40 protein-coding genes and 14 pseudogenes (1 of these 54 only partly in view) are annotated in these 57,671 nt (G+C 54.4%); 28 read left to right on the forward strand and 26 right to left on the reverse strand.

What is annotated here, in order from left to right; genetic code table 11:
* Position 1: 1 nt before the first annotated feature.
* Positions 2-508, reverse strand: coding sequence for an HAD hydrolase family protein (locus tag J5289_RS28025; RefSeq protein ID WP_209207785.1), 507 nt, complete (start codon positions 506-508; stop codon positions 2-4).
* Between the two features lie 900 nt (positions 509-1,408).
* Here J5289_RS28025 and J5289_RS28030 point away from each other — a divergent pair.
* From J5289_RS28030 to J5289_RS28060, 7 genes and pseudogenes are all read left to right on the forward strand, one after another.
* Positions 1,409-1,807, forward strand: coding sequence for a hypothetical protein (locus J5289_RS28030; RefSeq protein WP_209207784.1), 399 nt, complete (start codon positions 1,409-1,411; stop codon positions 1,805-1,807).
* Between the two features lie 1,009 nt (positions 1,808-2,816).
* The gene (locus tag J5289_RS28035) at positions 2,817-4,502 is read left to right on the forward strand and encodes an NAD(P)/FAD-dependent oxidoreductase (protein WP_209207783.1); all 1,686 of its coding nucleotides are present in this window, start codon (positions 2,817-2,819) and stop codon (positions 4,500-4,502) included.
* A gap of 40 nt (positions 4,503-4,542) precedes the next feature.
* Entirely contained in the window at positions 4,543-5,883 is a 1,341-nt protein-coding gene (locus J5289_RS28040) for an amidase family protein (protein WP_209207782.1), read from the forward strand.
* A gap of 258 nt (positions 5,884-6,141) precedes the next feature.
* Positions 6,142-7,230: pseudogene (locus J5289_RS28045) on the forward strand (IS3 family transposase).
* 38 nt (positions 7,231-7,268) lie between these two features.
* Positions 7,269-7,464, forward strand: a pseudogene (locus tag J5289_RS28050) (IS630 family transposase); the annotation flags it as partial.
* A 6-nt stretch (positions 7,465-7,470) separates the two neighbouring features.
* Positions 7,471-7,692, forward strand: a pseudogene (locus J5289_RS28055) (transposase); the annotation flags it as partial.
* 226 nt (positions 7,693-7,918) lie between these two features.
* A complete protein-coding gene (locus J5289_RS28060; protein WP_209207781.1) occupies positions 7,919-8,953 on the forward strand; it encodes an IS110 family transposase in 1,035 nt (344 codons plus the stop codon).
* A gap of 295 nt (positions 8,954-9,248) precedes the next feature.
* Here J5289_RS28060 and J5289_RS28065 read toward each other — a convergent pair.
* Positions 9,249-9,761 (reverse strand): annotated as a pseudogene (locus J5289_RS28065) (IS630 family transposase); the annotation flags it as partial.
* Between the two features lie 256 nt (positions 9,762-10,017).
* The gene (locus tag J5289_RS28070; protein ID WP_209208105.1) at positions 10,018-11,139 is read right to left on the reverse strand and encodes an IS110 family transposase; all 1,122 of its coding nucleotides are present in this window, start codon (positions 11,137-11,139) and stop codon (positions 10,018-10,020) included.
* Between the two features lie 210 nt (positions 11,140-11,349).
* On the opposite strand from J5289_RS28070, the pseudogene J5289_RS28075 reads away from it, so the two are divergent.
* Both J5289_RS28075 and J5289_RS28080 read left to right on the forward strand, forming a co-directional pair.
* Positions 11,350-12,171 (forward strand): annotated as a pseudogene (locus J5289_RS28075) (IS110 family transposase); the annotation flags it as partial.
* 92 nt (positions 12,172-12,263) lie between these two features.
* The gene (locus tag J5289_RS28080) at positions 12,264-13,082 is read left to right on the forward strand and encodes an IS5 family transposase (protein WP_219276561.1); all 819 of its coding nucleotides are present in this window, start codon (positions 12,264-12,266) and stop codon (positions 13,080-13,082) included.
* Between the two features lie 491 nt (positions 13,083-13,573).
* On the opposite strand, the gene J5289_RS28085 is transcribed toward J5289_RS28080, so the two are convergent.
* On the reverse strand, positions 13,574-14,053 hold the full coding sequence (locus J5289_RS28085; protein ID WP_209208116.1) for a winged helix-turn-helix domain-containing protein: 480 nt from the start codon (positions 14,051-14,053) through the stop codon (positions 13,574-13,576).
* A 119-nt stretch (positions 14,054-14,172) separates the two neighbouring features.
* Here J5289_RS28085 and J5289_RS28090 point away from each other — a divergent pair, with 119 nt between their 5' ends.
* Entirely contained in the window at positions 14,173-15,201 is a 1,029-nt protein-coding gene (locus tag J5289_RS28090) for an IS110 family transposase (protein WP_209208108.1), read from the forward strand.
* Positions 15,202-15,670: 469 nt separating this feature from the next.
* Here the strand turns inward: J5289_RS28090 and J5289_RS28095 are convergent, their stop codons facing one another.
* The gene (locus J5289_RS28095) at positions 15,671-16,858 is read right to left on the reverse strand and encodes an IS91 family transposase (RefSeq protein WP_162854796.1); all 1,188 of its coding nucleotides are present in this window, start codon (positions 16,856-16,858) and stop codon (positions 15,671-15,673) included.
* A gap of 4 nt (positions 16,859-16,862) precedes the next feature.
* Positions 16,863-17,726 carry a site-specific integrase gene (locus tag J5289_RS28100; RefSeq protein ID WP_111220930.1) on the reverse strand — a complete coding sequence of 288 codons (864 nt, stop codon included), beginning with the start codon at positions 17,724-17,726 and terminating at the stop codon, positions 16,863-16,865.
* Between the two features lie 695 nt (positions 17,727-18,421).
* Here J5289_RS28100 and ltrA (J5289_RS28105) point away from each other — a divergent pair.
* The 7 genes and pseudogenes from ltrA (J5289_RS28105) to J5289_RS28130 form a co-directional block, all read left to right on the forward strand.
* Positions 18,422-19,366, forward strand: coding sequence for a group II intron reverse transcriptase/maturase (gene ltrA, locus J5289_RS28105; RefSeq protein WP_247750807.1), 945 nt, complete (start codon positions 18,422-18,424; stop codon positions 19,364-19,366).
* 56 nt (positions 19,367-19,422) lie between these two features.
* Positions 19,423-19,674: a group II intron maturase-specific domain-containing protein gene (locus J5289_RS29655; protein ID WP_247750806.1), complete on the forward strand. Its 252-nt coding sequence runs from the start codon at positions 19,423-19,425 to the stop codon at positions 19,672-19,674.
* 79 nt (positions 19,675-19,753) lie between these two features.
* Positions 19,754-19,935 (forward strand): annotated as a pseudogene (locus J5289_RS28110) (transposase); the annotation flags it as partial.
* Positions 19,936-20,073: 138 nt separating this feature from the next.
* Positions 20,074-21,276, forward strand: coding sequence for an IS4 family transposase (locus tag J5289_RS28115; protein ID WP_247750805.1), 1,203 nt, complete (start codon positions 20,074-20,076; stop codon positions 21,274-21,276).
* 85 nt (positions 21,277-21,361) lie between these two features.
* A complete protein-coding gene (locus J5289_RS28120) occupies positions 21,362-21,733 on the forward strand; it encodes a transposase (protein ID WP_257625550.1) in 372 nt (123 codons plus the stop codon).
* Entirely contained in the window at positions 21,730-22,074 is a 345-nt protein-coding gene (tnpB, locus tag J5289_RS28125) for an IS66 family insertion sequence element accessory protein TnpB (protein ID WP_209187038.1), read from the forward strand. Before J5289_RS28120 ends, tnpB (J5289_RS28125) begins: the two co-directional genes overlap by 4 nt.
* 73 nt (positions 22,075-22,147) lie before the next feature.
* Positions 22,148-23,191, forward strand: a pseudogene (locus J5289_RS28130) (IS66 family transposase); the annotation flags it as partial.
* Positions 23,192-23,280: 89 nt separating this feature from the next.
* On the opposite strand, the gene ltrA (J5289_RS28135) reads toward J5289_RS28130, so the two are convergent.
* Positions 23,281-24,510 carry a group II intron reverse transcriptase/maturase gene (ltrA, locus tag J5289_RS28135; RefSeq protein ID WP_257625551.1) on the reverse strand — a complete coding sequence of 410 codons (1,230 nt, stop codon included), beginning with the start codon at positions 24,508-24,510 and terminating at the stop codon, positions 23,281-23,283.
* A 433-nt stretch (positions 24,511-24,943) separates the two neighbouring features.
* On the opposite strand from ltrA (J5289_RS28135), the pseudogene J5289_RS28140 reads away from it, so the two are divergent.
* The 6 genes and pseudogenes from J5289_RS28140 to J5289_RS28165 form a co-directional block, all read left to right on the forward strand.
* Positions 24,944-25,498, forward strand: a pseudogene (locus tag J5289_RS28140) (transposase); the annotation flags it as partial.
* An 842-nt stretch (positions 25,499-26,340) separates the two neighbouring features.
* Positions 26,341-26,787, forward strand: coding sequence for a T-DNA border endonuclease subunit VirD1 (gene virD1, locus J5289_RS28145; protein ID WP_209207779.1), 447 nt, complete (start codon positions 26,341-26,343; stop codon positions 26,785-26,787).
* A 185-nt stretch (positions 26,788-26,972) separates the two neighbouring features.
* Positions 26,973-28,187, forward strand: coding sequence for a relaxase/mobilization nuclease domain-containing protein (locus tag J5289_RS28150; RefSeq protein ID WP_209207778.1), 1,215 nt, complete (start codon positions 26,973-26,975; stop codon positions 28,185-28,187).
* 123 nt (positions 28,188-28,310) lie between these two features.
* Positions 28,311-30,317, forward strand: coding sequence for a hypothetical protein (locus tag J5289_RS28155; RefSeq protein ID WP_209207777.1), 2,007 nt, complete (start codon positions 28,311-28,313; stop codon positions 30,315-30,317).
* Between the two features lie 60 nt (positions 30,318-30,377).
* Complete coding sequence (virD4, locus tag J5289_RS28160; protein WP_209207776.1) at positions 30,378-32,357, forward strand: type IV secretion system ATPase VirD4; 1,980 nt, start codon at positions 30,378-30,380, stop codon at positions 32,355-32,357.
* Positions 32,358-33,000: 643 nt separating this feature from the next.
* Entirely contained in the window at positions 33,001-33,246 is a 246-nt protein-coding gene (locus tag J5289_RS28165) for a DUF6429 family protein (RefSeq protein WP_219276696.1), read from the forward strand.
* Here J5289_RS28165 and J5289_RS28170 read toward each other — a convergent pair.
* The 4 genes and pseudogenes from J5289_RS28170 to J5289_RS28185 form a co-directional block, all read right to left on the reverse strand.
* Positions 33,215-34,858 (reverse strand): IS66 family transposase, encoded by a 1,644-nt coding sequence (locus tag J5289_RS28170; protein ID WP_219276556.1) that lies wholly within the window; start codon positions 34,856-34,858, stop codon positions 33,215-33,217. The genes J5289_RS28165 and J5289_RS28170 overlap by 32 nt on opposite strands.
* 47 nt (positions 34,859-34,905) lie before the next feature.
* A complete protein-coding gene (gene tnpB, locus J5289_RS28175) occupies positions 34,906-35,256 on the reverse strand; it encodes an IS66 family insertion sequence element accessory protein TnpB (protein ID WP_219276557.1) in 351 nt (116 codons plus the stop codon).
* Positions 35,253-35,684: a transposase gene (locus J5289_RS28180; protein WP_142832636.1), complete on the reverse strand. Its 432-nt coding sequence runs from the start codon at positions 35,682-35,684 to the stop codon at positions 35,253-35,255. Before J5289_RS28180 ends, tnpB (J5289_RS28175) begins: the two co-directional genes overlap by 4 nt.
* 251 nt (positions 35,685-35,935) lie before the next feature.
* A pseudogene (locus J5289_RS28185) lies at positions 35,936-36,118 on the reverse strand (ATP-binding protein); the annotation flags it as partial.
* A 53-nt stretch (positions 36,119-36,171) separates the two neighbouring features.
* Between J5289_RS28185 and J5289_RS28190 the strand changes: the two are divergent.
* Positions 36,172-36,315 (forward strand): annotated as a pseudogene (locus J5289_RS28190) (DUF6429 family protein); the annotation flags it as partial.
* Here the strand turns inward: J5289_RS28190 and istA are convergent.
* From istA to J5289_RS28255, 13 genes and pseudogenes are all read right to left on the reverse strand, one after another.
* Positions 36,307-37,397 (reverse strand): annotated as a pseudogene (istA, locus tag J5289_RS28195) (IS21 family transposase); the annotation flags it as partial. The pseudogenes J5289_RS28190 and istA overlap by 9 nt on opposite strands.
* Before the next feature lie 186 nt (positions 37,398-37,583).
* Positions 37,584-38,617 (reverse strand): annotated as a pseudogene (locus J5289_RS28200) (IS110 family transposase).
* Positions 38,618-38,689: 72 nt separating this feature from the next.
* A pseudogene (locus J5289_RS28205) lies at positions 38,690-40,013 on the reverse strand (IS66 family transposase).
* A 62-nt stretch (positions 40,014-40,075) separates the two neighbouring features.
* Complete coding sequence (tnpB, locus tag J5289_RS28210; protein ID WP_247750799.1) at positions 40,076-40,345, reverse strand: IS66 family insertion sequence element accessory protein TnpB; 270 nt, start codon at positions 40,343-40,345, stop codon at positions 40,076-40,078.
* 79 nt (positions 40,346-40,424) lie between these two features.
* Positions 40,425-40,877 carry a transposase gene (locus J5289_RS28215; protein WP_209207744.1) on the reverse strand — a complete coding sequence of 151 codons (453 nt, stop codon included), beginning with the start codon at positions 40,875-40,877 and terminating at the stop codon, positions 40,425-40,427.
* 91 nt (positions 40,878-40,968) lie between these two features.
* Entirely contained in the window at positions 40,969-42,018 is a 1,050-nt protein-coding gene (locus J5289_RS28220) for an NAD/NADP-dependent octopine/nopaline dehydrogenase family protein (RefSeq protein ID WP_209207742.1), read from the reverse strand.
* A gap of 197 nt (positions 42,019-42,215) precedes the next feature.
* Positions 42,216-44,069, reverse strand: coding sequence for an ABC transporter ATP-binding protein (locus J5289_RS28225; RefSeq protein ID WP_209207741.1), 1,854 nt, complete (start codon positions 44,067-44,069; stop codon positions 42,216-42,218).
* Positions 44,066-44,944 carry an ABC transporter permease gene (locus tag J5289_RS28230; protein ID WP_209207740.1) on the reverse strand — a complete coding sequence of 293 codons (879 nt, stop codon included), beginning with the start codon at positions 44,942-44,944 and terminating at the stop codon, positions 44,066-44,068. Before J5289_RS28230 ends, J5289_RS28225 begins: the two co-directional genes overlap by 4 nt.
* On the reverse strand, positions 44,941-45,882 hold the full coding sequence (locus J5289_RS28235) for an ABC transporter permease (protein ID WP_209207739.1): 942 nt from the start codon (positions 45,880-45,882) through the stop codon (positions 44,941-44,943). Before J5289_RS28235 ends, J5289_RS28230 begins: the two co-directional genes overlap by 4 nt.
* Positions 45,879-46,331 (reverse strand): hypothetical protein, encoded by a 453-nt coding sequence (locus J5289_RS28240; protein ID WP_209207738.1) that lies wholly within the window; start codon positions 46,329-46,331, stop codon positions 45,879-45,881. Before J5289_RS28240 ends, J5289_RS28235 begins: the two co-directional genes overlap by 4 nt.
* Positions 46,328-47,707, reverse strand: a complete 1,380-nt coding sequence (locus J5289_RS28245) for an FAD/NAD(P)-binding oxidoreductase (protein WP_209207737.1) — start codon at positions 47,705-47,707, stop codon at positions 46,328-46,330. Before J5289_RS28245 ends, J5289_RS28240 begins: the two co-directional genes overlap by 4 nt.
* Positions 47,704-48,081 (reverse strand): (2Fe-2S)-binding protein, encoded by a 378-nt coding sequence (locus tag J5289_RS28250; protein WP_307877450.1) that lies wholly within the window; start codon positions 48,079-48,081, stop codon positions 47,704-47,706. Before J5289_RS28250 ends, J5289_RS28245 begins: the two co-directional genes overlap by 4 nt.
* Positions 47,984-49,093: an FAD-binding oxidoreductase gene (locus tag J5289_RS28255; RefSeq protein ID WP_209207735.1), complete on the reverse strand. Its 1,110-nt coding sequence runs from the start codon at positions 49,091-49,093 to the stop codon at positions 47,984-47,986. The genes J5289_RS28250 and J5289_RS28255 overlap by 98 nt, the downstream gene beginning before the upstream one ends.
* 128 nt (positions 49,094-49,221) lie before the next feature.
* Between J5289_RS28255 and J5289_RS28260 the strand changes: the two genes are divergently transcribed.
* The gene (locus J5289_RS28260; RefSeq protein ID WP_247750797.1) at positions 49,222-50,088 is read left to right on the forward strand and encodes a LysR substrate-binding domain-containing protein; all 867 of its coding nucleotides are present in this window, start codon (positions 49,222-49,224) and stop codon (positions 50,086-50,088) included.
* 155 nt (positions 50,089-50,243) lie between these two features.
* On the opposite strand, the gene J5289_RS28265 is transcribed toward J5289_RS28260, so the two are convergent.
* Together J5289_RS28265 and J5289_RS28270 are read right to left on the reverse strand one after the other, a co-directional pair.
* A complete protein-coding gene (locus J5289_RS28265; RefSeq protein WP_247750796.1) occupies positions 50,244-51,698 on the reverse strand; it encodes an ABC transporter substrate-binding protein in 1,455 nt (484 codons plus the stop codon).
* Between the two features lie 564 nt (positions 51,699-52,262).
* Positions 52,263-53,330: an NAD/NADP octopine/nopaline dehydrogenase family protein gene (locus J5289_RS28270; protein WP_209207732.1), complete on the reverse strand. Its 1,068-nt coding sequence runs from the start codon at positions 53,328-53,330 to the stop codon at positions 52,263-52,265.
* A gap of 1,827 nt (positions 53,331-55,157) precedes the next feature.
* Here J5289_RS28270 and J5289_RS28275 point away from each other — a divergent pair.
* From J5289_RS28275 to J5289_RS28285, 3 genes and pseudogenes are all read left to right on the forward strand, one after another.
* Positions 55,158-56,020: pseudogene (locus J5289_RS28275) on the forward strand (tyrosine-type recombinase/integrase).
* Between the two features lie 4 nt (positions 56,021-56,024).
* A complete protein-coding gene (locus tag J5289_RS28280; protein ID WP_219276671.1) occupies positions 56,025-57,212 on the forward strand; it encodes an IS91 family transposase in 1,188 nt (395 codons plus the stop codon).
* Between the two features lie 375 nt (positions 57,213-57,587).
* Positions 57,588-57,671 (forward strand): IS5 family transposase gene (locus tag J5289_RS28285; protein ID WP_209207729.1); it runs 668 nt beyond the window's last position. Within the gene, positions 57,588-57,671 belong to an annotated coding region that runs on past the window's edge; the region does not span the whole gene.

The raw sequence follows: 57,671 nt of genomic DNA on the forward strand, positions 1-57,671 counted from the left end.
ATCATTTTCCGACCATTTCTGCAACTATTTCCAGAACCTCCAGGATGTCTTCATATCCATCAGCGACTGGAAATTGGCCGAAGCTTTTCTCTACCATGATACCGCTACCTGCCTGAACAAGCATCGGACCATCAGTGTTGGCACTATCGCCACAAGCGATCCAGGTCTTGCCTTGGACCCTCTCCATCACAGTTTTCAGCGCCTGGGCCTTGCTGAGATCCCTGAGAGTGAGATCAAGGAAGCCAGCAGTTGCGTCCACAATGAATTTTTGGCAGCTCTCCGACACCTGATTGTCCATCAGTTCACGAACCTGCTGATGTTTGGCTTCATCAACACCTTCTTCCCAGCCGACGGCATAACCAGCAGTCTTTTTGTTGAGGATAAAGGGATAACTCAAGCTGCTGATAAGGCTTTCCATCTGCTCGGTGAAATTGTGGACTTCAGCAGGGCTAGATGCCCGATGAATGACCCGGTCGTCGATCTTTATCATCATGCCCTTCTCGGTCACGAGATTGGGATGGTCTCCTACCCCAATCCTTTGAACGTAATCTTCAGCCTGCGCGGTAATAAGAAAAGTCTGATCGGGGATCGTTGCGAGAACTCTAAGGGCTCTCTGGCCAACATTTGCACCGGGTGGAGTTATGGTTCCATCGATATCAAGAGCAAAAGCCAGCTGTCAAAAACACCAAGTCAGTACGTATCTATAAGAATAATTTAATTCGAAATGATAAAATAAAACACCTTCTTGGCCTTCTGCGTAATCTCAGGCAAGTCCATGTCCAAGCAGCGTGTAAGAAGAGACGCCATATCAAAGAGTGTTTAAGATTGTATATGGGGCCGGATAATGGGAGTTGATGAGAAATAAGACGTGAATAACTCATTTATAGACAGCTGGATGCTCTATTCTACTTGATGACATATGCGCTTACGTCATTTTATGACTTGGACATACGGTCCCAGCGAGAAATTTAGGTATAGCATTTTTTGAAAATTTCTGTTCTCGATAGCGTTTGATTGAAACATTAATTCATGTGGTACAGCTAAGTCGCAGGATGTTTTTGGAGTCATTTGACTTGGTTGTTTGAATTGGAGGGCTTTTAAATCGCCTACATCCATACCATATAGCTTTGCAGATAAGATTTGCCAGCAAGTCTTATCGCGTGACGTAAGGGCTTACGATACAAACGTCCTAACATCGCTATAAATTCAGTTTACCGGTACAACCTTCTTATCATAAAAACCAAACTAACATGGCTTCCGCAAGTTCATCGCCGGATACGGCTGATATTGTAGCAATGATCGGTCCTGAAACTACTACATTCATTTTTGACAACAAAGAGAACGTATTCAACCGATATTTAAATCTTTATTTTTTCCTTCTCAATATTTAATTTTTGATGGCCTGTTTATGCAGATCAAGTTCGCCGTGAACTGGGAGCGTTTGAAGGAAAAGTTGAAAGAGAATAAGGAAGCACGCAAAGCAGCGAAGCGGATCAAGTCATCCCACATCGTTGATTTTTCCGGTGAAGGTCAAGATCTTGCGGACCATTTCAATGAGCAAAAAACTGCTTGGCCGATAGCCCGCTGGATTGCCCTTGGGCTTGAATCCAATCATGACGGTGCTTTGCTTCAGGCCGCAGAAAGAGGCATAATGATTTCAAAGACTCGCCCCGGCTACCCTGTCATTGGAGATCTTGATAAGCTTGCGAGATTTTTCATTTGGTTCGTCTATGTCAAGAATTCGTTCGCCGATCGTGATTTCCTCGGTCTTTTGATTGATCGTATCAAAGCCAAAATTAAAAACTAAATGTCTACAATTCAAATCGAAGCCTAGAATAAAATGCATTTGGCCAAGTCTGGGCTGGTTTTATATCATTTTTATTTGATGATTTTCAGTATGTTTGGGGCTGTTGTATAAATTGCAAATTAATTTTGAGACAAGAATATTTATTTTATCGTACACGGTATCCGCATTTGAATGCATGTTTAAGCGTTTAGTAGACTATGGCGTCCGCTCTGTCGTTTGGCCCGCTACGGTTCCGAAAATAGCTGTCGACGAGGTGCTTCCGGGGATCTTGCAGGCGGCGTTAATCCGAATTGTTACAATTGAAGTTCTGAAGTACCGCCTACTCATTTAAGGGTGGTTAGACTACATATCCTGCACTGCCGTATCGGCTTAAACAGATGAGAAGGTCGACGTTTTTAAATTAGGAGATACCAAACTCAATTTGCTATTTCCCCAAAATGCCTGACTTGACAGGATATATTGGAATGTCGCATCCGTGCATCCGTGCGCCTCCCCAGAGGTATGGATTGTGATTGCCCGCATTCGCCTGATAACCCGGACACTTGCAAGGTATCGAGATCATAGACGACTTTTCGAGTCCGACTCGATGTCAAATGAAACAAAATTGCAAAAGGAAACCTCTTGAATTAAGGATAAAAATCAATAATCTTATATTAATGGTGCATATATATCAATATTTTTATTCGTATTGCAACGCAGGACGCCCTCTGCGATGGTGTCGAATAGATAAATTGCTATATTTAATTCCCCATATACTTTATTTTCTAGTTCGAATACCTTTACTCTTACGATTGCGACTGATCAATACATGCGCTGTGGCAACTTCGGTGGGCGAGATCCGCTATCGCTCAGTAGGCAAGGGGAAGCTTCTTCCTGGAAACACGTCGCTGATTGTGACGCCGTATGAGCAGCCACCTTTAAGCTGTAACCGCTGCGTACCGATTTAAGGGGCAGGCATTCCGAGGCGAAACTGGCTTTCGAGAAAACATTGTCATCATCGGAGAGCAATATGCTGAACAGTACTATCCCAACAGCTTCATTACCGAGTATCGATCTCCTTTATGATTATGGATCGTTTTTGCGATTGAGGGATTGTGAAGGTCGTATTGGGAGCGTTGCCCAAAACAGCCGCCGTCCCCGAGTCGGCATTGTGGGCGCTGGCATCAGTGGCTTGGTGGCGGCGACTGAACTTTTGCGGGCCGGGGTGACAGATCTCGTGCTGTTTGAGGCGCGAGATCGCATGGGTGGAAGGGCTTGGTCACAAATCTTCGATCCGCTCGAACCGAATCTCATTGCCGAGATGGGTGCTATGCGCTTTCCTTCCAGCGCGACCTGTCTGTTTTATTATCTGGACAAATTCGGGATAGATACCGCAGCTTCATTTCCCGATCCGGGCATCGTGGATACTGAGATACATTACCGAGGTGAGCGTTACCTATGGCAGGCTGGCGGGCCTCCGCCACCTTTGTTCGGGCGCGTTCATCAAGGATGGCAAGCTTTGATAAACGACGGTTACGTACACGAAGGTATTCAACTGCTCGCGCCGGCTAAAATCACAAAGTTGCTTCGGTCGCGCCGCTTTGACGAGGCTCGTGAGGCTTGGCAGGCTTGGCTGGATTCGTTTCGCGACGCCTCCTTTTATTCAGCCTTGGTCACCATCTTTACCGGACCGCGGCCGCCAGGGCGCGTTCCCTGGAAAAGGCCAGAAGACTTTGAGCTTTTCGGATCTCTGGGGATTGGATCTGGAGGCTTTTTACCTGTGTACCAAGCCGCCTTTACCGAGATACTGCGTCTGGTGATCAACGGGTACGAGGACGACCAGCGCATGATTATTGGAGGGATTTCCCTGTTAGTGAAACGGTTTGCTGAACAGGAATTTCACGGTCTGAGTTTGCGGCAGCGTGTGCGCAACGGTCATGTCAGCGGTATCTCCAAACAGGGTGGCCAGATACTTGTGACATGCTCAGGAGGGCAGGTCGAGCCCTTTGACCGCGTCATCGTCACCACAAGCAATCGGACCATGGAACTGGCCCATCGTCTTACGACGGATGAAACATTTCTTAACAATGAGGTTTTGCGAGCGGTCAGACGGACCCACCTTACCGGATCTTCCAAGCTGTTTATGCTTACGGAAAGCAAGTTCTGGTTAAAAGAGGGCTTGCCGACAACTATCCTGTCTGACGGCCTTGCTAGGGGGGTCTACTGCTTAGACTATCAGCCAGATAAACCTGATGGTAAGGGCGTGGTCCTGTTAAGCTACACATGGGAAGATGATGCAAACAAAATGCTTTCCATCCTGGACAAAAAAGAAAGGTGCCAGCGTCTAGTCGATGATCTGGCCACAGTTTGCGGTGATTTCGCCCGCCATTTAGTTCCGGCGAAAGGTGACTATGAACGTCACGTCCTGCAGCACGATTGGCTAATGGATCCCTATGCAGTAGGTGCTTTTAAGCTCAATTATCCTGGGGAAGACATCTTTTCACAGCGGCTATTTTTCCAATTTGCTACCGCAAAAAGACCGGAAGAAGACACGGGTCTTTATCTAGCAGGATGTGGATGCTCCTTTACCGGCGGCTGGGTTGAGGGCGCAGTACAAACGGGCTTGAATGCCGCGTGTGCTGTCATACGCAGCTGTGGCGGCCAACTCTTACAGGGGAACCCTATTGATGAGATGGATTCCGCTTATCGATATTGAGAACCGGTAGATTTATCTTCCTTCAAATAAGGCTACTTAAATGTTTGCAACGTCTAATATCGAGAAGATTTGCCATCAAATACACGCCAGGGAAACTTCGGTGTTGGAAATCAGAGAATCGACATTAGCAGCGATGCTGCGACACAGTCAGCTCAATTGTTTCATCCAAGAACGTGGCATTGAGCAATCTTTTACCAAGCCGGATGCGGCCTGTGTGGACGCTCCACTTTTTGGGATACCGGTCTCTTTCAAAGATAACATCTGTGTTGAAGGGCAACCGGTCACCGTCGGGACGTCAGCAATGGCGGCCTGCATCGCTCCGCGTGATGCTGAAATTGTCAGGCAGCTGAAAGCCTTGGGAGCGGTGGTCTCCGGCAAGAACAACATGCACGAGCTGAGTTTTGGTATCACGTCGGTAAATGCCCAATGGGGAACCGTAGGAAACCCGGCAGCGCCTGGCTATTGCGCTGGAGGTAGCAGTGGTGGGGGTGCTGCCGCTGTGGCTGCAGGAATTGTGTTGTTGGCAGTTGGTACCGATACTGGTGGTTCGGTAAGGATACCTGCATCTTTTTGCGGCATCACCGGTTTCAGGCCCACAAGCGGGAGATGGTCATCGTCCGGCATCATTCCGGTATCGAGAACCAAAGATTCGCCCGGTTTGCTGACTCGAAGTGCGGCAGATGCCCTTTTTGTCTATAGCCATCTCTCATCGGACGAACCGATGACGGCTCCTGATAAGTCGCCTTTGCGAATAGGCTTGCCGTCTTCACTATGGACCGGGCTCGACGCCGACGTCAAGTCGGTTTGCCGTGCAGCAATTGATAGCTTAAAGTCTGTCGAACATCAATGCGTGGAGGTAGACGATACCTCGATACTTGAACTGAGCCGGACGATCACCTTTACGGTCCCGCTCTACGAATTCTTCTTGGACTTCCCAAGGACATTAGTCTCGCTAGGTTGGGAAGAAAAAATTTCTGAGGTTTTCGAGGATATTCGCGACGAGAACGTTCGCGGTATAATTCATGCGCACTTGGGTGGTGGGCTAATTGCGCCCGCGAATTATGCTGAGGCAATTTCCAATGTCGGACGATTGCGGCGGAAAATTAATGCGCTTTTTGACTTGGACGATATTGATCTGCTAGCTTATCCGACGGTCCCCCAAGCGGTACCGCTTGTTTCTGAGGCCGCGCACCCAGACATCTTTGCTGAGTGCATCAGAAACACCGACCTCGCCAGTAACGCGGCGCTTCCGTCGATTACTATCCCGGTTGCTCCTAAAGGCGCTCTCCCAGTAGGGTTAAGCTTTGATGCTGCATGTGGGAAAGATCGATACCTCTTGGAAGCTACCACGGGTCTCGAGAAAGTGATAAGCTATAAGTAAGGCTTGAAGAATTAGAGCACATGCTGTGATCAATGAATCGATTGTGATGTGACGTCGCCGGCCTAAGCTGATTCAACATCCGCAACGGAGAGGTGGATCATGGGACAGGCCTTGAGCGATGATCTGCGAATACGAGTATTGAAAGCGTCGGCGTCGGGCATGTCGGCCCGACAGGCTGCGGCTCGTTTGGTAATCCCCCCGGCAATTAACGGGCTTCAAAAGTAGAATTTTCTCGGCAATATGAACGAGGAGATTTTGATGAAGACGAGCAGATTTAGCGAACCCCAAATCCTTGCCATCCTTCGCCAGGCGGATGGGTGGGGTGCCGGTGCCCGAGCTTTGCCGGGAACATGGAATGAGCACGGCGTCCTTTTACAAATGGCGTTCCAAATATGGCGGCATGGATGCGTCGATGATTAGCCAGATGAAGGCTTTAGAGGATGAGAACCGTCGGCTGAAGAAAATGTATGCCGAGATGAGCATGCAGGCAGAACTGCTGAAGGAGGCTCTCGGAAAAAAATGACGCAGCCATCTCAACGCCGGGAGATGGCTGCGAAAACAGTGGCGCTACGTGGGGTCAGCATTGCGTTGGCCTGCCGCACCTTCGAGGTCAGCGAGACCTGCTATCGTTACAGCGCCAAGCTGAATGACGAGAACGAGCAGATCGCCGATCTCCTCATCGGGTTGACGCGGGCAAAGAAGACATGGGGCTTCGGCCTTTGCTTCCTTTACCTGCGGAATGTTCAGGGGCACCGTTGGAACCATAAACGGGTCTATCGCATCTACCGCGAACTGGAATTGAACCTCAGGATCAAGCCACGCAAGCGATTGAAGCGGGACAAGCCCGATGCCTTGGCTGTGCCAGAAGCGCCGAACATGGTGTGGTCGATGGACTTCATGGCAGACCGCCTGGAGGACGGTAGGCAGTTCCGGCTGCTCAACGTCCTGGACGACTTCAACCGGGAGGGGCTGGGCATCGAGGTGGATTTTTCGCTACCTGCCGAGCGCGTCATCCGGAGCCTCAACCAAATCATCGAATGGCGGGGAAAACCGTTCGCCATCCGTGTCGACAATGGCCCGGAATATATCAGCGGCAAACTCATGGAATGGGCTGAGAACCAAGGCATCGCCTTGAACCATATCCAGCCAGGCAAGCCGCAACAGAACGCCTATGTTGAGCGCTACAATCGCACCGTCCGGCACGAATGGCTCGACCAATACATCATCGTAAGCATCGAGGAGGCACAGGAATTCGCCACACAATGGCTATGGACCTATAACAACGAACGGCCCAATATGGGCATTGGCGGCATCACGCCCGCACAGAAACTGAAAATGGCTGCGTGAATTCTACTGCCGAGCCCCGTTAGAAACGGGGGGATTACCGTTTCGGCGTTGGAATTTCGACCGCGATCCGCTGGATCGCGAGAGCGCGACAGGGCGACAGGGCGACAGGGCGAGTTAAGGCCTCGGCCACAAGGCTGGCGACGACCATCGGCCGTTGATGCCCACGAGGAATTCGTTATCGCGTTGATCGATGACCGTAAGGATGTGACGCTCGATGAGATGGTTGGGCGCTTGTTCGCTGCGATGATTCTGTTTGAGAAGTTCGCCCAGCACCAGCCGCTCAATCGCCAGAGCGAACGCTATGTCCGCTAGGGCGTCGACCTTGGCTTATCGACATTGGCCGACCAAGTCGGAGCATGTGCCGCGGCGCTGAAGCCAATCCATTCGTTGATCGAAGCACATGCTCCGGCTGCTGAGCGACTTCATGGCGACGACAGTGTGCTGCAGAGCGCGCGGAAAGGATGGTCTATATGGCCTGACAAACTGTGTGCTTGAAGCTGCGATAGTGATGAGGGTTGGCCCCTCGGGTTCGGCTTTCAGGAGCTGGGCTCAAACCACTCCAAGCGGCTGCGTTTAAGAGACGTGGTCGTGAGCGTTGGAGGTAATACATCCCATACATGAGGTTGCTGCTCCCCTCGGCTGATGAGAACATCCGCCTTGGTTTGTCAAAGACCTTAGGAGAGCAGCGATGCAATATTACGTTGGATTGGACGTCAGCCTCAAGAGCACACACATTTGCGTTATGGATCAAGATCGCCGAGTGGTGTGGCGCGGGAGCGCGGATACGCAGCCGTCGATGATCGCCGAGCGACTGAAGAGATGGAAAGACCATCTGGTGAAGGTCGGGCTTGAGACAGGGTCGCTAGCGCCCTGGCTCTACCATGAACTGAAGGATCTTGGCTTTCCTATCATCTGCATGGATGCGCGGCGGGCGGCCGATGCCCTGAAGGCGCGGCCTGAGAAGACCGACAAGGCGGACGCGCAGGCACTTGCCGAGATGCTGGCGAGCGGCTGGTATTCTGCGGTACATGTGAAGACCATGGAAAGTCATCGGCTAAAGGCGCTGTTGGGCGCGCGTGAGCAACTCGTCAACGTCAAGCGCCAGCTTTATGGACAAGTTCGTGGGCTGCTGCGGCCGTTCGGCATCAAGATTTCGGCTCGAGCCGGAGGTAAGCGGTTCGATGAGGAGGTGCGATCTTCCTGCAACCGACATGATGCTCTGTATATCGGGATTGCGGCACTTCTTGATACGCTTGCACGGGTTGAGGTGGAATTGGCCGGCCTGGATAAGAAGGTGCGGCAAATAACGGCCGCATCGAAGCCGTGCTGGCATCTGATGTCGGTGCCTGGCGTCGGACCGCTGACTTCCCTAGCCTTCGTGGCGACGGTGGAAGATCCGCGACGTTTTGGAAAAAGCCGATCAATCGGTTCTTACGTTGGCCTGACACCAAAAAGGTACCAGTCGGGCGATCGAGATGTGACAGGCTCGATCTCCAAACAGGGCGACGATATGTTGCGGCACTATCTATATGAGGCAGCGGGTTGTCTCCTGACAACGGTGACCGCGCCGTCCACCTTGCGGAGCTGGGGGTTGAAGTTAGCGAAACGATTGGGCCCAAAGCGGGCGCGAACGGCGGTGGCACGCAAATTGGCCGTCCTGCTGCTTGGGCTTTGGAAGAGGGAAGATCATTTCCAAGCCGTGCCGAGCGGCAAAGCCTTTTAGAACCGTTTTTTGAAGTTCGTTCGCGGATAAAGTCCTCAATGTCCATGAGGTGAAGCGACCGGACCGGGACGGACGAATGCGAGACAGTTGGATGCGGATCGAAGACCGCGTTTAATACACTGCATCGGCCCCTGGATATGAAGCGAAAAGCCCCGGATAGTGGTGGTGGAAATGGATAGACCGCACACCGAAGAGAACCATGGGACGCTTGTTATGCTTCAACCGGATTGGATAAAGACAAAGCGAACAAAAAACTTGACGCAGCAGCCAAATGTAGAGAACCAACCGTCATTGATCAGAACCCTTGCGCCCAATGGCGTCGGCCAATTGACATGATCTTCCATGGACGTTGCTGGAGCGTTCTCCAAGCGTAACAGCAGTGATCGACGATATCCTCGTAGGACTTGAAGACGCGGTTTGAGAGCCAGTTGTCCCTCATGAATTGCCAAATGTTTTCAACGGGGTTCAATTCAGGTGATTTGGGCGGCAGTGGCAGGATGGTGATGTTTCCTGGGACGACGAGATTGTTGGACATATGCCATCCGGCTTGGTCCATGATGAGCACGGCGTGTGCGTTATCGGCGACATTGCGGGATATCTCGATGAGGTGCTGGTTCATGGCATGGGTGTCGCACCACGGCATGACGAGAGCGGCAGCCTTGCCCTGTTTGGGACAGATGGCACCGAAGATATAGGCCGATCGGGTTCGCTGGTCGTGCGGTGCGGACGGCCTTGTTCCCCGCTTGGCCCAGCGGCGGGTGATCTTGTTCTTCTGGCCTATCCGGGCTTCATCCTTACATGAGAGTTCGCGCGTCAACCGTTATCTTGCCATGTTTTTCCACCCTCCAATTCCAGACAATCATTGCGAGTTTGGGGCGGCGCTGTGCGGCAGCCTTGGCTGCGTAACCTTACATGCGGTCGGGTTCAACGTGGAACCTGTAACCATAATGCCTCATGCACGAGGCAAGCCCCATTGAGCACGACCAACCTGAAACGCGGTTTTTTAGACCAGTGAGGAAGACGGTCGTGCTCCTCGCACAGCCAGCAAATGCTGGCTGTGATTTCTATGCTGCTCGGAGAACGGCTCCGGCCGGGATTTCGCCGCTCTCAGTATAGCGCCAGAGCGCGATCAGAAGCTTGCGTGCCATCGCGACGATCGCGATGCGGCGGGCTCGCCCTTTCAAATTGCCGACCCTCTGGTGGAACCACGAACTGAGGTCACTTTTCGGCTGATACCGCAGCCAAAGCCAAGCTGCCTGGACCAATGTCTTTCGCGCTCGAGCATTGCCTGCTCGACCGATGCGCCGGTCTCTATCGACATTGCCACTTTGATGCGGCATGGGCGCAAGGCCGACGTAACTCGCCAACTGTTTTCTATTTCCAAAATGGCGATAGAAGACCTCGCGTGTCAGCACCGCTGCGAAGTTGTCACCAATGCCATAAATCTCGCTTAGAGCGGTCACCTTCGTGGTGATCGCATCGCCTGACGTAGCCGTCAGGTGTTCATCGCGCTCGTTGTCAAGCTCGCTGATCAGCTCACGGACAAGGACCAGGCGGCGACGTAATCGGTTCAACTCCGAAGTAAGATGTTGTGGCAGCTTGCGTCCGTCGCCGGTCTCAAGAAGCGCCATGTCTCGCTCCCAGCTGCGCAGTGATGGCCGTGCGCGGATACCCTGGGTGAAAAGGAGAGCTGATATGCGATTTTCGATCCGAGTTCGCTCCTGCACGAGATAATCTCGCTCTCGATGCACCCGTTTGCCATCCTCCTCATCAGGGGTTGGTACGCGCACCATGCTGCATATCTGGCTATCTCCTGCGATGTAGGCGGCGAGAACACGCAACATTCCTTCGGCATCCAGACGATCGGTCTTTGCTCGTTTCGCCCTTCGATTTACCAGAATGCTCGTTGGCTCCACCACATACGTCGGAATATCTTGCGCCATCAGTAGACGATGAAGCCAAAATCCATCACGTCCCGCCTCGAAGCAAACCGCAATGGGCGACAGGGTACCTTGCTCCTGTCCGCTTGCCCGCAGCCCATTCAATAACCGCAGTAGCGTCGCGGTATCGCCAGCACTGACGCGGTGCATCTGGCTGCTCCGGGCACCCGCCTCGCGAGTGCCAACAAGCCACAGGGAGTTACTGAGTTCGAGAGCAACGAGGATAGTATCACTGGTAAATGACATGATCGGCTCCTTAGTTTGTGGACGCCGCATTATGACCTGGAGGTCAGCTGGTGTCCGCCCTCATAGCATCTGAAACCAGATTTCGATCACTTTGCCCTTGGCGGGACCGGCGGCGATTTCTGCCACAGCGGCGGTGAAGTTATGGAATGGCTCGCCCCTCCCTCCCACATCGTGCATTTTGCATGAAGAGACTTAACAAGGAGCAGAGCAATGCAGATAGCTGTGTTAGGAATTGATCTTGGAAAGAATAGCTGCAGTGTGGTTGGACTTGACGAGCGTGGCCAAGTCGTACTTCGGCGACGGTTGCGTCGAGAGGGTGTCATCAAACTCGGCTCAACTCTGCCGACGTGCATAATGGCGATGGAAGCGTGCTGTGGCGCCCACCATGTTGGTCGGCAACTTCAGTCTCAAGGTCATGATGTTCGTCTGATGTCACCCGAATATGTGCGTCCTTACATAAAGGCTCAAAAGAATGATGACCGCGACGCAGAGGGAATAGCGGAAGCGGCTACGCGTCCGACGATGCGTTTCGTGGAAATCAAGGACGAAAACCAGTTGGATATGCAGACCCTCCACCGTGCGCGTGACCGTCTCGTCGCGGAACGGACTGCTTTGATCAACCAACTGCGAGCGATCCTCTTGGAGCGCGGCCTTACCGTTCCGCAAGGTCGTCGTAAGCTCGAGATCTGGCTTGACATGAAAACTGATGAAGGAAAGCCCGCCCTCAGTCGCCGGACAATAACCCTCATAGCGGATATGCGTGCACAGTGGAGTGAGATGGACCGCCGCATCGCAGCATTTGACGATGAATTCAAAGCCCATGCCCGGTCTGATCAGCCATGCCGGCTTCTAGCCACTATCCCCGGCATTGGACCTCTGAACGCAACTGCGTTGGTTGCGTCAGTTGGGGATGCGCAAACCTTTGGACGCGGCAGAGACCTGGCGGCTTGGCTAGGCCTTGTGCCACGACAGATAACAACCGGGGGGAAACCGAAATTGCTTGGTATCACCAAACGAGGAAATGGATATCTAAGTGTCTGTTCAAGAATGGCGGGCGTGCGCGGGGTTGAGTGAAGGGCGGCAATCAGATTCTTTGTATTTTGCGACAAATACGGAGAGATCGAATGGCCTGGACACCCTTCACCCGGCGTCACCATGACAGAAGCCGCATGCGCTACGCAAGTGATCTGAATGACCGTGAGTGGAGCTTGATCGAGCCCCTCATGCCGAGGCAGCCTCGACTGGGCCGCAGACGCAAGACGTCGCTTCGGGCGGTGATGGACGCGATTTTTTATCTGCTGCAGTCAGGCTGCCAATGGGCATTGCTGCCGCATGATTTTCCACCGAAGAGCACGGTCTACCATTATTTCAAACGGTTTTGCCGGGACGGGACGTGGCGTCGTATCCATGACGCGCTCTACTGCCGAACGCGGCAGCTTGAGGGGCGAGAAGAGCAACCGTCATTTGCCATCATCGATAGCCAATCAGTGAAGACCGGCCCGGATGCTCGTCTCGATATCGGCTATGATGCGGGTAAGAAGATCAAGGGCCGCAAGCGGCACATTCTGGTCGATACTCTTGGCATGCTTCTGAAAGCCGAGGTCCACTCGGCAGGAATTCAGGATCGTGATGGAGCAGCACTTGTTTTCGACAGGCTCGCCAACCGTTTTCCCTTTATCGAGAAAATCTGCGGCGACGGCGGCTATCAGGGCACAACAGTAGAAGAGGCCAGCCCGCGACCGATGGAGATTATCAAACGAAACCAGGCCGGTTTCCAGGTGCTACCAAAGCGATGGATTGTCGAACGAACGCTGGCGTGGCTCGGCATAAACCGCCGAATGGCAAAGGATTTCGAGCGTTTCTCGGCCACAAGCCTAGCCTTCATCCAAACAGCAATGATCAAGCTCATGACAAGAAGGCTCGCTCGATACCCGCTTTCTTGAACAGACTCTAAGAAAGATGATCATCCACGGCGCGCGCGCAGCTCTTCCAATGCTTTCCAAATCTGCGACGCCTCTTGGCGACTGGTTACGGGGTCTACTTGGTCGCGCTCACAAGAACAAAGTGATCGTTGCACTCGCAGCAAAGTTAGCGCGTATCGTGTGGGCTGTGTTGCAAAGCGGCCGTCCCTACAAAGAAAACGGCTTGGGTTCGATAATCCAAGCATAACCAAATAATCAGCAACGATCGCCGCTGGCGGACGCTGCTGAAGATATCTGCATGTGGTTGTGAAAGATGGCCTGACTGTCGAACGGCATTTCGAAATCCTGGTTAAAAAAATGGCGCAAGCCGCCGAGGAAGTTATGAGGATCGAAATGCGCGGAGCTCCATCTTGGCCAGGGTTTTCCCTGAGACCGGATACGTTGGCGCAGACTTGTTCAAACATCGATCATAAAGCGCTTGCAGACGGGGCGAGCCATACGTTTTTAAATGCCTAGGCCGCCTCCGGATCCTGCGCATGATGCCTTGGGCGAGCCGAGAGCTTGCGATAGCCCATGGCACGCACTTCCCGGCCAAGGGTCTCCTCGCTCACCGAAATGCGGAACTCTTCCCAAATCCATTGGGCCAGATCACACAGACGCCACCGAACGACGCCATCTAGATAGGGTGTCGGTCCGCGCACGATGGCTTTCGCCAAGGCCGATCGCTGTTCGTCATTCAGGAGAGAAGGCTTTCCCGGAGCCTTGCCGTTGATCAGTCCGTCGGGACCGCGAGCATTGAAGCGCACCACCCAGTCGCGCACGATCTGAACTGTCACGCTGCCGAGCCGAGCGGCATCGGCGCGTGAGCCGCCGTCATAGATCGATGCGAGCGAAAGAAGCCGCCGCGCCTGATCGGCATCGCGCGTCTGACGAGCTAGCCGCCGCAACCTGACCCCGTCGAAATCCGACCGCAATGAAAGCGCTGAACCCATCGCAAACCTCCTGTTTGCTCCACAGATTCAGATGGGGTGGTTGCCGCCCTCCCAAAACGGCATCGCAATGTGCCAAGATGTGGTGTTGTGACCACTTAGCGGAAAGGACGGCAACCGTTATGAACGATACGATGATTGGCGTGGATTTGGCAAAGAATGTCTTTCAACTGCACGGTGCTTCGATGAGCGGGCAAGTCAGGTTTCGAAAGAAGCTGTCACGGCAGAACTTTTCCAAGTTCATGGCGGAACACCCACCGGCGTTGGTGGTGATGGAGGCCTGCGGCAGCGCGCATTACTGGGCACGTGAGATGGTTAGGCTTGGCCACGAAGTGAAGCTGATCGCGGCGCAATATGTACGGCCGTTCGTCAAGCGACAGAAAAACGATGCGACGGACGCGGAGGCTATCGTAATTGCGGCCCAGCGACCGGAAATGCGCTTCGTGGAGCCAAAATCCGCGGATCAGCAGAGCCGAGCGATTCTGTTTCGGGCTCGAGAACGCCTCGTCCATCAGCGCACAGAACTGATCAACGCGCTGAGAGCATGCCTTTATGAATATGGCCATGTTGTTCCTCAAGGTCGTAACCACTTCAAGCGTATTGAAGAGATTTTGGACGGGCAAAACAGCGACTTGCCTGTGTTGATGCTTGAAGAATGCCGCGACTTGTTGAAACAGATCGCTGAGAAGACGGCTCGCATCGATGAACGGACCGCAAAGATCAAGGCATTGTCGGCTGAAGCTGACACGGCGCGGCGCTTGCAGACCATTCCTGGCGTTGGCCCTTTGACAGCCCTGGCGATCGAAGCCTTTGCTCCGCAAATGGAGAACTTCCGGCGTGGCCGTGACTTCGCCGCATGGCTCGGCCTTGTGCCACGTCAGTTCTCGTCGGGCGGCAAACAACGACTGGGACGCATTTCCAAGTCAGGGCAGTCTGATATCCGCAGGCTGCTGATTATTGGGGCAATGACACGCCTGAACTGGCTGGGCCGGAAATCCATACCCGAAGGATCGTGGTTGGCGCGCATGCTCGCGCGAAAGCCCCGAATGTTGGTCGCGATCGCACTGGCCAACAAGATGGCGCGCACGGTCTGGGCATTGCTGACAAAACATGAGGATTATCGAGTTCCGGCACAGGCGCCAACAACATGATGAAGGTGTTGTAGGTAGCCTAATGTCGGAAAAAGGGGTGTGAGAAGGCGACGACCCGAATGGGCAAATGATCGAAAAGATCTGGATCGGGAAAACCAGCCTTGAATCATGAGCAGAAGAGCTCGGGATTCTGGAGGGTTATTTGAGGTCGCATGGGACGGTGCGGCGGGTTCGGGCGACCTCATGTAAGCCGGATTGAACTAAGACGCGGGTTGTTTGACGCTGCTATGGGGAATTGAGAAGTGGCCCGATGTCGGCAGAGCCGGAACCATGCCGTCCCGATTGCTCCGAGGGTGTCGCTGATCCTGAGAATCGACATTCCTGAGCGTTTTGCCGGAGACCTTGCAACCTGTGGGCCAAATGTACCGGGATCTGACGCGGTTCGGTCTTGCTGGGGTCGAGCGATATCGATCGCCGGCACAGCGGCGAGCGAGTGGGAATATGCTGTAATGTTTGCGGTTGTCTGACATCATGAAGTATCGCACCAGAAGGATGATGGCCGAGGCGGTGAAACAGGCGCGACGGTGACGCCAGTTCGACGCATGGGGTGCTGGCAATCGGGGCATTCGAAGGAATGGGCCTGTTGAGATTTTGTCGAATGGGATCGCTCGCCTATCGGTGATAGTTGGCCGAGGAGGCTTCTGCAGAGAGCGATACGATCGCGCCGGTGACAATTGGCGAGAAAGCCAAAATGGCGCATGCGGTGGAAGCCATCCGGAAGCACATGAAGGAGAAAGCGCCGGATGAACTCGTGGGGATGAAGACGCATGATCTTCTCACGGTCGCGACCGTTTCCACGATAATCCTTCCATCGGAAGGCGACATGGTCGTCATCGACATGGACGATGCGGCTGTTTGCGATGGCAACACGATGGGTGTAGCGGCCAAGATAGGCGAGCACTTGATCCGGACCACCGAATGGCGGCTTCGAATAGACCACCCATTCGATGCTGCGAGCGCGGGCAAGATGGCGGGCGAATGTCTTGTTATCGTTGAGATGAGCGAGTTCGTTGAAGAATTGCAGCTCGTCTTTGGCAAAGGCATCAGCGAGAGCTGTCAGGAAAAGCCGGCGAAACAGACGTGACAGCACGCGAACGGGCAGAAAGAAGCCCGATCGGCAATTGATCCACCTTGTTCGATCGGGTGAGAGGCCTCCACCCGGTACGACACAATGGACATGGGGATGGTGGGTCATGGCCTGGCCCCAGGTGTGGAGCACAGCGGTTACACCGATCTCTGCGCCCAGCCACTTGGGGTTAGCTGCGATGGTCTGCAGGGTCTCGGCCGAGATCCGCATCAATAATGCATAGACGACCGCCTTGTTCTGGAAGGCGATCTCAGCGACACCACGTGGCATCGTAAAGACCACATGGAAATAGGGGACCGGCAAGAGATCGGCGATGCGAGCATCGACCCATTCCTTGCGAGCAGCTCCCTGACACTTTGGGCAATGACGATTGCGGCAGGAGTTATAGGAGATGCGGGTTTTGCCGCACTTATCGCAGGCATTGACGTGACCGCCAAGCCTGGGTGTCCGGCAGGCTTCTATCGCTCCCATGACACGTCGTTCGCCGCGGCCAAGATGACCGGCGTTCTCGCGTCTGTAAGGGCCACCATGCCACCGAAAGATGTCGGCGACTTCGAAGGCGGGACGCAACCTGCTACGCTTCCGGCGGGGTCACCTCCAATCGCAAACGGTCAAGGGGACTGGCGGTCGACCTGATGGTGTCGGTGGACACCTGTGCATAATGCGCAGTGCTGGATAGATAGGCATGGCCAAGCAAGACCTGGATGATCCGGATATCGGTGCCATTCTCCAGAAGGTGCGTTGCAAAGGAATGCCGCAACGTATGGACGGTGACCCGCTTTGAAAGGCCAGTAGCGGCAACCGCTGAACGACAGGCGGCGTTCAAAACGGTCGGTTCGATCGGCCTGTCGGCATCGCGCCCTGGAAAAAGGAACCCGGTGGGTCGCGATAGACGCCAATAACTGCGTAAAATGCCCAGCAGCTCGTTTGACAGCATGACGTATCGGGCTTTGGCGCCTTTGCCATGACGAACATGGATCACCATCCGGGAACTGTCGATATCCTCGATCTTCAGACCACAGACCTCGCCGACCCTGAGGCCAGCGGCATAAGCTGTGGTCAGCGCTACACGCGCCTTGAGACTGGAGACGGCCTCAAGAAATTGGGCCACCTCGTCCGCCGACAGAACAACGGGGATCTTGCGGGGTTTGCGCGCGTATGGAATCCGCTCAGGGACATCGTCTTGGGCCAAGGTAATGCCATAGAAAAATCGGAGAGCACACACGATCTGATTTAACGATGCCCACGATATCCCCGTCGAGACAAGGTGAACCTGGAACGTGCGAATGTCGTCGAGATTAAGCCGATCAGGTGATCGGGAGAAATAGCGGCTGAACTTCCGGACTGCACTGATGTAGGATCTTTGGGTCGCCGGGGACAAATTGCGGATCGTCATGTCCTCAATCATCCGGCGGCGAAGAGGGCTTATCTCAGCCATCGGGGCCTCCTGTCTGAAGGGTGGGTTGCAACACAACCATCCTCTCAGTCAGGGCGCTCTCGTCAAAGCCCGCCGCAAATCGCCGCGATCAGCGGCTTAGTTCAATCAGATTTGGACCCGACCCGCAGATCACCATACCGGCCAGCGGCTTCTGTAAACGCCGTATCTACAGGCCTCACAGAAGACCGCACTCGATCACATGACCTTCGGTTCAAAGACTTCTTGCATCACGGGCGGCAACCACAGAAGATTCGTCCGTCGTTGGGAATCCCCAAGAGAGTCAGCCTTACCGACGACTGGTATAAGTCCAGGGCAAACCCTGGGCGGGTACGCATCCGAGAGACGAATGAAAATGAACCTTCCGATGAAGCGTCGTAACGTGGAACCTGTCGTCAAAACCAGAGGTGTGTCGTCTCTTTGGGATCAGCTTGTCAGATGCCTGGTGACCGGGCAAGCGGCGACCGGCGTTGAGGGGGCGTGAAGCGGATGCAGGCATTGTCGCGGAACTGCAGGAACCAGTCGCTCCGATGCAAAGGGAGAAGCACAAGCGGAGAAAACCGTGAGGCGAGAGTACCGATGCGGAGCACTGGGACGGACCGATCTGTAGTAGCGATGAAGGCTCGTAATGGAGCTGGAGCGAAGAGGTCGGATCAGGTGGGCGTATCATCAACACAACTGGCAACAGGAGGACGTTGATGGATACGCAAGGCAAACCGTTCAATATCAGTAAGCAGAAGGTGTACGAAGCTTATCTGCAGGTGCGATCCAACGGAGGCGCAGCTGGTGTGGATGGAGTAACGATTGAGCAGTTCGAGGCCGATCTGAAGGGGAATCTCTATAAGATCTGGAACAGGATGAGCTCAGGCACTTACTTTCCTCCGCCGGTTCGCGCCGTTTCCATTCCTAAGAAGAGTGGAGGCCAGCGGATCCTCGGGGTGCCAACAGTGGCAGATCGCGTGGCCCAAAGTGTGGTCGAGCAGATGATTGAGCCGGATCTAGATGCAATCTTTCTGGCAGATTCCTATGGCTATCGGCCCGAAAAGTCGGCGCTGGATGCCATCGGCGTTACGCGCAAGCGGTGCTGGAAATATGATTGGGTCCTGGAATTCGATATCAAAGGACTGTTTGACAATATCGACCACGACCTTCTGCTACGGGCTGTACGCAAACACATAACGTGTGCCTGGGCGCTGCTCTACATCGAAAGATGGCTGACAGCACCAATGCGGAAGGAGGATGGGGCAACCGTCGAGCGAAACTGCGGCACGCCACAAGGCGGTGTCGTTAGCCCGATACTTGCCAACCTCTTCCTGCATTATGCATTCGACGTGTGGATGGGCAGACAGTTCCCTGACCTGCCATGGTGTCGTTACGCGGATGATGGACTGGTGCATTGCCGGAGCGAGAGTGAAGCGCGGATCGTCAGAGAAGCGCTTGCAGCTCGTCTTTTGGAATGTCGCTTGGAAATGCATCCCGCGAAAACGAAATCGTCTACTGCAAAGATGATCGACGGAGGGGTAGGCACGAGACCGTCAAGTTCGACTTTCTCGGGTATTGCTTTCGTCCGCGATCCGTCCGGGGTCCAGTTACGCAGAAAACATTCTGCGGATTTACCCCGGCCGTCAGCATATCATCGCTGAATTCGATGCGGGAGAGGATTCGAAACCTGAAACTCCGCAAACGAACAGAGGTGACGTTGAATGACATTGCCCGCGAGATAAACCCGATCGTTCGGGGATGGATCGCATACTATGGGCAATACTCGCGCTCGGCACTTTATCCGATGGCGAGATACATCAACGAAACGCTCTATGTTTGGTTTAAACGGAAATATAAGCGCTTTCGCAAACGCCTGGGGCAAGCGCGTCTCTTTGTTGCAAAGATTGCGCGTGAAAACCGGAAGCTGTTCGTACACTGGCAACTTGGTAATGGCATGGAGCTCGCTTGATGGGAGCCGGGTGAGGTGAGAGCCTCACGCCCGGTTCTGAGAGAGGCTGGAGGTGAAATTCCTCCGGCCTACTCGCCCGACAGTGCCGGTTCTGGCAAAGGGAAAGACCGATACCGGTCGCATATGGACCTATGTCCGGGACGACCGACATTCGGCGGGCTCGCACCGCCGGCTGCGCTGTATTACGCATCGCGGGACCGGCGACAGGAGCATCCGGAGCGCCACCTGAAGACCCTCACCGGCATTCTGCAGGCTCAAGCTGCCTGACCTGTGGCCTTCACCGGCTTGCAATTACCCATAAGTAGCTGACTCGTTTGGGAAACTTTCGCTGAAATCTTGAATCGAAAGAATCACTTGTGATTCTGTGTCGAGCACCTGATTCTTTTGAGGCGGTGCTTTATGTCGGTTCGTGACGATGTGATGGCTGATAGTGACGGCCATTGGAGCAAGCAGGAAATAGACGCGGGGTGTTTCAAGGATGCTCGCCTTGGCCGACGCTGCACAGAGCTTTTACGACAGCTCGGAGAGCCCATGGGCGGCTCCATTCCTTTCGCCTGCCAGGACTGGGCCAACACGAAAGCCGCTTATCGGTTTTTCTCCAACCCGAATGTTGAGGAAGGCGATATCCTCAACGGTCATTTTGCCGCGACCGCTCAGCGCTACGCTGCTTCCCAAGGTCCGATCCTGGTGCTGCAGGACACAACCGAGTTCACCTATCAGCGCCGTAATCCGCATGCCGTTGGCTTTACGAAGAGCGTCAACAGTGGCCGAGACAAACAGGAGCGGCTGCGCCACCACACGGTCTGCGGAATATTGATGCATTCGAGCCTTGCTGTAACCTTGGATGGGCTACCCTTGGGGTTGGCGGCCGTCAAATTCTGGAGCCGCGACAAGTTCAAGGGCACGGCCCAGCTGAAACGCAAGATCAATCCGACGCGTGTTCCGATCGAGGGCAAGGAAAGCATCCGTTGGCTGGAAAATCTTCGCCAATCCGTCGGGCTTCTCGGTCAACCAGACCGTTGCATTCATGTCGGCGATCGCGAAAGTGATATCTACGAACTCTACTGCCTGACCAGGGAGCTTGGCACGCACTTTGTCGTGCGTACGGTCGTCGACAGGTTGGCTGGCAACGGGGATCACACGATATCGGCTGAAATGCGCGATGTTGAAACTGCCGGACGGCACCTTATCGAAGTTCGCGCCGATACCGAGGAGGTCACTAAAGTCGACCTGGATATCCGATTCAAACGGATCCGGGTGTTGCCGCCCATCGGCAAGAAGAAACGATATCCTGCTTTGGATCTGACGGTCATCCACGCGGTGGAGCCCAACCCTCCGGCCGGCCGCAAGCGCATCGAGTGGAAGCTACTGACCGATCTTGAGGTACATAGCTGCGACGATGCCGTCGAAAAAATCAAATGGTACGCGATGCGCTGGAAGATTGAGGTCTTCCATAAGATCCTGAAGTCGGGCTGCCGGGCTGAAGATGCACGATTACGAACGGCCGACCGACTGGCAAACCTTGTCGCCATGTTCTGCATTATGAGCTGGAGGGTGCTCTGGTTGACAATGCTCGCGCGCAGTGCGCCCGAAATACCGTAAGCGCTAAGGCTACCCCACGTAGCATTGAGGAGGAAAATCGCTCATTTTCAGTGTGAATCATGCTGGGAAACCTATGAGTGAAGACATGAAACAGGGTCGTACGTTCGAAATTCTGACGGCTGATCCTGTGCGAACGCGGCGAAAGCCGAAGTTGTGGTCAGACGAGGAGAAATCTCAGATCTTGGAGGAAGCGCTTGCTCCTGGCGCGAATGTGTCTGCGGTTGCGCGTGCTCATGGAATGGACCCGTCGCAGCTTTTTGGTTGGCGGCGAATAGCGCTTGCGTCTGGTTCGGTTCAGCGCCTGAGCGCAGCCGGAGATGGCGAGGCCTTTACCCGTTTCGAAGCAGTCCGAACGGACACCGTCGAGATAAAGGTTGGCGACGCGACACTTCGCGTCAGCGCCTCGACCGATCCGGCGCTGCTGAGCGGCATTGTCAGAGCGGTACGGCAGGCATGATCGCTTCGGGTGTCGTGGTCTACGTGTCGTGCCAACCGGTCGACTTCCGCAAAGGAGCCGCGTCGCTGATGGTCCTGGTGCGGGATGGCGGCCTTGACCCCTTTAGTGGCGCACTTTTTGTCTTCCGGTCGAAGCGAGCAGACCGGATCCGGATTGTTTGGTGGGATGGGACAGGTGTCTGCCTTTACGCAAAAATTCTTGAGGAAAATGGCTTCTGCTGGCCAGGGCAGTCCAGCGCCCGTATCCGTCTCGACCATGCGCAGTTGATGGCACTTCTAGCCGGAATGGATTGGAAAAAGATCCATCCCGTCCAAGTGCGCCGACCACTGTCAACGGGCTGAATTGCCTGCGACAAGATGAATCATGTCGCTGTAAGTGTTGGGAAATCGGGCGCTTTTGTGCTTTACTGGCATCATGATTTTACCCGGTCCCGCCCTTCCCGACGACGTCGATGCGCTGAAAGCGATGATCATCGCTTTGAACGCGGAGAGGGCTGCGACTGATGCTGAAATCGCTCGAATGAAGGTTACCCAACAGAAGGCCGACGAGCGGATCACCAATTTGACGGCAATCTTAAAGGTTTTGCAGCGTGCTCAAAAAGGAACGCGCTCCGAGCGTCTGCGGCTGGCGATCAACGACGACCAGATCGACTTCGCCTTCGAGGAGGTCGAGACTGACCTTGCCGCGATTGATCGTGAACTCGGCCAGGTCGGCAGAGAACGACCAAAGAGGCAAGCCCGTCCTCGCAAAGGTTTTGCAGCCCATCTGGAGCGCATAGAGGAAGTCATCGAGCCGGAGATCCCAGAGGAATGCCAGGGCTTGGAGAGGGTTCTGATCGGCGAAGATCGATCAGAGCGGCTCGATGTCATCCCGCCGAAGTTCAGGGTCATCATCACACGCCGCCCCAAATACGCGTTACGGGAGCGTGACGGTGTGCTACAGGCTTTGGCACCCGCGCATATCATCGAAGCTGGCCTGCCGAGCGAACGGTTGCTGGCCTATATCGCTGTCTCCAAATACGGCGACGGTCTTCCGCTTTATCGCCAGGAGGCGATCTATCTGCGCGACAGCGTGGTTCTCAGCCGCTCCTTGATGGCCCAATGGATGGGGCATCTGGGCTTCGAGCTGCGGATCCTTTCGGATTACATCTTGGAGCGTATCAAAGCCAGCGAGCGGATATTTGCGGACGAGACGACCTTGCCGACGCTGGTTCCAGGCTTTGGCAAGACAATGACGGCGTGGTTATGGGCCTACGCTTGCGATGACCGACCTTTTGGCGGGTCTGGCCCGCCTATGGTTGCCTATCGCTTCGAAGTCAGCAGGGGTGGGAAGCGTGTCGCGCGTCATCTCGAAGGCTTCAGCGGCATCCTGCAGGTTGACGGCTACTCGGCCTATACCAGCATGCTCAAAGAACGCGCCAAGTCCGGCAGCAATGAAACGATCAAGCTGGCCTATTGCCGAGTAGGCGGGGTCGTTACCAAGCCCCGGCCCTCACAGATCCGGACGTGCAGATTTCCCGCATCCGGTTCCTCACGGTCCAGTTTCGCTCAGGTACGGCTCCATTGATGGACGATCCGGGTTGGCGGCAGGGGAAATCTGTCAAGGACCTGGGCCATCCGATTCCAGTTCGGCTTCCCAGATCGGCTGCGGCGCGAGAGCCCGCTTTTCCAGATACGCTCGACCTGATGGTGATACCACGTCAGACGTCGTCCGTTGCCCGTGATCCCGTAGTAGGCGTAGTGGCCTTGCATCATTCGGGTCAGGTGTCGATGCTGAACCGTGAGCGACAGGTGCAGATGCTTGATGCACCAATCCCTGGCTGTCCGTAAGGCCCGCGCAAACCGATCCTTGGCCGTGACCTGCCGCACCACCGGCTTGCCTCTCCGCGACTGGCCCCAGACATGGGTGAAGCCGAGAAAATTGAAACTGGTGGCACTAGTTGCCGGATGCTGCCCATGAGGGCGCCGGAAACGGAAGTCCACATAGCGCGTCTTGTCAGGATGTAGCCGAAGCCCATACCGCTCGAAACGCTTGCCCAGTACGGCCAGCATGCGCCGACCGTCCAAGTGATCCTCGAAGCTCATGACGAAGTCGTCAGCGTACCGCACCATCTGGCACCTCCGCTTTAGGCGGGGCTTCGCCACTTCTGCGAACCACTTATCCAGCACATAGTGCAGGAAGATGTTCGCAAGAAGCGGGCTGATCACTCCGCCTTGTGGCGTTCCAGCTACCGGTCGGCTCAGGGTGCCTTGCTCCAACACCCCTGCGTTCAACCACTTGTCAATCATGCGTCTGATGACGCCGTCTCTGATCCTCAGGTCGAGGAACCTGCGTAAATGCCCATGATCGATGCTGTCGAAATACTTCGAAATATCTGCGTCGATCACCCATCGCTGACCGGTGTCCATGATGCCATCGCGCAATGAGCGGATGGCATCATGTGCCGACCGTTCCGGCCGGAACCCGAACGAGCAGTCCAAAAAGTCCTCCTCGTAGATCGGCTCCAGCAGCATAACGATTGCCCGTTGCGCCACCTTATCCTCGAACGTTGGGATGCCCAGAGGTCGCCGGGACCCATCGGCTTTGGGGATGTAGTGGCGTCGCACCGGTGGCGCGTAGTAGCTGCCCGACATCATCCGGATCCGGAGGCTTTCAAGATTTGCCTTGAGATCTTTCTCATAGTCGTCAGCCGTGCGCCCGTCGATGCCCGCCGCGCCATCCTTGCGCGTCAGAGCCCACGCCTCGAACATCCAATCGAGGTCAATCAGATGGTGCAAGGATGCGAACACCCTCTCCGGGTGCTTCCTCGCCTGTTCGGCTATCCACTGCCGTTTTGTGTACACGTTTGTAGGGCTCAGGGTCCCCTCCGTTGTTTCCTGTCAGTGGTTCTGGTTCCGTGGCACCCTCCTTTCCTCCTTCGGGTCCCGCCGGACACGGTTCCCCGCGCTCATTGGTACTATGAGGGTGCTACGACTTCCCGCTCACGCTTACCCATCAGCTTATTGCTTCGCCTTACCCCGCCGCTTTATCACCCGCTGTCTACGCTTCACGAGTGTCGTTGCCGACACCCATGCAAGACTCGCTTCCGGCTGACGGGCTGCGCCTTTGCCGGACGGGCGTTGAACCCGCTGGATCGCTACAAACGGTTTCTACTCGACTCTCACCTCCTTTCTTGTTCATCCCCCGTTCCGGGGCTTGCCTGACGCAAGTTGGGCGCACGTCCGCCGCAAGTTTTATGAACTGCACGTCGGTGGCATCAATGACGCCGCGACAGCGTCGATCACCGCGATGACGGGACTTTGGCAGGTTGAGGACGAGATCCGCGGCAGCGACGCCGAGACCCGCGCAAGGCGTCGTCAGGAGACGTCCGCTGGCATCGTCGCCGATCTCTTCCAGTTGTGGGAAAAGGAGCTATCCAAAGTCTCCGGGAAGTCCAAGACAGCCGAGGCAATCCGCTACGCTCTGACACGCCGAGAGGCGCTGGAGCACTTCCTGAATGATGGCCGTGTCGAGATAGACTCCAACATCGTCGAACGCGCGATCCGGCCACAGACAATTACCAGAAAAAATAGCCTGTTTGCGGGAAGCGAAGGCGGTGGAGAGACTTGGGCAACGATCGCCACACTCTTGCAAACAGCGAAAATGAACAACGTCGATCCGCTTGCCTGGCTTTCCCAGACGCTGACGCGCATCGCAAACGGTTGGCCCGCCGCCGATATCGAGCTGCTAATGCCCTGGAATTATAAGGCAGACGCTGTCGGCTAAGCGCTTACCATCAAATAGCACTTCAGGAAATGGTCGAGGCGGTGCGCGTCTCGAAAGAGCGCGTCGAACGGTTGGAGAGAAATACCGCCAACTGCGGCTCTCACCGAACAGGAAATTGAAATTCTTGATCAAATGATCAGCAACGCAGGTAACCGGCAGGCGACGCCGGGATCGCTAAATTTCTATCTCACCAAACTCGCTCGTTTGGGTGGTTACCTTGCAAGAGCTTCAGATCCGCCTCCGGGAAATACGGTCGTCTGGCGCGGTCTCAGGCGGCTGACGGACATTCGTCTCGGAACCGAAATCGCAGCGACACTCAGATGTGGGTAATTGCAAGCTTCACCGGAGGCTTACTCAACGTGGCTCTGGACGTGCGGATATCCATCTTGGCTACGGCCTCACCGTAAGACCAGATACGTTGAAGCAGCTGCGCAGGAAATCAAAAAGCAACTTGCAAGCAAGGCGGGCCATACGTTTCACTGAGGGCGGAGGGAGTGGGTGCCCCCTCTCGACGGCATCGCAATGTGCAAAAGTGGTATTCGCGAAGGAAAATAAAAGGAGAATTTTGATGGAGCCGCAAATTTCCATCAATTCCTAGTTTTATTTGTATTCAAATTTAGTGAATTCGCATTAGATTTCATAAAATTAGCTAATAATATGATATTGCAATGATTGTATTTCAATTATATTATAAAATAATTGCAAATGTAACTTTATATTATGATAAATAACAGAATTATTATTGATTTACATTCGTGTCAGGCAGAGAATTCTGTTCTCTTGACTGGAAATGCCCACTCCGGAACAAAATCTAGATCATTCCGCTTTCTATGGAGCAAGCGATGCCGCAAAGCGCAAAATCCCGCTCAGGTGATATTATCGACCGGTGCAAAGAGCAGAAAACCGAGGGTTTCAAGATCGTCAGCACTCGATTGCGATCGGCCGAATATGAGAGTTTTTCTCGCCAAGCCCGCCGGTTGGGGCTGTCTGACAGCATGGCCATAAGAGTTGCAGTACGCCGGATTGCTGGGTTTCTCGAGATTGATGCAGAGACCCGGCAGATAATGGAATCCATACTCCAATCAATAGGAGCGCTCTCAAGCAATGTTGCGGTGCTATTATGCGCTTACGCTGAAAATCCGACAACGGATTTGAGTGCTCTTCAAGCGGAACGCAACGCTTTTGGTAAATCTTTTGCTGATCTGGACAGCTTGCTCCGGTCCATTTTGTCGGTATCACGGCGAAGGATCGACGGTTGCTCCATGCTGGCGGATGCCTCGCAACACTAAAGCCTGTCGCCTATAGGTTTTCGTTTTATTGAAGACAATAAAACGCAACATTCTTTAGAGTGTGTCAGGGAATAGCGAAGCCTGGTTTTCCGATAAGACCAACTCAACCCAAAGAACCGTTATGCTGTGTGGTTCAATCTGAACCTGACAGACTCATGCGTAGCTCTTAAAACGGAATTTGTCAGATGCCCGCTCGGTCTCAAGTCATAATCCGTATTGTTCCTGGAGGTGGGACCAAGACACTCCAACAGATCATCAATCAGTTGGAGTACTTATCTCGTAAGGGCAAGCTGGAGCTACAGCGCTCTGCACGGCACCTCGATGTTTTCGTACCTCCAGCTGAAATTCGCGATCTCGCCCGTAGTTGGGTTCAAGAGACCGGGAGTTATGACGAAAGTCAGTCCGACTCGGAAAGGCAACAGGAATTAACCACCCACATTATTGTAAGCTTCCCTGCCAGTACAAGCCATGTCGCAGCTTATGCGGCCAGCCGGGAGTGGGTAGCCGAGATGTTTGGATCAGGCGCAGGGGGAGGCAGATACAACTATCTTACCGCCTTCCATACCGATCGCGATCACCCACATCTGCATGCCGTCATCAATCGTCGCGAACTTTTGGGACATGGCTGGCTGAAAATATCCCGGCGGCATCCTCAACTGAATTACGACGCCTTGCGCATTAAAATGGCCGAGATTTCGCTTCGTCATGGAATCGTCCTGGAGGCGACCAGACGAGTTGAGCGCGACATCACCGAGCGGCCCATGACTTTTGCTCAGTATCGCCGCCTTGAGCGGCAGCAAGCTAATCAAATTCGTCTAGAGAACCCTGATGTCGAACATGTCTCGCCCGGAGTAGACGATCCAGAACAGGATCAATCTTTCAATCCTTCGCACGGGGGGACTCCTCGAAACGTGGCAGAAGATTCGCGACAAAACGAGAGTCTTCGACCGATGTCTGAAGCGAGCTCCCGGGCACCAATCGGATCGAATACCTCCGGCCGGTATCTTGAAGATGCTGCCAGCATTCAACGTTTGGCAATCGAACCAATCTTGCACACAGCAGGCGAAGATGACATTCGGCAACGGCTTCATCGAAAACGGCCCCGTGGTGGCGAGCAAGACCAGAGAGACTCAAAACCGACCAAAGTAAAAGCAATTCGGGCGGGTATGACAATCACCGACGTGTCAGTTGCCCAGGACGATCTGATTACATCGTCGATACAGCCCACTGAAGAAAATCCGTTGCATGACGCTGGACCATCCGACGTCGCTACAGATGAATTGTCTCTGGGGGCAGATCGTCGGCGGCAACACGTGCCAAATTCCAAGCGTCCCTATTATGAGGACGCGGAGCCAAGTATTCGAAAGCGTTCAAGGGACGGGCGCAGTCGTGAGGATTAGAGTCTCACCAAAACTGGAAGCCGTTGTCCGCAAAGAAAAATCAAATCAGCAGAATAGAAAGAATATCTGATCCAATCAGAACCTTAAGGACTCTTTAGAAGCAGAAGATAGAAGGGATCGATCATGGCAGACGAAGAACCCCGTAGAGACGTCAGCCGTCCTGCAAAGATGAATTCAAACCATGACGTGAACGAAATAGCCAGACGTGAACCAACCCCCGGCACATCTTTAGCCGCCGCTGTCCGGCACAACCGAAGAGAGCTCTCGACTGGAGTAGGAGCATTCGTTTTGAATGGCGTTCGCGACCTTCCAGATACTTCCGCCAAAAATCAACGGTCTACTACTACTGCGGACTGTGAAGCGGCGTCTTCGTCACGTGCTGACAAGTTGGAACTAAAACGACCGCGCCAGCACGAGGAAACCGGTGACGCAAGTGAACCGATGGCGAAGCGAAATATGAGCTCGAAAGTGCAGGTGGGTCCTGTTGCCGCGTCTTTGGGTGAGAGAGATCGCTTTGCCACGATGTCGGCTTCGCAAGGGGTGCGCCAACCGGTCATAGGGTCTGATAATGTCGGCGAAACGGCAGAAAGTGATATGCAATCTCGGCACGAAACTGCAACGCTGCCAACTGATACAAGAACCTTTGATTCAAGTCATGATCTGGTCATCGCTGGAGAAGGCCAGCCTGAAGAAAGCCTGGACAGCGCATGGCATTGGTTGGCAGACAACAGGGATCTCGGGGTCAACAGTCTTGCGTCGACGCAAGGCTTCTCCTGGCCAGGGCTGGATGATATTGATCTGCTCTCCGAGAGCGGTTCACCGATCAGGGCTTCCGTGCCTCCCGCTGACATAGCCACTGCGAATCCAAGCACTAGCGCCGGATCTATAGTCGAAAGCACGCAAGTTCTCGCCGACAATGACCATTCCGACACAGGGACCGAAATCGTTAGCCAAAGAACTCCGGTATTGATCCATGAAAGTTCCGCGTCTTTGGGTTTGGGAGATAGCTCGGTAGCGACGCTACCAATTGGAGCAAGCACGTTTGATTTGAGTCATGATGTGGACATTGCTGGAGAGGGCCAGCCCGAAGAAAGCTTGGGAAGCGCACGGTATTGGTTGGCAGACAACAGGGATCTCGGGGTCAACAGTCTTGCGTCGACGCAAGGCTTCTCCTGGCCAGGGTTGGATGACATCGATCTGCTTGCTGAAAGCGGTTCACCGCTCAGGGCTTCTGCGGATCCCACAGGCATGGCCGGCGTAAATTCAAGCACTAACGCTGGGTCTGCCAGCATCGAGAACCACCAAATTCTCACTGAGAGCGATAATACCGGTAGCGTAATCGGTAGCCAAACAAATCTGGTGTCGGCCCACGAAGGTTCCGTTCGATCGCTTAACTCACCCGAGGAGCAGTTTGACGACTTCCCTGAGTTAACCGATGAGGATCTGGCGTTGATAGACGCGCTTTCCAAACCCCGCTCGACTTTGGAGCGGGATATTGCGAATACGAGTTGTGCGGTCGGGTTGAACGATGCCACTTCAACCGAGACTGTTGGCATTGGCCCCGGCGGTTTGTCCACCCATGCCGGGGTCCAACAGGAAGGAGGTGGGCACAACCCGGGCCAATCGGAAACGAAATTCGACGATTTCCCTGAGCTGACTGACGAGGATCTGGCGTTGATCGACGCACTTTCCAAACCGCGCTCGACTTTGGGGCGGGACGGAGCGAATACGACTTGTGCGGTCGGCTTGGACGACGTTACCGCAACCGAGACTGTTGCCGTTGCCCCTGGCGGGTGGACCATCCATGCTGGGGTCCAACAGGAGGGGGGGCGACATGACACAGGTCCATCAAAAACGAACTTAGATGATTTCCCTGAGTTGACCGATGAGGATCTGGCGCGGATTGACGCAATCTCGGAACCCCGTCCAGGGAGAGTTCCCTCCGAGCAGAACGCTGGGTTGCATACTATCGTATCGGAAACGAATGTTGGCCCGACCGGACCTGTCGCGCCCGAAAGCAGAACGCATAGCTTAGCAGATCGGTCCATGGGCCGGAGCGTGAATGACCTCGACACTCAACGTGGTGCGAGGATTTTTGAACCGCGCCAACGCGAGCGTCATGGGCTGTAGATTCAGCTGTCTGTAAACAAACCGGATTTTCCAACAGAGTGAACAAAGCGTGGTGACGTGATGAATTCAGGCAAGTACACGCCATTACGCCTCACTGTAAGCATAGTATTTTCACTGGCCGTTGGTTTTTGTGCGGCAAGTTTATACGTCACATTTCGTCATGGCTTTACGGGCGAAACGATGATGACATTCAGCGTTTTTGCATTCCTGCATGAGACGCCGCTTTATTCAGGATACGCAAGCGCTACGTTCTATCGTGGACTTATCATAATCGTTGTCACGTCGATGCTTGTGCTGGTATGCCAACTCTTTTCATCGATGCGCGAGCGCGAACACCACGGCACTGCTCGCTGGGCTGGCTCTGGCGAGATGCGGCACGCGAGATACCTCCAGCGCTACAGGCATATCACGGGTCCGATCTTCGGCAAGACATGTGGACCACGTTGGTTTGGTAGCTATCTAAGCAATGGAGAACAACCTCACAGTCTTGTCGTCGCGCCAACTCGTGCTGGTAAGGGCGTCGGTATTGTTATCCCGACGTTGCTGACCTTCAAGGGCTCAGTCATTGCTCTGGACGTAAAAGGCGAATTGTTTGAACTCACATCGAGGGCGCGTAAATCAAGCGGAGACGCGGTTTTCAAGTTCTCGCCCTTAGATCCAGAGCGGCGAACGCACTGTTACAATCCCGTGCTTGATATTGCCGCGTTGCCGCCTGAACGGCGCTTCACTGAAACACGCCGCCTTGCTGCAAATCTCCTGACAGCGAAAGGTAAGGGTGCGGAGGGTTTCATCGATGGGGCTCGCGATCTCTTCGTTGCAGGTATATTGAGTTGTATTGAGCGTGGAACACCAACGATCGGTGCCGTTTATGATCTGTTCGCTCAGCCGGGTGAGAAATATAAACTGTTTGCGCAACTTGCCGGGGAAACGCACAACAAAGAAGCTCAGCGCATATTCGACAATATGGCTGGAAATGACACCAAAATACTGACGTCATACACATCGGTCCTCGGCGACGGAGGACTCAATCTTTGGGCCGATCCACTTATAAAAGCAGCCACAAGTCGCTCGGATTTTTCCGTCTACGATTTGCGGCGGAAGAGGACTTGTATTTACCTTTGTGTCAGCCCAAACGATCTCGAAGTCATAGCGCCGCTGATGCGGCTTCTCTTCCAGCAGGTGGTATCAATCCTGCAGAGATCGCTGCCCCATGATGATGAACGTCACGAGGTTTTGTTTCTCCTCGATGAGTTCAAGCATTTGGGCAAGCTCGAAGCCGTGGAGACGGCGATTACGACGATCGCCGGCTATAAGGGCCGCTTCATGTTCATTATACAGAGCCTTTCGGCTTTGACTGGAACGTATGATGAAGCTGGTAAGCAAAATTTTCTCAGCAATACTGGTGTGCAGATATTCATGGCGACTGCTGATGACGAGACCCCAACCTATATTTCTAAGGCGATTGGCGATCACACGTTTCAGGCTCGCTCAACCTCGTACACCCAAGCCCGCATGTTTGACCATAACATCCAAATCTCCGAACAAGGAGCACCACTTCTGCGCGCCGAACAAGTCCGTCTACTCGACGACGACTATGAAATTGTTCTTATTAAAGGCCAGCCTCCTCTCAAACTGAGAAAAGTGAGGTATTATTCGGATCTCATATTGAAGCGGATTTTTGAAAGCCAACAGGGTTCTCTTCCAGAGCCGGAATCGTTGGTGCTGCCGGAAGACGTAAATGTCTTTGACAACAATCTTGATCAAAGCGCAGCCGATACAACAAGGCGAAAGCCGGTGCAGATTGAAGACAGTGAGTATGTGGACGTCGTTGCCGCTCAAAGCAAACCCGTTGCTGATCCTGAGCAAAGCCTCGTCATGCAGACAGAAGTTCGCCCCGGTTCGATCGGGGTCGATGAGGGATACAAAGGCGTGGACACCGCAAACTCCAAGGAGCCTTCGGAAACTGCTCCAGCCCTGGTGGCGCAGCACGAACTCCTCAACCAGATTATTTCTCTTCAGCAACGGGGTGGCAGGGGGTGAAAATCCGATCAGAAAAGGGATGAATGTTTGTTACTGATTGGCAGATAAGTTTAGTGTCCCGTCCTTCGATGTAACCGCCGTTCGCGCGGTACACGACGCAAACGTTTCGCTATAAAACTCCTCCCCGCTAGGCGGAGGGTTGGGGAGGGGTCCTTTTTTCAGTAGGTCGTGTACTCTGGGCCGTTCGACAAATAGCCATCTGTTTTCTGTGTCTTTACGCATTTCGTGACGGAAAACAGCTACTCACTTTTCCTGGAAATCCTCTGGCATGCGATCACGGTAAGCGAATTTATCGAGACTTATGCGTCGGTATCGAAGCTCACTGTACGCGCCGTCTACGCCCCATTGATTTTACAATTTCGGCTACTGGCGGAGCTACCAGCGGTCCGGATGGGAGCTCACCGAGTAGTATCTGACGAGCTCATTGTGAGGCTTTTATACGGGCGGCATAGGCCCATATGTGGACGGCTCCCACTTGCAAGCCTTTTTTGCAGATATTTTGAACGGATCGCTTGCTTCCATATGTGCGGCCTTAGTGTGTGACCGCAATGATCACTGGCCAAGATGATTTCCGCAACGTTTGTTCGTATCCATCCGAGGTGAACCGCAGGATTTTTGCTTTTGCGCGTGGTAAATTGGCGGGATGGAGATCGACGAAGGCAAAATCGACGATGCTGTGCTGGCGCTGCTATGGCTGACGCTTCACAACGCGCGTTTCGCCTGGAAGGGTTTTGACTGGGCGACGACGGATCGGTTGCATCAGAAAGGCTTGATTGGCGATCCGGTGAACAAGTCGAAGTCGCTGGTGCTGACGGATGAGGGTCTACGCCGATCGGAAGAGCTTTTCCGGCAGTTATTTACGCAGCAACCGCAATCTCCGCCGCCTTGATCCTCTTCCATTCCCATGGCAACAATTCGTGCAGGTGGGAGACGGGCAGATCGGCGATGCGAGCCAGCACGTCCGCCAGCCAGGCCTTCGGATCGATATCGTTGAGACGGGCCGTGGTGATAAGGGTCAGCATGATGGCAGCCCGGTCTGCGCCGCGATCGGACCCGGCGAAGTTCCAGTTTTTCCTTCCGCAAGCCACGCCGCGCAGAGCTCTTTCCGCCGCGTTGTTCGTCATGCAGATCCTGCCGTCATCGGCGTATCTGGCAAAGTCCTGCCAGCGCGACAGCATGTAGTTGATCGGCTCAAGCACCGGTGAGGATCGCGACAAACCTTCGCGCTCCTGCCGCAACCAGGTCTCCAGCTCTTCGAGCAGCGGTTTGCTCATTTCCTGGCGCACGGCAAGTCGCTCACCGGCGCTCTGGCCGTTAATGTCGCGCTCGATGTCAAACAGCGCATCGATACGCTTGACCGCCTCCAACGCCGTCGCAGAGACAGGCTTTGCCCCTTTGCCCCGCCGGGCACTTCGCGAGACATCTGCCAACTCGAAGAACTTTCGGCGCGCGTGGGCAAAACAGAAGGCCGGCGTCACCGGGATCTGTTTCTTGGTCCGATCGAAGAGCGGATTGAAGCCATTGTAGCAATCAGCCTGCAGGATACCGGTGAACTCGGCCAGGTGTCGTTGCGGATGCTCACCCCGCCTATCACTGGAGGCGTAGAAGACGGCCGCCGGCGGTGATAGCCCACCAAACGGCCTGTCGTCGCAAACGTAGGTCCATATGCGCCCCGTCGTGCACTGGCCCTTGGCGAGGATCGGGATGGTGGTGTCGTCGCCGTGCAACCGCTCGGCCGCAAACACATGGGTCTCAATGAGATCGAACAGCGGTGTGACGGCGGCGCTGACGTAGCCAACCTGGTCGGCAAGCGTCTGGGTGGACAGATCGATCCCTTCACTGCGAAAGCGACGGCTCTGGCGGTTGAGCGGCTGATGCTCAGAGAATTTGTCGAAGACGATGGTGGCGAGTAGCTTGGGGCCGAGAAAGCCACGTGGCGTTGCATGGAAGGGTGCGGGCGATTGGCTGATGCAGCCGCAGTCCCGGCACGTGAACTTCTCCCGCACGGTCTCGATGACCTTGAAGCGGCGCGGGATCTCCTCCAGCGTCTCGGTGGTGTCCTCACCGAGCTTCGACAGGCGTTCGCTGCCGCAGTGATCGCAGGCACTGGGCGCGTCGATGACGACGCGCTCGCGCTCGATAGTCTCTGGCCAAGGCTTGCGCACTGGCCGCTTGCGGGTGAAGGCACGCACGACTTGGGTTCTGGCCGCCGCCGCTTCTGAAGCGAGCTCGTCCTCGGTGGCATCGGCAACCAGCTCCTCGAGCTGCAATTCCATCTGGTCGATCAGCCGCTGGGTGCGCTCCCGGCTTGGACCATGTTTGTCGCGTTCCAGCTTGGCGATCAGCAATTGCAGATGGGCGTTGAGCGCCTCGATGCTGGAAAGTTTTGCCTTGGCGCTGGTGGCTTCCGCCTCGGCCCGCAACCGTGACTCGCGTTCTATCAGCAGCGCGGCGTGGGCGCTGGCAAGATCGTCAGGAAAGGAAAGCGGTGGTAACGACATGCCAGAATAAGAGCATATTTCTTCAACAAATTCAATGATGAAGAAACTCAAACGCGTGTTGGACGCCAAGTTTCCTGAGGAGCTCGCCAGTCAATTCCAGAGAGCAAATAGGAAAGCTGCGCCGGTGTGATCGCCACCGCGCCACCCTGCACATTCGGCCAGATAAACCGGCCGCGTTCTAATTTTTTCGTGAACAGCCATGCGCCCTGGCCATCATGCCAGATCAACTTTATCAGGTCACCGCGGCGGCCCCTGAAGCAGAACAAATGACCGCCCAGCGGATCATGCTTTAAAACTTCCTGCACCCGAAGGGCCAAGGATGGAAAGCCACACCGCATGTCGGTATGTCCGGTCGACAGCCACACCTTGATCTCCGCCCCCATCGGAAACGGATTCATCGCAATGTCTCCAAACCACGCATGATCCGTAGCAAAACGTCCACATCGATATCCTGGCCCATGATCACACGCCGGCCGTTCGCACTCACCACCTCTATGCGACCCCGGTCGGTGATGGGAGACGGCACCGCGACAGTTTCCGCAGGAGGCGTGCTCGCAAAAACAGGCTCGGCAGCAACGACAATCGCCGGAACAAACTCGTTCGTCGAGCGGTGGACAAGGCGTCCTTCCCGCACGGCCCTGCGCCAGGCATTCAACTGCCAACGCGTGATCCCGTGACGCTGCGCCGTGACTGTTACCTGCCGCGGGCCAGCATAACTCTCAGCCACGATCGCCAGCTTCGCTTCATCCGTGAAACGCCGCCGACGCCCGCTATCGACAATCTCCATCCGGCTGAAACGCCCCGAGTGATCGCTTGTGATGTCCATGAAAGCACCGTCTATATTGCCGTCTATATAGACAGAGCATCCACACGATCACTCAAATCCGCAATGCGGTTCAGCTCGGATGCGTACTTTGTTCCTAACAAGGCATCGACCTTTCGCGGTCAATGGGCCTAACGGAGTTTCAAACGTGTTGGATCGTCCGATCGCATCATCTGCTCTTCTGTTGGTTTTCACGCGGAACTGAGCCGGTTTTTCCACCGAGAAGTGAGCCACCTCTGAGTATGGTTTTCTGATCAGGGTTTGGTCAAGGGGTTGGCTTTTTCTCCTTTCTTCTGCGCTGCTGCAGCCGAGCTGGCCTTGAAGCGGAAGCTGTCATTTCCTGTTTCCAGGATATGGCAACGGTGGGTCAGACGGTCGAGCAGAGCCGTGGTCATCTTGGCGTCGCCGAAGACTGTTGCCCATTCGCTGAAGCGTATCCATCCGAGGTGAACCGCAGGATTTTTGCTTTTGCGCGTGGTAAATTGGCGGGATGGAGATCGACGAAGGCAAAATCGACGATGCTGTGCTGGCGCTGCTATGGCTGACGCTTCACAACGAGCGTTGCGCCTGGAAGGGTTTTGACTGGGCTACGACGGATCGGTTGCATCAGAAAGGCTTGATTGGCGATCCGGTGCTCATGCTCGCATAGGATATTGCCCTCGGCCGCAACGACTAGTCTCTCGGGATAGATTCGCAGGCTGACGGGCCGGTTCGCAAACGATGCTGGCACGCTGTAACGATTCCGCTCGAAGGTGATCAGGCATGTCGGCGAGACGCGCTTGCTCTGCTCGACGAAGCCATCAAACATGGCGGGGAGCGACATCAATGCTGCCCGCTCATCAGCCCAGACATCCGCGATCGTGCCGGGTAAGGTGCCGTGCGCTGTGTCGCGCCACAGGTCCTGGCAATGCTGTTCCAGCCAGGCATTCAATGCCGCCAGATCCGGAAAGTCCGGCATCTGTTGCCACAGCCGCGGTCGGGCATCCTGGACATTCTTCTCGACCTGACCCTTCTCCCAACCCGCGGCGGGATTGCAGAACTCGGGCGCAAAGACGTAGTGGTTCGTCATCGCTAGGAAACGGATATTGACCTGCGTTCCTTGCCACGACCGACACGATCGACCGCTGTCTTCATGTTATCGTAAATGCCGCGGCCAGGCACGCCGCCGAACACACGGAACCCGTGCCAGTGGGCGTCGAAGAGCATCTCGTGCGTTTGCAGTAGATAGGCCCTGACCAGAAATGCCCGGCTGTGTGATAGTTTGATATGGGCGACCTGCAGCTTCGTGCGCTCGCCGCCTATCACGGCATAATCTTCGCTCCAATCGAATTGGAACGCTTCGCCTGGGCGGAAAGACAGAGGAATGAATATGCCGCGGCCCGCTGTCTGCTGCTCAGTCCGCCAGTCACGGGCGAACGCGGCAACCCGACCATAGGAGCCGGTAAATCCGAGAGCCATCAGATCGGCATGAAGCTGCTTCAAGGTTCGGCGCTGCTTGCGCGACCTCCCGGCCTCGGTCTTCAGCCAGCCAGATAGTTTATCGGCAAAAGGATCAAGCTTGCTCGGTCGTTCCGGTACCGTGAACGTCGGCTCAATCGTGCCCGCATTCAAATACTTCGCGATCGTGTTGCGTGACAACCCGGTGCGCCGGCTGATCTCCCGGATCGACTGCTTCTCACGCAGCGCCATCCGACGGATGATGTTTAAAAGTCCCATGTGGATCACTCCGTTGCCCCCGTCGCTCGCCGCGTTGGGGGAAGGTTCACATGGCTCAATTCTCAATGGAAATTATGCGCCTAACCGGCTCAGTTCTGCGTGGAAACCAACACTCTTCTCTTGCAAGTTCCCTGCATCAGCTCAGCCCGGTCGCGCTTTGTCTCTGCACACCGGGATGGCCGAACTTTATCCTGGCTGCGTTTGGCTTTCTGCCTGACGGTTGACTCGCCGCTTGTCATTAGCTTCCACGCAATTCGAGCGATCTTGTTAGCAAGCGCTACGGCAACAAGCTTCGGCCTTTTCCGCTGCAGCATCCCCATAAGCCATGGAGAGGCATGCCTGCTTCGGCCTGTTCTGACTTGCTGTAGAAGAGATGTCGCGCCAACGACCAGCACGCTCCGCAACATTTCGTCGCCAGCCCGGGTAATCACACCAAGCCTAACCTTTCCGGCAGTCGAATGGTCTTTCGGCGTCAGCCCAATCCATGCTGCAAAGTCGCGGCCAGATTTAAACATTTTCGGGTCCGGTGTTTTCATCAGCAGAAGAGACGCTCCTATCGGGCCGACACCAGGGATTTGGGCCAAGCGTTTGCTGCATTCGTCAGCCCGATGCAACTGCATCAGTTTTTCATCGATCGGCTTGATCTGAGAAAGCAGCTCGCGATACTCCTCGCCATGCATGGCAAAGAGTTCGCGGGCCAAATCAGGTATTTTGTGATCGGCTGCGATCTGCTCCAATAGCGGTTCAATCCTGCACATGCCCTTCGCGGCGATAATACCGAACTCCATCGCGAAACCGCGGATGGCATTTGCCAATTGGGTACGATTGTGAAGCAACCGCTGCCGGGTTCCAATCAACATCAGCGCCGCCTGCTGATCACTTGTCTTTACCGGAACAAAGCGCATTGTCGGCCGGCTCATCGCCTCACATAATGCTTCGGCATCAGCAGCGTCGTTCTTCCCCCGCTTGACATACGGTTTGGCTAATTGTGGCGCAATCAGCTTCACTTCGTGGCCCAAGTCCCCCAGCAATCGTGCCCAGTGATGCGAGCCACCACATGCCTCCAACGCAATGGTGGTCGGCGGGATCTTTTCGAAAAACTTCACCATTTCGTTACGTGAGAGCTTCCTGCGCAGGATTGGCCGCTCGGCGGCGTTCACCCCATGCAATTGGAAAGCGCTCTTTGACGTATCCATACCAATTCGGATAATCTGTTCCACAGACGGTCTCCCTCGATTGAGATTTCAACGAACTCATTCTAGCACATTCGATGCTGCTGGGAGCCGTCCACCTCAACATGGCATCAGGGCATCGATGTCTTTGGCGAGGTGGCCGTTTGCGAGGCGGGTGAAGAGGTCGCACAGATATGCGTAGGGTTCAACGCCGTTCATTTTACAAGTGCCGATCAGGCTGGCAAACCGGGCCCAATTACGGCCCCTTCGTCGTGCCCGGCAAAGAGCGCATTGCGGCGGTTCATGGCCGGTCGGCGGATCGCGTTTTCCACGAGGTTGGAGTCGATATCGACGTGGCCGTCGTCCAGGAACAGCCGAAAGCCATCCTGTCGCGTCGGAATGGATGGCCGGCATCATCGGAATACGCACGTTGAGGATTTCAGCGGCATATTCGCCTTTACGTCCAGGCCGATAATGGAACACCACGCCCGGCGGCGCAGAGCCATTCCATCCACGATCGTCGCGCAGCACGGCCCAGAGATAACCCGTCTTCGTCTTGCCTCGTCCCGGATCCAGAACCGGGGCGGTGGTCTCGTCAACATAGAGCCGCGTGCTTTCCCACAGCAGCCGTTTGGCCATATGGTCGACCACCGGTGCGATTTCGCTGCCCGTGCGCCCCATCCAATCGGAAAGGACCGTGCGGTCTATCGGCACCCCGTGTCGCGCCATGACCTCAGCTTGCCGGTTGAGCGGCATATGTTCGGAATGCTTGGCGACGGCAATCTCCGCCAGAAGGGCTTCGCTCGGCCAGCTTCCTTCCAGAAGATGCGCGGGCGCTCTGGCCTGGATGACGCCCGTTCGACCCTTGGGGCGGGGCATGCGTATTTCGGGCGGATCGTGACGATCACCTCGTAGCGCGCCGGGATCCGGTCGAGCCGTTCCGTCCGGTCCTCGCCGATCCGCACCATGTTGCCGCAACCGCAGGGACAAACGATGCTCTCGGGCTCGATCACGCGCTCGACCCGCGGCAGGTGTTCAGGCAGTGCACGGGCCTTACGTTCCTTGCGAGAACGGCCTTGTCAGGATCGCCAGCCTTTTCGGGATCATCTGCGCTTGCTTCGATCTTCTGCTCGACGGCGGCGATCCGTGCTTGTGTTTCGGCGATCGCCGTTTCAAGGTCTTCCAGCGCCAGTTCCATCTGCGCCGGATCGAGCTTTTCCGATTTCGGCCCGAACTTCGTGCGCCGATAGTCGTGAACCTGACCCTCAAGCCTCTCGATCAGCTCCTTCAACTCACCGATGAACGCGTCCTTTTCGGCAACGACCGCCTGCTCATGCTGACGTGCAGCACGCTCGACCGACAGCTCGAACTGCATCGCGGCAAACGCCTTCACCACCTCCGGCGGAAGGTCCGGAAACAGGCTGAGATCAATAGGTTGCGACATGCCGCCTTATAGCAAAACAGCATAAAAAAGCCAAACAAAACAATGCAAAGACGGCCGAATATTCACCCTGCGGCCGATGGCACGGTTACCCGTTGCGCCATCACCCGCCGCCAGTCAAGACCTTCGAACAAAGCCTCATATTGACCGCTGGAAAGATGCATCGTCCCATCCTGAACCTTGGGCCAGGCAAAGCTTCCATGTTCAAGAATTTTGTAAGTCAGCACCATTCCTGTCCCATCCCACACCAAGATCTTCAGGCGGTCCCCGCGTTTCGACCGAAAGATCACCGTCAACCCGGAATGCGGGTCCAGCTTCAATTCGGTCTGCACCATCAGAGCCAGCGCCTGATGCCCACAGCGGAAGTCAACCGGACGGGTTGCGGTCAGGATCGGCAGTCGTTGCCCGCGACGATCATGACGCTCCTCGCACAGCGCGAACCAGAGCGGCGACCCGTTCAACGGGCACATCGTCAGGAACCCGCATCACAACGTCTGAGCCGATCTGCAGCGTCAAACCTTGCTCCCTGGGCCCGTCGCAGCCCATCTTCGGAAGTGACAAACGATTGACAGGCTCAGGTGGCTCGGCAGCGATTGCCAGAGGAACGAATGACGGCTCGGCACCATCGTGCTCCGACCGCGTCGTTGCCGCCGCAAACGGCAGCGCCAGATTGCCGTCGCGCGCTTGACGTCGCCAATCGGAAAGCTTGTTTGCTATAACGCCGTGACGGCGCGCAACATCCACAACACGAGCACCAGGCTCAAAACTTTCCGCCACGATCCGCGCCTTCACGTCATCCGGCCACCGCCGGTTACCCCGCCGCGGCTCAACGACCTCATAACTACCAACAAATCCATCATCCATAATTCAAATTCCAGATACAACTGGAAGCCTTTTCGCATGACCAATCATGCTCAGAAAGCAGCGGACCCAATGGGACGGAGACGGCGCTTACAGCTCACTTAAGGGTCATCGGTTGAACCAGCGTGGAAAGCTGTAACTGAGGTAATATATCATTGTCTGTCGCGAAATTCCGGCCATAGCAGGCACTCAGGATTTCAACTCCACTTCGATGCAGAGGTGCATCCACTTTCGCAAGTGCTGCAAGCTCGAGAATCGGTATGAGACCAAAGGGCACATCTTCCAGAACATATCGCGTGTTGATGTCTCGCGGTCCAGCGGGATCGTTACCTTTGGCGACAAGAATTTGGGATAGTGCGGCCAGGCTCGTGGCCGTTATTCCGAAAGATTTGCTGAAATGATCGAGGATGGAGGGCACTGTTTTCCCGAAAGCAGCTGCTATGGCGAGACGCTCACAATCCAACGCTTCGATAAATCTGCTAACGGCAGGGGTCATCGTGACTCTTTGTCCCCAGGTCTCGCCGAGTTCGATGCGTGTGAGGTTGCAAAGTGCCGTGCCCAAGTGACTTTCCGGGTTTATATTGCTGAGCGTTATGGTGACGATATCGTCTTTCACATCGAACCGGTCGCCAAACAGATCTGTACAAAGCTCATGGGCTTTCTGCGCGTCCGCTGCATGAACCAAAGCCATATCAACCTTGCCGCGTATCGCACCAATTTCGATGTCGTGCCCAGACTGAGCCTTGGCGGTCAGAACGGTGGTGTTCCAAACTACGATGGGAATTTCGATTTCACGTTCCGCTAATTTTTGGGCAAGATAAAAGCCGGCGAACGAAAGGTGGGCGCTGATAATGACGGTGTGTCTGGACGTGAGATGTGGCACGAGACTGTCGAGAACAAAGCGGTGGCCGTAAGCGGGGAGGGCCAGCACGACGACATCACATTCCGTAAGTTCGTCCGCGCGCTGGCAGACCCCTGGATTGAACTTGGCAGACAAGGCCCCGCTCACCTGCAGCGGCGTGTCTTGATTGAGTTCTTCAGTTCGTCGGCCAGATGGAGACCATATTCTCGCATGGTGGCCGTTTTGGTGAAGGAGTGCTGCGTACCCGATCGCGATTGCGCCAGCTCCGGCAATTGCTACATTCATGTTGCGATACCTCAGAAGCCCGGAGACTAGCCATCTTTGGCTGTGTCCGGTGAAATTTTATGATAGGTCATTATTTCCGGGCAGGTAGCCCTTGGTCCTTTTGGTCGCATGTCGCGTTTCCTTAAGGACAGTGAAGCACCCTGGTCTCTGTTTCACGCATTTACGCAAGACCGGTATCGATTGTTCCTGGAAATGCCCTAGTCAAATTGTTCGACCCGGATCAGATGACCTTCGGAAACCTCGCGATATTCCCGAACTGGAGGCTCATACTCCGTCGGCCGGACCGGGCTTTTTAGATCGTCGGCGACTATCCCGCGATGCATTCTGCGGCGTGAAGGGTCCGGTATCGGCACTGCCGACATAAGCTTCTTCGTGTAGGGATGTTGGGGGTTTTCGAAAACAGCCTTTCGCGGCCCGATCTCTACAATCTCTCCAAGATACATCACAGCCACACGATGGCTCACCCGCTCTACAACCGCCATGTCGTGGGAAATAAACAGAAAGGCCAGATTGAGGCTCTGTTGCAAATCGAGCAAGAGATTGCAGACCTGCGCTTTGATCGATACGTCAAGCGCTGAAACGGCTTCATCGGCAACGATGATTTTAGGGTCGAGCATCAAGGCGCGGGCAATTGCGACACGCTGGCGCTGGCCGCCCGAGAACTGGTGCGGAAAGCGTTGCATCATGTCGGGAGAAAGCCCCACCTTTTCCATGAGAGAGGCCGCCTTGTCTCGTGCCTGCGCATGGGTTCCATAACGATGTTGAATATACGGCTCCACAATCGCCGAGCCAATGCTCATGCGTGGATTGAGAGAGGCGTATGGGTCCTGAAAAATCATCTGGATCGAACGGCGCATTTTTCTCAATGAGCTACTCTTCATTTGCAATACGTTATGGCCATCAACAAAAATCTTGCCTTTTGTGGGTGTAACAAGCCTTGTAATCGAGCGCCCTGTGGTTGACTTACCACAGCCGGATTCTCCCACCAGTGAGAGAGTTTCGCCTTCATAAAGGTCAAAAGAGACCTTCTCCACTGCGTGGACAGCTCCAGATTTGCGTCCCAACAGCCCGGGGCGAATATCAAAACGCATCGTGAGGTCTTGGACTTCTAAAATGGGCCTGCTGTCTCTGCGAACGGTATCCTCGACGTCGCGAGAAGGTTCCTGTTCGCCGCTCACCGGATTGATCACAGGAAAACGGAGTGGCAACTCTCGATTGTTCATTGACCCTAGCCGAGGTATGGCTGAGAGAAGGGCGCGTGTGTAAGGATGTTGTCCCCGGTGGAATATGTCTGCGGTCTCACCGACTTCCACCGCGTCTCCGCGAAACATGACGAGGGTTCGGTCTGCCACTTCCGCGACGACACCCATATCATGCGTAATGAAGAGAACTGAGGTGCCTTCCTCTTCCTGAAGCGTCTTGATGAGATCGAGGATCTGTCCTTGAACGGTGACATCGAGCGCTGTCGTCGGCTCGTCGGCAATCAGCAGCTTAGGCCTGGACGCAAGTGCCATGGCAATCATGACGCGCTGCCGCATGCCACCCGAAAACTGATGTGGATATTCGTCATAACGGCCAGTGGCATTCGGTATACGCACCCTCTCCAGTAGTCTGATAACCTCAGCCTTGCTTTCAGCCCTGGAGATCTGATTATTGACACTCAACGCTTCGCCAATTTGTTTGCCGATGGGGATAATCGGATTGAGCGATGTCATGGGTTCCTGAAATATCATGGAAATCTCATTGCCGCGTACTCGTCGCATCTCGTCTTCAGGTAGTGAGAGCAGATCTCTGCCCCCCAATCTCACCGTACCCTCTATTCGGCTCGATTGAGCAGCCAGAAGACGCATGATAGAAAGCGACGTCACGGATTTGCCCGATCCGGATTCTCCAACAATCGCCACCGTTTCGCGCGGTGCAATGTCGAAGGAGATATTTCGGATAACCGACTTCCACTGGTCGTTGACCTTAAATGAGGTCGTCAGGTTTTGTACAGAAACGACGGGCGTGACTGGTGAAGATTCCGGCGTGTTTTGAAAAGCCATCGTCATTGCGCGCTCCTTGTTTTCGGATCGATCGCGTCGCGCAACGCGTCCCCTAAAATATTCAATGCGAGTACGGTCAGGAGTATCGCAAGGGACGGAAACAATACGAGCCACCAGGCGCTGAGAATATTCTCGAAACCTTCCCGTATCATTCCCCCCCATGTCGCGGTTGGAGGCCTCACCCCAAGACCGATGAACGCCAGGGATGCTTCGGTTCGAATGGCCGATGCCATCCAAAGCGATGCTACAACGACGATGTCGGAAAGGATGTTCGGCAGAATATGAACGCCCATAATGCGAATTGGCGAAAAACCGAGCGATTTGCCAGCCTCGACGAATTCGCGGCGTTTGACCGCGATGGTTGGCGCACGGGCTACTCTGGCAAAAGGCGCTGTTTCCGTAATCGCAATGGCGATGATGAGATTCTCGAAACTGGCACCTAACATTGCGGCAACCATCAGACCCAGCAGCAGGGTCGGAAAGGAGAGCATCACATCGACAATCCCCATGATGATCTGGTCGAAGATACCGCCAATATAGCCTGCCAATATACCGATGATCGAACCGACGACCATGGCGATCATCACCGACAGAAAGCCGATCAAGAGCGAAATTCTCGCCCCATACAATAGCCGGCTGAGAACATCCCGGCCGTAGCTGTCCGTTCCCATCCAGAATTGTGCGGAAGGTGCGCTGAGGCGGTGAAGAATATTTTGCTTCAACGGATCATACGGCGCGATGGCAGGAGCCAAAACAGCAAGGAGAATGATCGACGTGAGCAGGCCTATGCCGATCCATGAATAACTGTTGCGACGGAAAGCCGCAAAAACCACATTCGGTTGTCGCTGCGGCGAGATGGAAGAAAGGGCGGCTTCGGTCATTGGGCGAGACTCACTCTTGGATCAACGTAGGCGTAAATGAGGTCGGTGATGGTGTTCACCAGGATGACGAAGGTAGCAAAGACCACCATGAGTGCCTGGAGCATCGTATAGTCGCGAGATTGCAGCGCACCGAGGATCAGCTTGCCAAGGCCGGGGCGTGTGAAGACGATTTCCGTCAACACCGAGTTTCCGATCAGGGTGCCGAAATACAGACCAACCACCGTAACAATCGGGATGAGCGCGTTGCCGAGCGCATGCCGCAGGATGAGCGTTCGCGGATGGACACCCTTGGCGCGTGCGGTGCGGATGTAGTCCTCGCCCATGACATCCAGCATCGATGAACGGGTGACGCGCGCGATATATGCTGTCATAATCAACCCAAGATTGAGCGCTGGTAGTAGTAAATTGCGCAGATGGCTGATCGGATCAGAGGAGGCCCGGCTCATAACGGGCAGCCACTGCAACCATACGGCAAAAGCAAGCAGCAATAGTATTGCCGAAACGAAACCGGGAAACGACAGGCCGAGCAGTGACAAAAAGCGGCTTACATAGTCCGGCCACTGGTTGCGGCGAACGGCGGCAATGATTCCCAGGGGAATTCCAAACATCGCACCGATCAGCATGGCGGCGACCGCCAGTTCGAGCGTGTAAGGCAGAACCAGAGCGACTTCTTCAAACACGGTACGGCCGCTGACCATAGAACGGCCGAAATTTCCTGTGAGCATATCAGAGAGAAAATTTAGATACTGTACGCCGATCGGCTGATCGAGGCCAAGCTGCGCGCGCAAGCCTTGGAGAGCTGCGTCACTTGCCCGATCGCCCAGCATGGCAACTGCAGCGTCACCCGGTACCAGACGCACCAGCACGAACACCATTGTCAGCATGGCGATCAATGTCGGAATTGCAAGAAGGAGTTTTCGGATCGCATAACCGATCATGCGGCAATCCTTTCTTTTGAGACGCGGCTTGCAAGGAAGGCGTCCAGGTTATGATTGGTTTGACTGTCGGACATCAGGTCCGCGAGGATGTGTCCAACAAAAGAAACAAGTTGGAATGTGGCTCCGGAAACGGCAGAGACGTCATTGGGCCCTTTGACTTTATGAGAGAAGCCAATGCCGGCAAGGTGATCCGGCATCACTGCTTCCATGCCTGACCAGACTGTCATCACTTTGAAGTGCTTGAGTTCGGCAACAACAGTTACAGCGGCATAAATCGAGGCTGTCGGTGTTGAGATATTAACACTGGCTGATTGCCGCCCCAGTATGCTGACTCCGGCAATGGTGGTGTCCGAAGCGTGCTGGCCGAAGAAATGGCCCCTTATCGCGGCTTCTAAGGCAGCGCGAAGACCGTACAATCTTGCGCCAATGAAAAGAACGTCCGTTTTCATGCGGCATTCTCCCCGCTCTCGAGGCTCGCCAGTTCACCAAGCGTGACCGGTTTCAACGGCGGACGAATATTGAAGAAGCTGACGTCTTTTATCGGGATATTGTGCGCCTCGGCGACAAGTGCCTGCACCGTATATCCACACTGACGTCCCTGACAGGGGCCCATGCCACATCGCGTAGCTGCCTTGATCGCTCCTGGATCGGCCGGGCTGTTGCTTGCTACCGCGCGGACGGCCCCAGCTGTGACTTCCTCACAGCGACAGACGATGACATTATCGGCCAGACGTGGTCTAGGCGGGGCGTAAGCGACATCAAGAAAGGGTCGCAAGGCAAGCGCGCGTCTGCGCCTTTGATCGAGACCTGTTCGTCGACGCAGTTCTTCCGTGTTGGACGAAATCTCAAGGCGCCTGGCTAATCCTAAAGCGGCGGTTTCACCAGACAGGGTTGCCACCAGCCAACCACCGATACCGCAGGCATCACCCGCTACAAAAAGTCCCTCCCGGCTTGTCTCTCCCCAACGGTTCAGCTTTGGTGCGAGGTAGCCTTGAGCATCGTTCCATGTGTGTACACAACCCAGTGCCAAAGTTTCGTGAATGCGGGGAACGACACCTTCGTGCACCAGCAATATATCCGCTTCCACCCGGTGAGATTGTCCGTGTCTTTTCCAGGAAAGATGCTCGAGACGCTGATTTCCCTCAGCCTCCAGATCCGTGAAACCTTTGACCAATATTCCGCTGCGTCTGATTTTGTGAAGCCACTGCAATCCTTTCAGCAGGCTTCCAAAATCACGCCAAGCTTTTGGAAGCTGCACCAACGCAGAAAGACTTGGCGATCTCGACGTATCAAGATAACCAGCAATGTGGCCTTGAAGGCTCAGAACCTGAGTAGCGTAGAGAAGTGGTAACGGTCCAGCCCCGGCGATCCATAGCTTTCCCTGGGGTAACATGCCGCCGGATTTCAGCAGAATCTGTGCCGCGCCAACCGTCATCACGCCAGGCAGGGTCCAGCCTGGAAATGGAACAGGCCTTTCCTGCGCGCCGTTTGCCAGAAGCACAGCTCGGGCTGAAAGACGTGAAGCTTTGCCTTGCGATGTTACGAACAGCGACCAACCGTCTTCGATCTGCCAGACCTGTGTTGATGCGAGATAATCGGCACCTGATGCACGGAATGCTTCCACGAGGGCTCGACCTTTTTGATAATCCTTGCCCAGCGCCGGGAAAACCGGACTGCTGAGATTACGCTCGATTCCTCTGAAAATCTGCCCGCCAGGAGACGGCTGTTCGTCAATCACGACAACCGATGCTCCGAGTTGGCGCAGAGTTACTGCGGCAGCCATGCCTGAAGGTCCCGCGCCGACAATTGCTACATCGTAACTCATCGGGAAATCCCCCGGTGTCCGTGTTGGCTGTCGATCTTCATGCCTGCTTTAACGGGTACCAGACACCCTTGCGTCGAGGCCACGCCGTCAACAATTGCCAGGCACTCGAAGCACACGCCCATCTGGCAATACGGTAATCTCGGTTCTCCGCTGACGGGTGAGTTCCGCCCTGCGTCCGGCACTCGCAGCAATAGGCTGGCAACGGTCTCTCCTTCCCATGCGGGTACGGCCTGGCCATTCACCAGCACGGTCATATCACTGGGTTTTCCCAGGCGCTCAAGCACACTTTTGAACATCGAATCTTCCATTTGAAAACGCTGACATGTCATCGGACAGTCGTCCCGCAAGCATAGCGGGCGCAATGATTGCGGCATGAACGGCGGCCAACGTCACACCGGAATGGCACACGGCCGCAAACAGGCCTGGGTGCTCGCTGGATTCAGCGTAGATCGGCAAGCCATCGGGTGGAATAATCCGAAAACCGCTCCATTGACGCACGATCTTTGCACATGCGAGAGCGGGTATTGTCCGTGTTGCCCGAAGAGCCAGTCTTGTTGCCGAAGAAACGCTGACGCCATGATCATCGGTTTCCTCCTTGGTTGCACCGATCATGATGGTGCCGTCCGCTGTTTGTCGCAGGCCACTTCCGGGGTAGGGGAGGAGCGGCGCAAGCCGTTCAGTCACCAGCAGTTGGCCACGTTCGGATCTCAAGGGAATGGTGAGCCCAAGCGGATCGGTAAGGGAGGGCGTTGCTAAGCCTGCGGCCACGACAACGCGCGGCGCTGCAAAGCTTGTAGACCCGACCTTGACAATAAAACCGCTCTGTTTGGGTGTAACTGTCTCAGCCCGCCGGCGATAATGGATCGTTCCACCGAGGTTAACGATTCCGCGATGTAAGGCGGCAAGAAGTTGCAATGGATTGACGTGCCCGTCCGCCTCACAATAGCTCGCACCCACCACCTCGGGACCGAAATCGACGGCGGGCATCATCCGCTCAAGCTCGGCGCGATCTATCATTCTGGTATCGGCCTGAACGGTTTGATTGTGCATACGCTTGTTGAGGGCGTCCCGCTCCTCGTATTCATTCTGCCCCAGGCAGTATATCAATCCACCCCGGCGCGAATAGTCGACTTTCATCCCGACGTTTCCGGTCAATTCTTTCAGAAAGTTGGGCCAGAGATCCGCACTCTGCCGTCCGAGATCATGATAGGCTGGCGCGCTCGCGCCCTTTCCTTGCACCCAGACCAGCCCAAAATTAGCGCGGGCCGCGCGCATGTCCCTGTCCTCCCCGTCCAGAACAACAACCCGTTGTCCTGTCTGGGCGAACCCATAGCCAAGCGCCGCGCCGACGATACCGGCACCGATAACTAGAACATCCGCGCTCACTTTGATCTCCGTTGGTTATTGCTCATACTTGTGATGAAAGATAAAACTTTAAACGTCTTTTTTCCTGTCCATATTCATAAGGGTTATAACGAATGCGAAATCCAAGCTTGCGCCAACTGGAGGCGCTGATGGCTGTTATTGAATCAGGAACCGTGAGTGTTGCCGCCGCTATACTGCGGATTTCACAGCCCGCGGCGAGTAAGCTGATCCAGGATCTGGAGGCTGATACGGGCCTCAAGCTGTTCGAGCGCGAAAGCGGACGTCTGGTGCCGACTGGACGGGGCATGCGCTTATACGAAGAAGTCGAGCGTATCTTCGGCGGTGTCCACCAACTCGCCCGTGCGGTCGAGGCCATTCGGCGTGACGAACATGGGCATTTGCTCATAGGCGCAATGCCCGCATTGTCAGGATCGTTCATAACCCGGGTCATTTCGAGTTTTAAAATACGGCATCCAGATGTATTCGTTTCCATCGAAGCACGTAGCTCCCGGTTTTTGACAGAAGCGGTCTTGCTTCGTCGTCTTGATTTGGCGCTGGTTATCAGCGGCCTGGAACATCCCTCTATGGTAGTTGAGCGGATGCATTGCTCTGCTGCCGTGGCAGCCCTGCCTCTCGGTCATAAGCTCGCTGAAAAGGCGGAGCTTTGTCCCGATGACCTCAAGGACGAACCGTTTATTGCCTTCGCGCCGACGGGAACGATGCGTACCAAGGTCGATGCAGCGTTTGAACAGTTCTCAATCACGCCCCGGATCGTCATCGAGGCGACCACAGCGCCGAACGTTGCCGAACTCGTGGCGGCCGGATTGGGCGTGACGGTGGCCGACCCCTTGGCAATTGAGTTTGTGGCGGACCGGATCATCACCCGGCCTTTTCGCCCCACCATTGATTTCGGCTATGGTATCATCCGTCCGACACGGGCAAGAAACAGCAGTCTCGTTGCAGACTTCATCGAGGAGATTCATGCTGCGGCGCGGACGCCAAGGCTAATCCCTTGAAAAAGCCGACCGGAAAAATTCATCTTACCTTCGGTCAAGGCGAGAGCCCGTCACGTCCAGATTGAACCAGACGGCCTCTCATTTTTTTCAGTTGTTTCTGATCAGAAAAGCCGATGACAACGTTTTCCTGTCAAACTCCCGGCGCGAAAAACGTTTTATTGATTAAGGCTTGTTTTTTCCGTAATCGGCGGTGCCAGATTTAAGGATCCGGTGAGCTCATACCCATAGTCCAGAGCTTTGCTGCGAGCCCAAACCTGCATCAGGCTGAACAGCGGAACACCGCATACCTGATCGAGAATCTTCTTCTGGGCAGACGACCAGAATTTATTCCGCTCGGTGTCCGTCGTTGCCTTGCGAGCAGACATGATGTCGGCATCGGCTGCGTCGCAGTGGGAAAAATTCGTAACGGCTGTTGGCTTGCCGATAGAGGCGCTGGACTCGTAGAACTGGCTCAGATAGCTGTCTGCAACAGGGTAACGTGCCGCACCGTAGAACACGAGATCACTCAAATCCTTTCGGATCTGTTCGTGATATGTCGGGTGATCGACCACCTGCATCTGCATATCGATCCCGACCTCTGCCAATTGGGCTTGAATGACTTCCATGATAGGCTGCTGCGCAGAACTGGACGAGACCACTGCCGACAACGTCAGACCGTCCTTGTAACCGGTTTCTGCAAGAAGCGCCTTCGCACCCTCGGGATCGTATTTGTAAGCCCAGGTGCAATCTTCGCCGAGATAGCCGCTGGGAACCACAGAACAGCCTTTGGGAGCTACACTTTCACCGACGAACTGAACGATTTGGTCCACATTGATCGCTTTAGAAATGGCCTGGCGTACCTTGACGTTATTCAAAGGTTTGCGCGTCGAATTGATAAATAAAGTCCGATATTCGCCGGGAGCGAAAATGTCGACAATCGAGCCCTCCCAGCCTTTCGCCTGGTCGACCCAACGCTGCTCCCTTTTGCCATAGATCAGATCAAGCTCTCCGGATCGGAAGGCCAGCTCACGACTTGAGTCTGACGGGATAAGGTCGACCCTGATGTCATCGATTTTCGGCTTGCCTCTGAAGTATGTTGGAAATGCGTTTAGATATACGGCCTGCTGGGTGACAGCTTTTTCGAACACGAAAGGACCGGTACCAATAGGCTGCGTTTTAAAATTTGCCCCAAGCTTATCCACCGCTTTCTTACTCACAATGTTTCCGCCGTGATAATTGGCGACGAGCCCGAGAAATCCAGCAACAGGCTCGCTCAAAGTGATGCGGACCGTCAAGGGGTCAATGGCTTCAATTGTCTGAAAAGCGGCATAGTCGCTTGAATAAGAGGACGTGTCCGGGTTTTTTGCCCGTTGAAGAGAGAACACCACGTCCTCCGCTGTCAACTTGCCATAGTCACCATGAAATGAGACATCATTGCGAAGTTTGAAAGTCCAAACCAAGCCGTCCGGCGAGGTCGTCCAGCTTTCGGCAAGGTCGGGTTCAATTTTGGTTGGATCGGCACTCCCAGGTGAAAATCGAACAAGTCCGTTGAAAATCCAAGAAACCACGGCCAAGTCCTGGGTGGTTGTCGCTCTAGTGGGATCAAGTGTGGCAATATCGGCGGCTGCCATGCCAACCTTCAAAGTGGCAGAATTTGCGACGCCAGTATAAACACACCCTGCGAGCATGGAAGCTGTGAATAAGCCTATCAACTTAATCCGTCTTTTTTTAAACATTTGTTCCGCTCCTTATTTCTTTTGTAGCTTGAATATTATGCTTGTCGCATAAGTGTCAAAGTCGTTTTTTTGCTTTAGGTATTCCCTAGGGTTATACGCGTAGCGCGCCATGACCACTTGTAGGTCGCGTCCTGCTCGTTCCTCGTCTGCGTGAGCAGCAATAGAAAGTGTCGCCAAGACATTGAGCCAAGGCAGGATATATCCCAAAGTCTTAATGTATTTCATGATACTACAATTTTTTTGCTTTATAGTTCGTTCATATATACGTATCTTATAATTGATGTATGAATTTATATTATTAAAATGGTGAAAGGGACACCTGCAAATTTATAAAATATTCAATTTATTTAATATTATATTGGCATGATATTCAGATCAACGCCTCAAACATAGATTACATCACAAAGTACAGAACAATAAGAAACGTAATTGAATTGCCTTCATAGACCAAATGACTCTTCATTCCTCGGCTTTGCTGTTGCCCCACTTGGTAACAATGTCGTCGGCCGATATTTCCTCCATGCCAGCACTCGCCAGGGTGATGCCGATTTTCTCAAGGTCAATCTCCCCCAGTATGTTCAGTGACTCAACAGCCCATTCGAGTTTCTTGACGTTGATACCAAACTTCTTGCCAAGGTCCCTGAAGAGGATCAACATCCGACCATCCTCCATGATGTAACGATGTTTGAAGTTCTTGGGCGCTCCCTTGGTGGCATTATGGGAAACGGATTTCGATACGAAATCATGGATTGTCTTGGCATCCTTGCCGTACCAGCCATTGAGAAGATCGAGAGCAGTGCGGGGTTTGAAACCCAACTTCTCCAGAAGTTCTACGCGCTCCTGATCGAGAGCCTTCATGGCCTCCGTGACAATTGGTGTCATTCCCTCCTTGTAGAAATAGAAGTCCTCCTTAGTGTCTATCTTGGCGGCGTTAAAAATCACTGCGGGAGTGTGGCAGATACAGTTCGTGCAGTTGAGGGCCACTTCCAATCCGTTGGCAAGCCAAACGAGATCGTTAGGGAAGAGATCACCTATTTCTTTGGCCAGGGAGGGTTCGGGATGGGGAGTGGTGAAGGTGATCTCCAGCTGCTTCTTGATGGCCTTCACGTAGATTGCATCATCCACCATTCTGCATCCGTAGGGCGACGTGGTTGTTTCCAGACTGGCAAGAGTCTCAAGCTTTTCCAGGCTCAAACTGGCAGCATTTCCGGGGATCCAGATCAGGATCTTCTGTTTAAGGTCAAGGACTTTCAGTTGTTTGACCAGTTCTTCACGAGCACCGTTAAGTGACGGGATCGTGACCATGATGTATTTTGCTGTTGAAACTGCATATGGAAGCTCTCCTATCACGACAGGACGATAGGTGCCCTGGATTGCCCCCATTGCTTTCAACCCATGTTCGGCGATCTGGGTACTGTATCCCAGGTGGGAGGGTGCAGCCCATATCGAGACCGATTTGCGTCGGTGGCTTAGATCAGCGGCAAGTGCGTTGCCAACGTTGCCAGAGCCGATGATGAGGATACTCATTTTGATCTGGGAAATGATAGATGAAAGAAGAGATTTAGGATTTGATAAAGTTGTTGCAGGCTTTTGCCCAATTTATAGAAGCGTTACAGGAGCTCTAGTCCCTAGCGGATCGCAAAAGTCAAAAACGGCGGCTCCTTAATTTCTTAAGTTCACACGAAGAAAGATAAATTTGCGATAACATCTGACTTTTAGCGTCTGTCATAGGAAATTAGTATCATGGGGAGCCCCACCTGAATTTTGGCTCAGTTCCAATTTTCAACATGTGGGTTCTATGATTGTGATGATTGGTGCGGTTACAGTGATACAGCTCATATCTGTCACGCCGTCCGGTCCCCAATTTCGCTCGCCCATTTTGACTTCAGAGAGCCAATGGATTTGGAATTAGGTACAGTTGCTGGGCGGTTTGGCGTTGCGTGCAAAAGTCGATGAAGACTTTAACCACGCACGCGTTTTGTGGGCCAAACGAAGTGACACTCGTTGAATTTAAGAGGTCTGGCCCGTCCTGTTGGATGCGTGGAGGGGCACTATTAAGACTGTATGTAATGCCGCTATGGCGACGTTAGAGATGCTGGCGGCTTAATTGGCGGTGATACCCCCTGACAAACGAATTATAAACTATCATTACTAAGGCGATAAGCTATTTATGAAAGTGTAAGATAACATTATTTCGTGGAATTTCTCTTGTTGATTAAATATTTATCTCGAATATTTGGTCTATATTTTTTGTCTTACGTAAGTGCTTACGTATTTAGGCTAACAAAATGCTTTATTTGATCGGACGGTGGACAATAAATTTAATAATTTAAGGAGATTCGGTAAATCCTCTTCCAACTCGAACCACCTTTGAAGCTATTTAAGTCCCTTTTTGCATTGGGTTCAGCTCGAGAACAAATGTCGTTTATTTGGGTAGATCTGCGCGGTTATGGGAAAAATAAAATTCAAGATATGCTCAGGCAGCAGGCTATTCTGGTGATGGAGACTTATGGTTCCACTGTCCTATGGGGGGTGAGACAATCATCCACTCTGGTTCGTTATATTTCATCTACGGCCCGAGAACGCTTCAGAATGATCTCAACGAGCACACGGCACTTTGGTGATAAAGAACGAGGAACTGGTCGGCCTTTCTGAGACTTATCCCGATGAACTGCCGGCAGGGTTCGCAAGAGCAAATGGCTTCACGCACTACGCGGCAATATACAAAAGCAACTTGTTCGTACCTGTGGAGGGTGAATTCGTGAAGTGGAGCCGCTCTGGCCCAGCCGTGGATTACCCAATCGCGGCTTTTGGAACTGTACCCCAATGAAGTTACTCGTCATAGTAATATGTTATTTCAATACGAGCATGTAACTTTCTTTTTGAACTATTCCGTGAGGGCATTATTGTATCAATAATTCTATTTAATAAAATATTCGGGTTACCTAATTCCTTTCATATGTGAAATATTGGGATTAAACACATAGAGGACCCAATCAGTGTAGCCTCTAGTTCAATCTGACAATTGGATTAGACTCATTTTTCAATCCACGTTTATGCAGTTTCATTTTCTAAATATGCCAATGGCCTAAATGATGTCGAGTGCCAGCTTCATGGTGAAGACGTATTATGGAGAATCACATGGGAGATGAATGATTTAAAATTTCACCTATATAACATATATGGAAACAGTAACGTAATATTATTCGACAGGATATCGTTACAAACATGCTCTAGGGTCTGTGGGGATTGAACTAAGCCGCTGATCGCGGCGATTCGTGGCGGGCTTTGACGAGAGCGCCCTGACTGAGAGGATGGTTGTGTTGCAACCCACCCTTCAGACAGGAGGCCCCGATGGCTGAGATAAGCCCTCTTCGCCGCCGAATGATTGAGGACATGACAGTCCGCAATTTGTCCCCGGCGACCCAAAGATCCTACATCAGTGCAGTCCGGAAGTTCAGCCGCTATTTCGCCCGATCACCTGATCGACTTGATCTTGGCGACATTCACACGTTCCAGGTTCACCTTGTCTCAACGGGGATATCGTGGGCATCTTTAAATCAGATCGTGTGTGCTCTTCGATTCTTCTATGGCATCACGCTTGGCCAAGACGATGTCCCCGATCGGATCCCGTATGCGCGCGAACCACGCAAGCTCCCCGTTATTCTATCGGCAGACGAGGTGGTGCAATTCCTTGAGGCCGTCTCCAGTCTGAAGGCGCGGGTAGCGCTGACCACAGCTTATGCTGCTGGCCTCAGGGTCGGCGAGGTCTGTGGTCTGAAGATCGAGGATATCGACAGTTCCCGGATGGTGATCCATGTTCGTCATGGCAAAGGTGCCAAGGCGCGATACGTGATGCTGTCAAACGAACTGCTGGGCATTTTACGCAGTTATTGGCGCCTATCGCGACCCACCGGGTTCCTTTTTCCAGGGCGCGATGCCGACAGGCCAATCGAACCGACAGTTTTGAACGCCGCCTGTCGATCAGCAGTTGCCGCTACTGGCCTTTCAAAGCGGGTTACGTCCATACGTTGCGGCATTCCTTTGCAACGCACCTTCTGGAGAATGGCACCGATATCCGGATCATTCAGGTCTTGCTTGGCCATGCCCATCTATCCAGCACTGCGCATTATGCACAGGTGTCCACTGACACCATCAGGTCGACCGCCAGTCCCCTTGACCGTTTGCGATGGGAGGTGACTCCGCCGGAAGGGTAGCCGGTTGCGTCCCGCCTTCGAAGTCGCCGACATCTTTCGGTGGCATGGGGGATCTTACAGACGAGAGAACGCCGGTCATCTTGGCCGCAGCGAACGACGCGTCATGGGAGCAATAGAAGCCTGCCGGACACCCAGGCTCGGGGGTCATGTCGATGCTTGCAATCAGTGCGGCAGAACCCGCATCTCCTATAACTCATGTCGTAATCGCCACTGCCCAAAGTGTCAGGGAGCCGCTCGCAAGGATTGGGTCGACGCACGCATCGCCGATCTCTTGCCGGTCCCCTATTTCCATGTGGTCTTCACGCTACCACGTGATGTCGCTGACATCGCCTTCCAGAACAAGGCGGTCGTCTATGCATTGTTGATGCAGATCTCGGCCGAGACCCTGCAGACCATCGCAGCTAACCCCAAGTGGCTAGGCGCAGAGATCGGCGTCACCGGCGTACTTCACACCTGGGGCCAGGCGATGACCCACCATCCCCATGTCCACTGCGTCGTACCGGGCGGAGGCCTCTCACCAGACAGAACAAGGTGGATCAATTGCCGATCGGGCTTCTTTCTACCCGTGCGCGTGCTGTCACGTCTGTTTCGCCGACGCTTCCTGACAGCTCTCGCTGAAGCCTTTGCCAAAAACGAACTCCAATTCTTCAACGAACTCGCTCATCTCAACGATAGCAAGACATTCGCCCGCCATCTTGCCCGCGCTCGCAGCATCGAATGGGTGGTCTACTCAAAGCCCCCATTCGGCGGTCCAGATCAGGTACTTGCCTATCTTGGCCGCTACACCCATCGTGTTGCCATCGCAAACAGCCGCATCGTCCATGTCGATGACGACCATGTCGCCTTCAGATGGAAGGATTATCGTGGAGACGGTCGCGACCGTGAGAAGATTATGTGGCTTCATCCCCACGAGTTCATCCGGCGCTTTCTCCTTCATGTGCTTCCGGATGGCTTCCACCGCATGCGCCACTTTGGCTTCCTCGCCAATTGTCATCGGCGCGATCGTATCGCTCTCTGCAGAAGCCTCCTCGGCCAACCATCACCGACAGGCGAGCGATCCCATTCGACAAAATCTCAGCAGGCCCATTCCTTCGAATGCCCCGATTGTCAGCGCCCCATGCGTCGAACTGGCGTCACCGTTGCCCCTGTACCACCGCCTCGGCCATCATCCTTCTGGTGCGATACTTCATGATGTCAGACAACCGCAACCATCACAGCATATTCCCACTCGTCCAGCGCTGTGCCGGCGATCGATATCGCTCGACCCCCGCAAGATCGAACCGCTTCAGATCCCGGTACATTTGGCCCACAGGTTGCAAGGTCTCCGGCAAAACGCTCCCGAATGTCCATTCTCAGGATCAGCGACACCCTTGGAGCAATCGGGACGGCATGGTTCCGGCTCCGCCGACATAGGGCCGCTTCTCAATTCCCCATAGCAGCGTCCAACAACCCGCGTCTTAGTTCAATCCGGCTTACATGAGGCCGCCCGAACCCGCCGCGCTGTCCCATGCGACCTCAAATAACCCTCCAGATTCACAAATCAGCGCGAATATGATTCACGCATTGGATGGATCGTTTTGTGCTGACAGACGCCCAATGGGCGAAGATAGAACCGCATTGTCTGGGTAAGCCGACGGACCCGGGACGTAGC

The sequence above is a fragment of the Rhizobium sp. B230/85 genome (assembly GCF_019355735.1).
In the GTDB taxonomy this organism is placed as follows: Bacteria; Pseudomonadota; Alphaproteobacteria; order Rhizobiales; family Rhizobiaceae; genus Rhizobium; species Rhizobium rhododendri.

Coding starts and splice junctions, on each gene's coding strand:
- J5289_RS28080 (WP_219276561.1), top strand. CDS start 12,264: ATGGCCTGGACACCCTTCACCCGGCGTCACCATGACAGAAGCCGCATG.
- J5289_RS28245 (WP_209207737.1), bottom strand. CDS start 47,707: ATGAGTTACGATGTAGCAATTGTCGGCGCGGGACCTTCAGGCATGGCT.
- J5289_RS28230 (WP_209207740.1), bottom strand. CDS start 44,944: ATGACCGAAGCCGCCCTTTCTTCCATCTCGCCGCAGCGACAACCGAAT.
- J5289_RS28090 (WP_209208108.1), top strand. CDS start 14,173: ATGAACGATACGATGATTGGCGTGGATTTGGCAAAGAATGTCTTTCAA.
- virD1 (WP_209207779.1), top strand. CDS start 26,341: ATGCCGCAAAGCGCAAAATCCCGCTCAGGTGATATTATCGACCGGTGC.
- J5289_RS28070 (WP_209208105.1), bottom strand. CDS start 11,139: ATGTCATTTACCAGTGATACTATCCTCGTTGCTCTCGAACTCAGTAAC.
- J5289_RS28220 (WP_209207742.1), bottom strand. CDS start 42,018: ATGAATGTAGCAATTGCCGGAGCTGGCGCAATCGCGATCGGGTACGCA.
- J5289_RS28155 (WP_209207777.1), top strand. CDS start 28,311: ATGGCAGACGAAGAACCCCGTAGAGACGTCAGCCGTCCTGCAAAGATG.
- J5289_RS28250 (WP_307877450.1), bottom strand. CDS start 48,081: ATGCCGCAATCATTGCGCCCGCTATGCTTGCGGGACGACTGTCCGATG.
- tnpB (WP_209187038.1), top strand. CDS start 21,730: ATGATCGCTTCGGGTGTCGTGGTCTACGTGTCGTGCCAACCGGTCGAC.
- J5289_RS28270 (WP_209207732.1), bottom strand. CDS start 53,330: ATGAGTATCCTCATCATCGGCTCTGGCAACGTTGGCAACGCACTTGCC.
- J5289_RS28100 (WP_111220930.1), bottom strand. CDS start 17,726: ATGGCTGAGATAAGCCCTCTTCGCCGCCGGATGATTGAGGACATGACG.
- J5289_RS28115 (WP_247750805.1), top strand. CDS start 20,074: ATGTCGGTTCGTGACGATGTGATGGCTGATAGTGACGGCCATTGGAGC.
- J5289_RS28150 (WP_209207778.1), top strand. CDS start 26,973: ATGCCCGCTCGGTCTCAAGTCATAATCCGTATTGTTCCTGGAGGTGGG.
- tnpB (WP_219276557.1), bottom strand. CDS start 35,256: ATGAATCCGTTTCCGATGGGGGCGGAGATCAAGGTGTGGCTGTCGACC.
- J5289_RS28165 (WP_219276696.1), top strand. CDS start 33,001: ATGGAGATCGACGAAGGCAAAATCGACGATGCTGTGCTGGCGCTGCTA.
- tnpB (WP_247750799.1), bottom strand. CDS start 40,345: ATGGTGCAGACCGAATTGAAGCTGGACCCGCATTCCGGGTTGACGGTG.
- J5289_RS28120 (WP_257625550.1), top strand. CDS start 21,362: ATGAAACAGGGTCGTACGTTCGAAATTCTGACGGCTGATCCTGTGCGA.
- J5289_RS28265 (WP_247750796.1), bottom strand. CDS start 51,698: ATGGCAGCCGCCGATATTGCCACACTTGATCCCACTAGAGCGACAACC.
- J5289_RS28040 (WP_209207782.1), top strand. CDS start 4,543: ATGTTTGCAACGTCTAATATCGAGAAGATTTGCCATCAAATACACGCC.
- J5289_RS28170 (WP_219276556.1), bottom strand. CDS start 34,858: ATGTCGTTACCACCGCTTTCCTTTCCTGACGATCTTGCCAGCGCCCAC.
- virD4 (WP_209207776.1), top strand. CDS start 30,378: ATGAATTCAGGCAAGTACACGCCATTACGCCTCACTGTAAGCATAGTA.
- J5289_RS28225 (WP_209207741.1), bottom strand. CDS start 44,069: ATGACGATGGCTTTTCAAAACACGCCGGAATCTTCACCAGTCACGCCC.
- J5289_RS28180 (WP_142832636.1), bottom strand. CDS start 35,684: ATGGACATCACAAGCGATCACTCGGGGCGTTTCAGCCGGATGGAGATT.
- J5289_RS28035 (WP_209207783.1), top strand. CDS start 2,817: ATGCTGAACAGTACTATCCCAACAGCTTCATTACCGAGTATCGATCTC.
- J5289_RS28240 (WP_209207738.1), bottom strand. CDS start 46,331: ATGAAAACGGACGTTCTTTTCATTGGCGCAAGATTGTACGGTCTTCGC.
- ltrA (WP_247750807.1), top strand. CDS start 18,422: ATGGATACGCAAGGCAAACCGTTCAATATCAGTAAGCAGAAGGTGTAC.
- J5289_RS28085 (WP_209208116.1), bottom strand. CDS start 14,053: ATGGGTTCAGCGCTTTCATTGCGGTCGGATTTCGACGGGGTCAGGTTG.
- J5289_RS28060 (WP_209207781.1), top strand. CDS start 7,919: ATGCAATATTACGTTGGATTGGACGTCAGCCTCAAGAGCACACACATT.
- J5289_RS28030 (WP_209207784.1), top strand. CDS start 1,409: ATGCAGATCAAGTTCGCCGTGAACTGGGAGCGTTTGAAGGAAAAGTTG.
- J5289_RS28235 (WP_209207739.1), bottom strand. CDS start 45,882: ATGATCGGTTATGCGATCCGAAAACTCCTTCTTGCAATTCCGACATTG.
- J5289_RS28260 (WP_247750797.1), top strand. CDS start 49,222: ATGGCTGTTATTGAATCAGGAACCGTGAGTGTTGCCGCCGCTATACTG.